A 57,046-nucleotide genomic window follows, 5' to 3' on the forward strand; every position below is an offset into this window, starting at 1 on the left:
CGACAAATGAGCTTTTAATTTTCGCGAGATTTGGAACGTGATCACCGCCGCTTCACTCGTTCGCCAATTGCCAGGGCAATGGAAAGCACCGCCAGCAGCCCGGCGATGATCGGTTCCGAGGCGAAAAGGATTGCAGCACATATTCCCAATGCTGCGGGGTAGAGCTGGGGAGTGGCTCTGCTGTTGCGCTCATCGCCGCGCAATCGTTCAAGATCCCTGGGTGCGATACTGACGGTGATCGATCCGGTACGCGCAACTCTCTCGATCTGTCCCACCAGGCTCGGCGTTGACAAGGCGGCTCTTCCAAGCGCTGCAAACAGCTTGCCCGCTTCGCCACGCAATCGCGCCGGACTCGTTCGCTCGCGCATCAGTTCCTTTGCCAACGGAGCCAGTTCTCGAGTGATGTCGAATGTCGGATCGATGCGCCGGACAAATCCCTCTGCCGTGAGCAGCGTCCGGAGCACCAGTGCCAGATCGGGCGGGAGCGCGAGATGAAAGTCGCGCAGTATCGCAAAGACGATTTGGAAAATGTCGGTAAGGTCAATTTGCTCGAGCAGGACATTGCTGAAACGGTTGATCAGTTCGGCCAGGGCCTCTTCCAGCCTGACACGGTCAACATCAGGGTCGCCCGCCCAAAGCAGCAGAATATCGACGACCCCGCCTGTGTCCTCCGCCGCGATCGCCAGGCCAAGCCGTACCAATTCTTCCCGGCGTCGTGGCAGAAGCGTCCCCACCGCTCCGAAGTCGATAAGCCCCAGCGTTCCGTCCTCCAGGAAAAAGACGTTGCCGGGGTGGGGATCGGCGTGGAAATGACCATTGATGACGATCATGTGGAGGATCGCCTGCGCATAGGTGCTGGCGAGGCTAATGAGATCAAGGTCGCTTTGCCGCGCCGCCTCCAGATTGCTTGCCGGAACGCCTCGAAACCGCTCCTGTATGTTGACACGCCTGCCGGACAACTCCCAGTCAAAGCGAGCCGTTCGCACGCCGAAAGCTTTGAGATACTCTCCGATCGTATCGCTGGCGCGAGCTTCCGCGCCAAGGTCCATTTCCCGATCGATACTTTCAGCGAAGTGGCGCAGCAGTTCGTCCGGCTTTAGTCGCGCGATCTCGGGGATGCGGCGCTCTGCGATCCGGGCGACGCGGCGCAGCAGCCGAAGGTCGGCGTCGACAATCCGCTCGATCCCGGGACGACGGACCTTGACGATAACGTCCCGGCCGTCGAGCAGCGTTGCTGCATGGACCTGAGCGATCGAGCCGGCCGCAATCGCTTCGTCTTCAAAGGAGGCGAAATAGCTTTCCACAGTTCCGCCGATCGCCTCTTCGATAAGTGGTTGCACGGTGGCGAACGGCAGCGGCGGAACCCGGTCCTGAAGTTTCGAAAGCGCATCGATCCAATCGGGCTCCAGCAGATCACTTCGCATTGCAAGAATCTGCCCGAACTTGACCGCTGCAGGACCGATATCTTGCAGCAGCGCAACGACTGCTTCTGGTCGAGCGCTATCAAATGGTTCCTCACCACCCAGTCTGAGACCTAGCCGGGAGGCCATTCCCTTGAGGCCGTGTCGCCCGAACAGAAGCAGGATTTGTGCGAACCGCTCCCGCTCCTTCAATGCGACCGCTTCAGGCCCGTCCATCAAATGAGGATCAGCCATCATTATGTGCCTTGAGCGTGGGGACGCGACCTCGGCGGAAGCCAGCTTGCGTTTCGAGTTGATCCACGACCTTGTCGAGGTGAAGGATCGCCCTATCCAATGCTTCCAGTTCTTCCGCGGTCAAGCTGCCGAAGGTCTTCGCCACAATGCCATCGTAGAGTGGCAGGGCCTGCTCCAGCATCGCCCTGCCTGCGTCCGTGATTTCCACGAGCTTTACACGACGGTCCTCTTCAACGGGCGAGCGCGTGACCAGATCATTCTGCTCCAACCAGTCAATCGCCTGGGTTACCGTGCGCGGGGCCTGATCGAAGAAGCTTGCAATATCGGTTGAGCGGCTGGGTTGCTCGGCGAGATATACCAGCAGCTTAAGACGGGCCATCGATGCTCCTTGGGACGCAAGGTGCGTGTCGATCAGCCGCCGCATTCTGTACCAGGTCCAGCCAAAGGCCGTCGCGAGTGCGCGCAAATGAACTTCCTGAGGTTCCATATGTTATGTCCTTGCTCAATCTTCGATGGCATGGCAAGGGGAGAGGATAAAGTTATGACTGCGACGAAGCTGGCACCTCTTGGCCCATGGCGTGCCATTGCTCGATCATCATCGTGAGACCCCAATGCTTGACCATGCCAAGGTTCAAGATATGCGCTGCGTGGCGTTGATGCCAGCAGGAGCCGAAATCGTCCGCTGCTCAATTCCCATGCTGCTAGTGCGATGATCGCGGCAGATTGGCATATTGACGAGGGTGGCGGCCCGACTCTGCATGTGAGCGGTGACTGGACTTCGCTTGCTTTGGGCGATGCGGCAGGGCGCCTGGGTGCCCAGTCGGCCGGGAGTCTAGACGTGCAGCGTCTCGATCTTTCTGCTCTGGGGCGGATCGACACTGCCGGTGCCCTCCTGCTTTTGCGGTCCATGGCTCCAGACGCCGATATAGACTTTGGCGAAAGAGAGGATTTGCAAAGGCTGATAGACCTTGTTCGACCTGCCCTTGAACAAGATACGGCCGGTAAGGCTGGCGTCACTGGTGTTCTGGGATTTTTCGAGCGCTTCGGCCGTCAGGTAGTCGGGATCGCCGATGACGCCTACCAGATGCTGGTGTTCACTGGGCAGCTTATTGTGGCGCTCGGCCGTACCCTTGGCGATCCTCGCCGACTGCGCATGACGCCGCTTGTCGCGTTCATGCAGGACGCGGGCATTAATGGGCTTCCGATAGTTTTTATCATGACCTTCTTCATCGGCGCGGTCATTGCGCTCGTTGGCACCAACCTTTTGACAACGCTTGGCGTTGAGGTGTTCACGATCCAGTTGGTGGGCGTGGCCATCCTGCGCGAGTTCGGCGTGGTGATCACTGCCATCCTTCTGTCTGGACGTTCCGCATCTTCCTTTGCCGCTCAGATCGGTTCGATGCGGATGAACCAGGAAACCGATGCGATGCAGGTTATGGGCGTGGACCGCTTCGATGCGCTGGTAATCCCGCGCATCTTAGCCGCGCTTCTCATGATGCCTCTTATGACCTTCTGCGCGGATATCGGCGGTCTTGCTGGCGGACTCTTGGTCAGTTGGGTGACGATTGATATCAGCCCGGTCTTCTTCATCCAGCGTACGCTCGAAACGGTGGACATTAAGCATTTCTGGATAGGCATGTGCAAAGCGCCGTTTCTGGCTCTGATCATCGCTGCTGCGGGCTGTCGGCATGGCCTTATGGTCGGCGGCGACGTCCAAAGCCTTGGTCAAAATGTGACGTCCGCGGTCGTCCAGTCAATCTTCATGGTCATTATGTTCGATGCGATTTTCGCGGTTATCTTCATGGCGCTCGATCTGTGAGGGCGCTTGTGGAAACCGATGCCGAAGACGTGCCCATTCGCGTCAAAGGCCTGCGCACGGCTTTTGGCGACAAGGTCATCCATGAGGATCTCGGCCTTGAGGTCAAGCGCGGTGAGATATTGGGTGTGGTTGGCGGATCGGGTTCCGGTAAGTCGGTGCTGCTCAACACCATCCTGGGCCTCAAGCAGCCCGATGGCGGATCCGTCGAGATATTCGGGCAGGACATCCGCGATCCGCAAGCGCACAGTGAAGTCGAGCGTCGGATTGGGGTGATGTTCCAGCAAGGCGCATTATTCTCCTTTCTCACCGTACAAGAAAATGTCGAGGCGCCACTTCTGGAACATACGAAACTTACACGTGAGTATGTGCACGATCTTGCAAGGCTGAAGATCAAGCTTGCTGGTTTGCCGGAAGATGCAGGCTGCTTGAAGCCTGCCGAGCTATCTGGCGGAATGCGCAAGCGCGCGGGGGTAGCCCGCGCAATCGCGCTGGATCCTGATATCCTCTTTCTCGACGAGCCGACTGCCGGCCTCGATCCAATTGCTGCAGCCGAATTCGATGATCTTATCAGAACATTGCGGGATGCTCTTGGCTTCACCGTGTTCATAATAACCCACGACCTCGATACTCTGTACGCGATTTGCGACCGCGTTGCGGTTGTCGCTGACAAGAAAATCGCCGCTGTTGCAACGATCAAAGAACTTGAACGGTCAGATCACCCGTGGATCCGGAGCTATCTTCTGGGACCGCGCGGCCGTGCCGCGAAAAAAGAGAAAGAAAGCTGATGGAACGCCATGCCAACTATGCTCTGGTAGGCGCCGCCTCCATCGCGTTGCTTATCGCCACGCTTGTTTTTGTGGTCTGGCTCGGCGGTTCGGCCAAAGGAAGTGATTCTTACCAGATCGTGTTTCATGGGCCGGTCAGAGGTTTAAGCGTTGGAGGCGAAGTGCAGTTCAACGGCATCAAGGTCGGGGAAATCGGCGGAATCCGCCTCGACCAGCGCGACCCCAACCGTGTGATCACGGATATCGAACTGACGCGCGGGACACCGGTGCGCGAAGATTCGGTCGCATCCTCTGAAAGTCAGGGCATCTCAGGGGTCAGCATCGTTCAAATCAGCGCGGGCACGCCGAGCAAGCCGCTGCTCAAGACCAATGATCACGGTAAGCGGCCTGTCATCGCCAGCAAGCCCAACGCTATGTCTTCATTGCTGCAAGGCGGAGGACAGGTGGTGGCAAGCGCGACCGAGGCACTGAGCCGTGTGAACAAGGTCCTTTCGGATCGTAATATCGCCAACATCGGCGGTGCCATTCGCGATGTCCGAATGACTACGGCGGAACTGGCGGCCAATCGGACCATGTTCGCCCATGCCGGTTCCGCGCTCGCCAAACTGGATCGGGCGGCTGACGATATTCAGGGCGCGGCCTCGGCCGTTCGGCAGATTGCCGATGGCGATGGCAAGCGCGCCTTCGCCGATATCTCCCAGGCGGCAAACGAACTCAAATCGGCAGTTCATGAGGCTCGCGGCGTGATCGCCAAACTCGACACGCAAAGCGCCGATATCGGAACGACCACGATCCCTAATATCAATGCGACCATGCTGACCTTGCAAGAAACAGCTGAATCGCTGGACGGGCTAATTCGCGGGATCCGACAAAGTCCCCGCGAAGCTCTGGCCAAAAGCCGGGGTGCTGAACTGGAGTTGCCTAAGTGACATTATCAACCAGGAATCGGACTTTTGCACTTCTGTCGAGCGCCTTGCTGCTGGGTAGCTGTGGAAACCTGCTAGGCGGCGGCGAGCGCGCTGACCTTTTCAGGTTTGGCGTGGTTGAGCCCACGTCCGTCACCGGGATGCAGGGTGCGCTCCCGACTCGCTCTGTATCTCTGCTTCGCCCCCGGTTCTCGCAGGAGGTAGAGGGCGATCGCATGCTCACCACGCGGGGGGAACGTGCGCTCTACCTTAAGGGGGTTCGTTGGGTGGCGCCGGTCCCCGATCTTTTCACCCAGGCGCTGATGCGTCAATATGCGGCGCGGGCACCTGACGTGCGCCTGACGGGCGTCAGAAATGCCACCGGGGCATCGCATGCGCTGCAGATTGATATCGAGCGATTCGAAGCACGGTATGCCCTAGATGGGGGTGAAAAAGCACCGCCCACTGTCATTATCGAAGGCGATGCAACCCTGTTTGACCTTACTGATCGTCGTCCCGTTGAGGCCAAGCGCTTCTTGGTGCAGGAGCCAGCGTCCGCAAATACCACGAGCGGGATAGTCGCCGCTTTCGATCGTGCAGTAGCTCGCTCAACCACAGAATTGACGGATTGGTCCGCGCAAGCAGCGCGGAAGCATTCCACGGAGCGCGCGCTTGATACATCGAAGGATCGAATGGAACGCAAGCAGGGGATAAATTGATCATGAACTTGTCGCCGATCTCTACAATCTTAGTGTCTGATCCGAAATTAAGTTGAGTGGTATCAGCAGGTTGGCTTGACGGCCTGGCCTGTCGTTGATTCAGGGGTTTTGCGAAACTACCAAGGATCAACGATGTGGACCGATACCACTCGCGCACTTCATGCGCGACGCGGACTGAATTTGCCAAGTGATTTGACGGATGCCGAGTGGTCGGTGCTCGAACCGCTGTTGCCACCGGCATCGCATGTGGGGCGACCGCGTAAATGGCCGATGCGACGGATTGTCGAGGCGATACTGTTCCTGCTGCGTGGAGGCTTGCCATGGCGGATGCTGCCTCCATGCTTTCCGCCGGTCTCGACGGTGCGGCGCTGGTTTTACCTCTGGCGCGACACCGGCCTGTGGCTGACGATCAACCATGTTTTGCTTATGGCATGCCGCGAGATGACGGGCCGGGAAGCATCGCCATCGGCAGGTGTGATCGACAGCCAGAGCGTCAAAACCACGGAAAGCGGCGGTCCTTGTGGCTATGACGCTGGCAAGAAGGTCAAGGGTCGCAAACGCCATATCTTGACCGACACCGAGGGAAATCTGGTGCATGCCGTGATCCACACGGCTGACATTCAGGACCGTGACGGCGCGCCGATGGTGCTGCGCGAAATCATCCGGCGCTTTCCGTGGTTGCGCCATCTCTTTGCTGATGGCGGCTATGCTGGCGACAAACTCAGGCAAGCTCTGCGACGAATGGGGAAATGGACCGTCGAAATCATCAAGCGGTCGGACACCGCCAAAGGCTTCGAAGTGCTGCCACGCAGATGGGTTGTCGAACGCACACTGGCTTGGCTGAACCGAAACCGCCGCCTCGCCAAGGATTTTGAGCACACCATCGCATCGGCAACCGCGTGGCTGTTCATAGCTTCCATCCAGCTATTCGCCCGTCGCATCGCAAGGCTATGAAATCTCATCGGATAATTATGAATCAGGCACTTAGCTCGACTTTGTACGATCAGGTAGCGAAGCATAGTGCCTGTGCCATGCGTTTTAGGCGGGTTGTGGGAATATAGTGCGGTTCTGGGTGCGGCGGGGAGTGTTGATTAATGTCTCCGACCCAGAGTTGGAGGCGGACGGCTCCGATGGCGTCACTGAATGTCAGGCTGGTTTTTCGATACCACGCGGCGGAATAAGGGGTGCTTTTAGTGGTCAACAGATCGCAGGCCCATAGCGATATAAGGCTGTAGAGACCCAGCAGCGCCGGCGTGGTTCGCGCTATGGCTTTGTCGGTCCACTGGCGCTGTGTCTCGACACCCAAGTGCGCGCGGGTTTCGGCAAAGGTGACCTCGATCTGCCATCGGCGGACGTAGAGGGCGATTATCTCGGCGGGCTCGAGGGTGATGTCGGTACTGAAGAAGGCCTGCGGGCCGCGCTTTCCTTCAGGATCGCGAACCAGGACCCATCGGACCGGCAAGACCGGAGTGCCGGGCCTGTACCATAAGGCGATGTCAGATGTGATCTCGAGCATCTTGCCGTTGAGATGGCCATACCAGGCAGAGACGAGAATGCTGGTCCAGCGTGTCGCCGGGTTGGCGAGCAGGGTCTTGAGTTTTGGTAATGCTCGCCCTTTCTGCGCCGGTCGCCCCATCGTGCGTGCCGTTCGCCCCGCAGGCTGCGCAAACAAGTTGGCGTCGAGCCGCAGTCGGCTGATGAGTGTGGCCCGGCGGACGATCGCATGTGCCAGTTCGTGGACAGCAAAGCTGCTGTCGCCAATGAAGATGATCCGCCGACCCGGCAGCCAGCGAGACAGCTGCAGCGCGCCCTGCCGGGCCCAGTCCGTCAGCAATTTATGACGACAGCCGCGTTGACGGTTCGATCGTTCCGAAGGAGCGAGCAACGTCAAGACTGGCAGTGCCTTGATCAGGCGGGTCCATGACACCGGGGTGAGCACCATGAAGCTGAGCCAGCGCAGTCCGCTGGCTTTGACGAAATGGCCGTGACTGGAGCGGACCGGGTCGCGGTAGATACCCCGTGCGGTGATCCGGCGCCCCCATCGCCGTTCAATGGTGTCGTCCATACCGATGACCACAGGACCATCGGGCACGAGCCGTTCGACCACAATGCCCAGTAAACGCCTGGCAACGGCACGCGAACTCCAGCGGGCGCGGTTGAGGATCTGGTGATAGGTTGCAAAGTTGGCAGCATCGGCTCGGCCGGTCACACGCAGGCAAGACGTAACGGTCCGTTTGCCCGTGGCCAGCAGGCCGCCCATCACAAGAACAAGTACATGCTCCCAACTGGGAGCCGTAAAGCAGGGACGCCATGCCTGCAGCCATTGGCGCAGAATCTGGGGGACGGGATCGCCGATAACGGCCTTGTTCTGGTCCAGCATTCCATGCTTCGAATCCTGACTGAAGCACGTTGCAACGCTTAGGCTGTTGCCATGCGGCGAGGTGACTCGAATATGCTGTGACCCGACGGCAGCTATGGATGCACCATGAAAGACGAGGAAATCATTCTGCGCATCGAGACGTTCGACGCGGCCAACGGCGGCGGCGTCGGATGGTATGAGGACAAGGGCGCTTACCATCTCTATCTGCTGGAAACCGAGGCACCGATCGCCCGCCTCAAGCCTGTCGGCACGCGCGACGAAATCAGGCTCGGCTACTGGTCACACCGGCGAAAATGGGAAGATATCGACGATATGGGCGGATGCGTCTTGCCCCTCGATCAAGCCCTCGACCACATCGCTGAAAACAGCATCTTCTGGACCTGGACCTGACCAAAAACGTACAAAGCCGAGCTTAGTGATCGGCGTCAACATTTTCTCGTTTCTACGCTCTTGACTGATTTTGGGAAGCCGCTCGCGTTCAGAAAACGCGAGCGATTGTGGGAACCACTAAATTAACGGCAAAGCGTCGATTGCTCGCCGATCGCAACCTGTTGGTATCATCGGATGATGGAGCATCTGGTAATCCTCAGAACGAAACCTGTACGCGCCCTACGATTCTGTCTCCGGCGTTGCGTTGATCGGCAAACCGGCTGGCAGTGGCGGTGCGGGAGACTTCAGTCCCAATATAATCGACGCCGATCGTCAGACGGTCACGACGATGCTCGAGACCCAGCCGCCAGTTGGTGTAACTGCCGCCCGGACGAAGACGCTGCGCCCGACTGGGGTCGCGGACGCTGCCGGACGAGTGGCCGACCTCGGCCAGCATCGTCAGCGGCGTACCAGGAATACCGGCATTGGCGTTCGCATAGGCATACACGTTGCTGCCACCGATCGCGCGCTGCGACGGCGCGCCGATCACGCCGACCGTGGCGTAAAGCGGACCATAGGCATAGCTTGCCGACACGCCGGCCTCGACATAGTCCATGCGGCCCCGCGCGCCCGCGAATGCGTGGCCGGTGGCGTCGGTACGGATACGCACCGCACCCAGATCCCAGTCGGTTCCCACCGAAAGGTCGACGACCGCATCGGCGCCACCGTGTCGCACGCTGTTTCGAAGCGTTACCACGCGCGCCGATGCATCAAGCCGGCCGCGCGAGACGCGAATATCGCCTGCCAGCGCGGCACGTCCTTCACTCCAACTCAGCCCGCGGCGTTCCTCCTCGCTCATTACCTCCAAGGTTACCGAACCGGCATCCTGTGCAAACGCGGGCGTGATCAGGCCGCAGCTCGCGGCACCGAGCACTCCCGCCAATTGAACGCGGCGGATCATCCAGCGCGCTGCGGACTGTGGATCTGGTCGAGCTCGACGCGCAGCATCTGCTCGTCTTCCTGCGCCAGCTTTACCAGATGCTGCTGCATGTCCGCGGACTTCGTCGCGACCTCCTTCCTGATCGCGCCATGGCTCGAAACGCACCAGCCGGGCCGGGTGCCCGAAATCACCGGTTCGCTATTCATGCTGCGCACCAGCCTGGTACCCGATGCCGCGACCGCGTGTCGCGCCACCGACATGCTCGCCGCCCAGTCGCAGCGTAGCGACGACGGTCTTCCGCCAGGTGCAACCGCGCCCACCTGCTTATGGGTGATGACCACGTCGCCGCGATATTTGACGGCGACCGGACCGCTGCGGTGATCCACCTGGTTCTGATGATCGACAGTTATGCCGACGGCCGCACCGGTAGCAGCAAGCACCAAGCCGGCAGTTAGAAAATAGGCCATTTTCGCTCTCCTTTTGTCATCCCGATCCATTCTGATCGGTGAAGCCAATCCTTACGGACGATGATTCTACAACGATGGTTCAGCGTGTCGGTTCAGCTGAACTGCGGCCGCAAGGCGCGTGCGTGCAGGCGGTCCTTTACGCCGAGACGCAACCGCTTCAAACGAAATAGCCGCAAGGTATCGGGCATGCGTCGCTTCATCTCGACGCGGATCTGCTCATCCAGCCGCGCATGCAACTGGGTCAACTTGTGAGAAAATATAGGCAAAGCCGCTCTCCAACCAACGATTAAACGATCGGATCAGCCGCGATGAAAGCAGGCAAACAGGCCAGGCCTAGACATCGAGATAACCCGATGCGGTCCGACATCACGTTCGTCCAGAGACGATCGCCAGAGGGGCCCGGCCCGCTCCCTCGAGCTAGGGTTTTCGCCGGTCAAGGTCAATAGGAGAGCGAATGGATTTGCACGAGTTGACATTAGGACACGGGTCCCCGATGTTACTGACATGTACGCTCCTACGACACATAAGCGTTTCCGCGACCACGCCGGCCAACTCGCCGCACGCGCTTAGCCCGAGCTCGCGGCCACTGCCGTTCGAGTTCGGGCTTTATTCGATCTGACCTTTGGGACGCGTTCTGCGCGCCCATGATCTCGAATAAGTGGAAACCGTGTAGTGGAAAACCAAGTCTCGAAATCCGATGACTTGTGTCAAGATGACCGTCAGCATCAGGTTGCCAATCCAGCACCTCAGCCTTTCCTGCGGATGAGGCCACAAAACTTTTTCTCGAACGAATTTGATCTGGAAATTGTAGAAGACTATTCTAAGGCAGATACCGAGGATAGGCGAAATGAAGGTAAAGACTGGCTAAGCCGACTTATGGAGCTTAACCTTTTACTTTTAATCGTTCTGGTTGGCGTACCGGTGCTGGTATATTGCGTCTTATCCTCCGCACTTTAGACAGGACAAGATCCCGCTTTTGCGCCGCAACCGGGAGTGCGGATAAAACCGATCTTGATTTCCTGACCCATCAGATATGCCGCCACAGGCGCCTCGTCATACCCGCTCAGCGCAAGCCCACCCTCGGCAACCTGCGTGTTCCCAAAGCGGATCGACAGCGTATCGCGGTCGGCGGGTTCACCGGCCTTGCCGACCGCCATCACGACCCGGCCCCAGTTGGCGTCCTCGCCGGCAATGGGCGTCTTCACCAGCGGCGAGTTGACGATGCTCATCGCGATACGGTGTGCGCTGCGGTCGCTCTCCGCGCAAGTGACCTGAATCTCGATCAGCTTCTGTGCGCCCTCGCCATCGCGGACGACGAGCATCGCGAGCTGGTGGCAAAGGTCCTCTAACGCCGCGCGAAATGCAGACGTCTGACTCGTATCACTGAAGGCTCGGGCCATACCGTTTTCCGACACCCTGCAGATCACCGGTGTTCTTGCTTTACCCCGAGGTCCCTGCCGCTGCTCAGTAGCACTGTCGGAAAGGTTGTGTTTTCCGACAGGGTTCGGCTCTTAAAAGCTGCCGGGCCGCTTCCTCCCAAATTCACGAGAAAAGTCGGCCACTTTTTGAAAGCGGACGTTTCGAACCGTGGTTCTGACACTTCCTGCCTCGCAAAATGTGTGGGGCCTGCGGCAGCTTCACAGCCGACCGGTTGTGACACCGTACGCTCGATAGAAGTGCCAAGGGTTGACGTAACCTGTTGCAGGCATCATCTTCGATTGATGTACGCTCCCGCGACATACAGGCGCTTTCGCCACCACGCCGGGCAACTCGCCGCGCGCCTGTAGCCCGGGCTTTGAACGGCGTTGCCGCCTGAGTTCGGGCCTTATTCGATCTGATCCTTATGGTCGCGCCGTGCGCGCCGGTCTTGAATGGCGGAAAGCTGCTGCAATGGAACAATACACTCTCCCGGCGAATAGTCGTCCGACTATCCATCTTACCGCTGGCGAATGCGACGCGCTCTCGGAACTGGCGCTTAGCGCCGAACACAGGGACCCACATTCCTCGGCGATGCTTCTGGCCGAGCTTTATCGCGCCGAGTTGTGCGAGCCGGGCGAACTGCCGGAGCAAACGGTGGCGATGAACTCGCGGATCGACTTCATCTATGAAGGCACTGGCGCGCGCCGCACCGTGCAACTCGTCTATCCGCGCGATGCGGACATAGCTGCAGGACGCGTTTCGATACTGACTCCGATTGGTGCCGGCCTGATCGGCATGACAGCCGGGTCTTCGATCCGCTGGCCGGATCGCGATGGCCATGACCGGCTGTTGCGCATCGTGAGCGTGACGCCGCCCGGAGAGGGTTGAGGCCATGATCGAGGAACTGGCCCGTCACCGCTGCACCGGGGATGACGGCACGCCTTTGTTCGTGGTTGAGCACCGCCACCTCTTCACTTCGCAAGGGGGAGTAGGAGCGCGACAACATCGCGGCTCGGCCTGGACAACTCTGCTCAACGGCGAGCCTGTGCGCTACATCGACAACCGGACCTTTGAAGTGATCGCGACGGGTGAGCTGCTTGCCCACGATCCGCAGCGTTGCGACTGTGCGCCCGCAGTCAGGATCGCGACACGGGATGGTAGCAAGGAAAATATGGCGGGGCAGACATAGCCATGTCCGTCTGGATTACCCGATCAGCCCCCGATAACCTGCGCACGGCGCGCGAACTGCGCGCGTTGGGACAAATAATCGATCGGCTGCCGCGTCGATTTGACATTAAGGAGGTGTACCGCGATGTTCGCTGGATGCCTCTGCTTGAGACATATAAGCGGTTCATTGATCACGCCGGCCAACTCGCCGCACGCCGCTAGCCCGAGCTCGCGGACATTTGCCGCTTGAGTTCGGGCTCTATTCGATTTTGATCCCGCGGATGCGCGAAGCGCGTCCGCGATCTCGAATAAGCGGGAATCGCACATGTCAGAATTTACTGAAAAGCCGCACCATCGCCTATCGCACCATATCGATGGGATTCGCATCGTAGAGAATCGCCAGCGGTTACGCTCAAGACCCAAGCATGTAGCGCGACGATTACGGTGTCCGGTCGGCGTCAATTTTGATGGCCGATAGGTGGCCGCGCCGGTTGGTGAATTCTGGCTACCATTTGCTGTTGCGAGGAGCAACCGTCGAGCGACAATTACGACGCTGGGTAATTGTCGCTGGCGCTGGCCGGAAGCGAGGGTTTGAAGCGCATGGGATGGTTGGCATGTAATTGCCGCTGGCGACAATTACCCGTTGCCTCAGCAAGGGTGCTCCCGAGCGCGAAGCCAGCGACAATTATGATGGCCGGTCCGGGGCGCCATTGGGCGGGTCGTAATCGCCGGCGTTGATGCGGGCGACGGCGGAACGCTTGCGGTAGCTTTCGCCGTTCATCTCGATGATGGTCGAGTGGTGCACGAGGCGGTCGATCGCGGCGACAGTCATGGCGGGATCAGGGAAGACGTTGTCCCATGCCGAAAATGGCTGGTTGGCGGTAATGGCGAGCGAGTGGCGTTCGTAGCGGTGGGCGATGAGCTCGAACAAGGCGCTGGTCTCGACCTGGTCCTTGCGGACGTAGGACAGATCGTCGAGCACGATGAGATCGAACTTGTCGAGCTTGTCGAGCATGGCGGGCAGGCTGAGGTCGCGGCGCGCGGACTGGAGCTTCTGGACCATGTCGGTGGTGGAGCAGAACAGGACGCGCCGCCCCGTGTCGATGAGGGCATGGCCAATGGCGGCAACTGCGTGCGTCTTGCCGGTCCCACTCTGGCCGAACAGCAGCAGGTTGCCGCCGTTCTCGATCCAGTCGTCACCGGCGGCGAGGGACAAGAGGTGCGGTTTGCGGATGCCGGGGGCGGCGTCGAAATCGAAGGTGGCGAAGGTCTTGCCTGCGGGCAAGCCGGACTGGTCGCGATGGCGCTGGATGCGCCGGGAGGAGCGATCAGCCATCTCGATCTCGAGAAGCGAGGCCAGCAGGTTGGCGGCCGGCCAGCCATCGCGATCGGCGGTGTCGGTGAGGCGCTTCCAGTTGCGGTTGATGCTCGGCAGGCGCAAGGCCTTCAGCAGGGTAGGCAGTACGGCGGCGGCCTGATCCTTGGTGCGGGTCATCAGTGCACCTCCCCGCTGGCGATCAGGCTGTTGTAGCTGTGCAGATCGGGTGGCGGGATAGCGACATCGCGCTGCGATCTTGCGGTTGGCAGGAACTCGTCCCTGAGGCTCTCGACATCGGGCAAGCGCCCGCTGTCGAGAGCCTCATCGATCCGCCGGGCCAGCACGTCGACACAGTCGCCCCTGGCGGCGATATCGAGCAGCGCGACGGCATCGCGGCAGGCCTGCCGTCCATCGAGTTGGGCATCGAAGGCTTGCCAGGCCCGCCGGTAGGCGTGATCGGGGAAGAGGGCTTCGCGGTAGACGAGGTTGCGCAGTGCACCGGGCTTGCGGCGCAGGTTACCGATCATGTGCCGGAAATCGATGCTATGCCCCCGGTGGGGATGACTGATCCGCACACGCGGCGTGGACATTACCCTGTCCGGGCCGAGGAAGAGCTCGATGCGATCGTCAAAGAGATGCGCGTTGAGGCGCCGTCCGACGAGGCGGGAAGGCACCGAATAGGTAACCCGATCGATGGCGACGGTGCCGTTGCGGGTGACATCGACGGTGACCATGGCGAAATCGGTGGTTCGCCTTGCGGGCAGCGCCTTGAGTACCCTGCGTTCTGCATCGATGCGCGCAGCATGCCGCCGGTTCTGTCTGGCGACCTGCGCCTCAACGAACTCGCGCCAGGCCTCGATGCTGACGAAATCGCGGCTGCCCCGCCGGCGTAAGGCCTGATCGAGCCGTCGCTTGAGATGGGCATGGGGACCTTCGATCGATCCGTTCTCGTGCGCCTCGCCGCGGTTGTTGCGGGTAGCAAGCATGCGGTAATGACGACACAGCTCGTCATAGCTTCGGGTGAAATCCCGCTGCGCATCGGCGTCGAGGTTTTTGTAGGCGGCTGACAGGGAATCGCTGCGGTGTTCGGCCGGCGCACCGCCCAGCTTCCACAACGCATCCTGCAGGTGCTCCGAAAGGGCGGCAAAGCTCTCCCCGCCCAGCACGACAGCCGCATGCTCCCAGCCACTCGCCGCCAAGCGGAAGTGGTAGAGGCGATAGGCCAGGGTCTCGCCGGCAACAGTGACCTTGAGACTGTCGCATACCGTGAAATCCGACAGGCCCTGCCGACCGGGCTCATGATGCTGCGGGAAGAAGATCTCCTTCTCGCCGCCGTGCAGTGCCCGCCAGCGGGCGATCCGGCGTTCCAGTGTTCGTCGTATCGCATCGGGAACAGCATCCTCGCCGAACTCGTCCTGGAGCGTCTCGAAGACCGTGACGGCAATGATACCGTCGATCTGGAGCAACTCCTCTATACGTGGCCAGAATGGCTCGAGCGGATCGGCGCGGGTGCGCCAGTGGCGCTCCTTCTTCTTCTGGGACGGAAGCTGCGGATCGTTCTCGATCCGGCGTGCGCTGCGTTCGCTGATACCGGCCTTGGCAGCCGCGACGGCCTGGGTGTGTTGGCGACGATGGGTCATGAAGAGAAATACCTGCTGATCGGAAATGTGGTGGCCCGGCATCGCAAACCCATCGCTCGTTGTTCGATGAGTGTTCCGATACCACCGCCCGCCACAGCCCCGATCTGCCCCCCGAAAGAAGGGGAAAAAGATCGCCACCGGTTGTCTGGTCCGCTCTCCGGTCGGGGCTGCGCCCCTCCCTACGATCAGACCAGACAACCGATCCTACCGGCCATCATAGTCGCCGCTCAACCGGCCATCGTAGTTGTCGCCGCGCACAAGCACTTCTTTTCTAACAATTTCTCTCTGGAAATAGAAGACGAAGCGACCACACATTATGAAACCGATTCCAACAGCAGGCTCAGTCGTCTGGGTAGATTTATTGACCTAAACCTTGCTTTCCTAATTCTGGTCGTTGGCGTTCCAATACTTGTTTATTGCGTGATTAGCTCGTCGCTTTGATAGGCCAGATCGGCATCATCGTCCATGACCGTTGGTATCACCGGTCATGGACGGTGCGTCGAATTTTGACATTGGCTTTCCCGAAGCCTGTTTCCGATCTGATGCATAAATCACAATTTGTGCATCAGATCGAGAATGGCGGAAATCTGCGCCTCTCCCTGATGCAAAAATCTGATGCACAGATAGTGCCCATAATAGTGGGCGAAGCCACCGTTGGGCAAACTAATCTTGCGGCTCTGCCGCAGTGGCTCCGCTGCGCAGTCGGTTTTCCCGTGTTGCCAGTTCTTCAAACCGACACAGCGGCACAGCCTCGGAAAGCTGACGGTAGAATTGAACATGAAACCGGACGGGTCCAAGCGGCACAACATGATGGAGGATCGTAGGCTCCACCAAACCTGGTCTGCTCTCAGGCGTCAGTATAAGTTCGGCACCCACTCGGCGTGGATCGGTTACGCAATAGCGCAATCGGCCTTCCGCCACCTGTATCAGCCCCCATACCCCTGGCTTCGTACAATGATCCTTACGAAGGCCCGCTGGAATCGAAACCTCTGTAAACACGTCAGTCTGACGATATGGCTCCAAGCCTTCGGGAAGTTCGGCAGCGGCCTCTGATGGCATGATTTCCGATGTCACGCCGCCTCAGTGTAGAGCATGGTTTCACGTGCCTTCAGAACGTCAGCAAGGAACCAATACGCCTCGCCCCATGCATTCAGCACGGTATCATCAACCGCATCCCCAAGAACGTCCTTGATCGCCGGGAGCAAGGCGTTCGCAACGGCAGGGTAATGCTCTGGCTTAATGTGCGTCGCGACGTGGCGCGCAGCGATGCGTTCGATCGCGGGTTTCAACGCCTCAAGCTTGTCGGCGTTCTGTGCGAAGGCAAGGATGGCAGCCGCAAGCCGCTTAGGCTGCTCGCCAGATTCTTGAGCCGCCATATCGAATAGGGCTTTGATTTCAGGATCGACAAACAGCCGTTCGTACATGCGCGTCGTGATTTCCACGCCATGAACCTGCAGGATCGGCGCAGTGGATTTGACGATGGCGATAGTCTGTTCAGAAAGCGGCGTGGTCATGGGCAATTCCATATAAACATGCTGATCGAATGCATCTATACTCCTGCTCTAAAAAGATGCAATGCACCTGCATGTTTAAGGTCAAGATTTGAGATGCGCCTGACCGCGCATACCGACTACGCGCTACGCATTTTGCTCCATGCAGCACTAGCTGCTCGGGATGGAGACGGGCTGTTGGGGGTCGCGCAAGTGGCTGCCGACCATGCTATTTCACGCAATAATGCGATGAAGGTAGTAAATGTGCTTTCCAACGCTGGTCTACTCCAGACCGTGCGCGGGCGCAGCGGAGGATTTCGTCTCGGGCGTTCAGCCGAAACTATCACGCTTGGTGAAGTGGTGAGACTTACCGAGCCATGTCTGAATCTTGCCGATTGCGAAAACTGCATCCTGCGCGGCAGCTGTGGTCTAAGAGGTATGCTTAACAAAGCTATGGGCGTATTTCTCGCTGAGTTGGACCAACAAACTCTTGCGCAGGCTGCCGCTGGCTCACGGCTCCCTGCAGCGATCCAGCTCTCGAACGTACCCCGCGCCAGCACCACTTTAGTCTACAACTAATTTCCCAGATATCGTGCTAAACATATTCAAGCCAATCCTTGCAGGCGCGACCTTGCCAGATCGATTGATCGCAAGTTTGGGTGCTGCGATTGCCATCGCTCTTACCATCGTAGTTTGTGCTGGCCTTCCTCTTTCTGCTATGGATTTGCCGATCATTGTCGCACCCCTTGGTGCTTCAGCGGTACTGGTATTTGCCGTGCCTTCCAGCCCTCTAGCCCAGCCTTGGGCCGTGGTCGGCGGCAACACCATTTCAACCTTGATTGGCGTATGGGCGTTCAATCTGTTTCCAGACATCACACTTGCCGCTGGCGTCGCGGTGGGCGGCGCGATTCTGGTGATGTCGCTACTGCGCTGCCTACATCCCCCGGGGGGCGCGGCTGCGCTTACTGCAGTAATTGGCAGCCAAGGCATTCACGCAGCAGGGTATAGCTTCGCTTTCGCGCCGGTAGCGATCAATTCCATAGCACTTGTGTCGATAGCTATGTTCTTTCATCGTATGACCACACATAGCTATCCGCACGTACCAGCCCTCACGCCGGAGCCTCGCGTTCCACGAGCTTTTCATTCATCCGATATCGATGCGGCACTGGAAGATATGCATGAAAGCTTCGATATCAGTCGTGAAGATATCGAAGTGCTGCTGGCACATGTCGAACGACATGCTCTAATGAAATCCCAGCGTCGGTAAATCCGTCAACTTCTCGATAATTTATGGCATTGTGGTTGCCCATTTCGTTGATGCAAAAGTTTTGATTTTTGCATCAAAAGCGACCGGGATGGCAAAGATCGACCTGAACGAAAGACCGTTTTTGGATCCCCCATTTGTAACTCGAGCGTCCGCTAATGGGGTTGCGATCGGAACACCGGCCTTCGACTCCCGCAAGCACAAAAACGGCCATCTTCCGCATCAATGTGCGACAAACAGGTGTTTTCCGACACCTGAGCGGGGCTGTCGGCGCTTAGCGTATATCTGGGTCCGTTCTATGTACTGACCCCCTTAAGGCTTCCAGCGCGCCCGGCTAGGCGGATCGATGGGTGGCAGCTCTGCGAAGAAGGTAGAACTTTCATCCTGTGAGGACCGTCGATCCGAGATGCCGGCGTCAGCCGGGCCCGACGCTGACTAGGTTGAAGTGGAAGGCAGAAAATCCTGGCGGCGCATGGTGCCGATCAGCATGGCCGATGCGCCTGCGGTCACGACCGCGCCGATCTGGAAGGCCTGATAGCTTCCCGACAGATCGTGGCTGGCGCCCGCCAACCATGCGCCCAGGCCAGCGCCAACGGTCGTGCATCCCACCAGCCAGCCCAGCGCCGTGCTGTACCGGCGCATCCCGAACGTGCGCGCAGCGATATAGGCGATGACGTCCACCTCCGCTCCCAGCGACAGGCCCAGGACAAAGGCGGACAGTGACAGCAACGGGACCGCCGAGATGCCGCTCAGCAGCATGCACGATCCCAGCGCTGGCAAGGAAAAGGCGACGCACCCCACCAGCGTCGCGGGTAGCCGATCGAGCAGCACGCCGCCTGATATCCGCCCTATGACGCTGCCGACACCGATCAGCGCGGCGATCTCCGCTGCGGCAATACGGTCGAAGCCCCGATCGACCAGCATGGGCACAAAATGAACCGAAAAGCCAATCAGGCCGGTGACCGCAAAAATCGTCGCGACCGCCAGTTGCCAGATAGATAGCGTCTTCAATATCTCCATGGGCGCCAGGCCCTCGACTTGGGCGAAGCGATCGCTCCCCTTCGCGCCGACAACGCGCTTGTCCCAAAAGCCGAGGGCGACCAGAGGCAGGATGACACATAAGCCCAGGGCGGCATAGGCGCCGCTCCATCCAAATGCCGTGATCAACTGGGTCGCGATGATCGGCATGGTCGCCAAAGTCAGTGCCGGGCCCAACTGGACGACGGCGAGCGCCGCGCCGCGACTCTTTTCGAAATGGGTCAGGACACCCGATGTCCAAACGCTCGACGACACATTGCCATGTGCGAAACCCAGAAAGGCGGCCACCGCCCACCATGTCCAGATGGCCGGGCCAATCTGCGTCAGCAGCAAGATGGAGCAGCTGAAAAAGGCAATGCCGGTCAGGGCCACCCATCGCGTGCCCCAACGATCGGCAAAGAAACCCGACGTCGCCGTCATGATGGCACCGACAAAGCTGAACAGCGAAATACCGAAGGAAATGTCGCGGCGCGACCAGCCCAACTCGGCCTCCAGCGGACCGATGAATACGCCCGAAGAATAGATAAACGCCACCGAAAAATAGGTGCCTAGAAGCGCGGTTGCGGCGGCTGGCCATCCCAGTTTCCATTCTGAAAGATCAGGGTGACGAGCCGCCACGCATGTCCTTTCCGGTTGTCGTTAATCAGAAACGCTAAGTTCGCCCGCAGGCTGGAACGTGAAACGGGAACGCCACGATCTGCGTGCCGACCATGGCGTTCCTGTCCGGCCTGCGGCTTGCACCTTAGAAATGGAACTCCGCCTGGACCGCCACGGTGCGGGGATCGAGAACCGAACTACGGACAGACCCTGCCGTGAAGGGCACGTTGCTGGCCGTCGTCGCGATGAAATGATTGGTCAGATTTTTGCCAACCAAACTGATCGACCAGCGTTGTTCGGGCGCGTTCAGGCGGAAGCTAGCATCTATCGTGGCGAACTTCTTCTGGTTGAACGCAGCCGCCAGATAGGAATTGACGAAGGGATTGGTAGAGTAGGAGCTACTGTACCGCGTATTCATCGACAGCGCGATTTCATAATCATTGGCCAAGGGAACGGTATAGTCTGCACTCAGGCTTGCGGTCCATTTGGGTGCCTGAGGCGGACGTTCGCCCGACAGATCCTGCGAAAAGCGACTGCCCGATGGGGCCGGTCCGAATACACATCCCTGCGCCACGGTCTGGGTCGACAGGCATGGCGCGAAGGGGAAGCTGGTATATTTCGCATCGATATAGCCGATCGAGCCGCGCAGGCGCAGTTCCGAAACGGCGCGCGGTGCGAACTCGACCTGCATTTCGCCACCCCGCGTCCGTAGCGCCGCCGCGTTCAGCGTAAAGAACTGGATCAGCGTGGGGTCGAGATAATCGACCTGCAAATTGCGATATTTGTAGGAAAACACGTCGGCGTTGATACGCAGTTGATTGTCCATGAGCGTCGCCTTCACGCCTGCTTCGAACCCTTTTACCTTTTCGGGTGCAAAAGCGGGGTCGGACGCGGTCGTATTGCGTGTAATGAGACCGCTGATCGAGTAGCCACCTGACTTGTAGCCTGTTCGATAGCTGCCGTAGAGGGTCAATCAGTCGGCGGGAGCGGACAGGTATGAAAGTGCTGGCCCATATCAGGGAACAGTACAGCCTCAGCCTCGGTAGCTATGGTCGTCCGAGGATGACCATGGAACTCAAAGAGGTTGGGCTCGACGTTGGCGAGCGCCGGGTCGGGCGGCTGATGAAGATCAACGGGATCAAGCCAGTCCGCACGCGCAAGCACAAGGTTACGACGGATAGCCACCATCGACTGGGGGTCGCAGCGAACTGGCTGGACGGCGATTTTGCCGCCGATGCGCCCAACCGTAAATGGGCCGGCGACATCACCTATATCTGGACGTCAGAAGGCTGGCTCTACCTTGCCGTCATTCTCGACCTGCATAGCCGTCGCGTCGTGGGCTGGGCAGTCAGCGACAGGATGAAGAAAGACTTGGCGATCAGGGCGCTGGATATGGCGGTGCGCCTGCGCCAGCCTCCCAAGGGCTGCCTTTTCCATTCGGATCGCGGCAGCCAATATTGCTCTTACGACTATCAAAAAAAGCTGCAGGCCTATGGCCTGCGTCCATCGATGAGCGGCAAGGGAAATTGCTACGACAATGCGTCCGTCGAGACCTTCTTCAAATCCCTGAAGGCCGAACTCATCTGGCGGCAGAGCTGGCCAACGCGGCGTCAGGCAGAAGCCGCCATCTTTCAGTACATCAACGGGTTCTACAACACCCGTCGTCGCCATTCATATCTGGGCGGCATCAGCCCGCTCGCGTTCGAAGCCAAGGTGGCATAATGAGATAGGTGACCGGCACAAAACCGTTACAAGTCCAGTTGCGTATAGCGAAACATACTGGCTTGCGGGGCTCGGTGCGTCATGCTGTATCAGGCCCATGAAAATGCGCGAACTGGAGGATCGGACCGGAGTCCATCGCGAAACGATCCGTGTCCTTCTGCGCGAAGGCTTGATCCCCGAACCTGCGCGCCCGCGCAAGACCGTCGCCGATTATGGCGATGAGCATGTGCAGGCTATTCTGGCGGTACGGCGGCTTCAGCGCGAAAACAGGCTGACGCTGGCGCAGATCAAGGCGCTCATCAGCGGGGAAGGGACCGACGGGCGGGTCGAAGCGAGCGCCTTCGATCAGCTGGAGCAACTTGTTGCGCATCGTGTGGGAGTGGATGGTCCGCCGGTGATGATCGCGTCGCTGCTGGACCGTTATCCGCACGCTGCGGAAGATGCGCGCACGCTGGCACGGATTGGCATCCTCGACATCATCAAGACGGAGCAGGGCGACGCACTGAGCATCACCTGCGCCCAATTAATACGCATTTGGGGCGACATGCGCAAAGCGGGGTTCGACCAGCGGCTGGATTATACGCCCGAAATATTGGGATTTTACACCAAGGCGGCGGATTTCGTCGGGCGTTGGGAAGCGGCGACCTTCATGGAGCGTGTCGAAGGGCATATCGACGTCGATGAGGCCGCGACCATGGTGGAACATGCGTTGCCGCTGATGCTCGATTTTTTCGGCCTGTTGCGCCAGCGCGCCTTTTTTCACCATGTCGATGCGATCCGCGCGGGGGCGGAAGCGGATATCCCCGATGACATGATCATGCCGCCGACGACGCGCCCCCAAGGCTGATCCGCATGCGCAGAGCGGACCGGCATGGCAGTTGATCGCGGTCCGCCATTTTTGCGAAACCATCCCTTCGGTCCGTGTTGCTGACCCTATTCAATCTTCGAGCCGCCATTCATTTTCGAGGACGGCAGATGCTCGATTAACGCTGGAATTACGAGGAAAACCAGCATTTTCAGCCATAAAGAGCATGAATGGTCGGACCGATATTAGCGATTGACGAATCTTTCCTTCCGCAGTTACGTAGTGATTGTACGCAACAATCAAATCGCCACCAGGCAGCGTATCAGGAGAGGGTAGTTTCATGGCGACTTTGCTGGATGCCGACGTGCGTCCCATCATCCCCGACGATATTGCGCGGATCGTCATCGCACCCAAAAGCTATACCGACGACGCAACCATCTATGGTGCGTTCAAATGGCTGCGCGACAATATGCCGCTGGGGATTGCGCAAGTGCCCGGTTATGATCCGGTCTGGGTCGTCACCAAACATGCCGACATCAAGGAAGTGGAGCGCAACGGCAAGCTGTTCCACAATGCCGATCATAATCCCATATTGGTCGATCAGGCGTCAGACGCTTTCACGCGCGACATAAATGGCGGGTCGATCCGCATCTTGTCGTCGCTGACCTATATGGATCCGCCCGAACATGCGTCCTACCGCACGCTGACGTCCAACTGGTTCCTGCCCGGCAAGATCAGCAAGCTAGAGGAGCAGATCCGGGTGCTGGCGCGCCAGTCGGTCGACAATCTGCTGAGTTTCGACAGGGAATGCGATTTCGTTCGCGACTTCGCGCTACATTATCCGCTGCGCGTCATCATGACACTGTTTGGCGTGCCGCCCGAGGACGAACCGCGTATGCTCAAGCTGACGCAGGAGTTTTTCGGTGTCCACGATCCCGAAGAACAGCGCCCCGAAATGGCGACCGACCCGGTGGTGGCGGCGAAACAATGGGCTGCTTCGATCGAGGATTTCTATACCTATTTCGACAAGCTGAGCGCCGATCGTCGCGAAAACCCTACCGATGATCTCCTCTCGCTGATCGCCAATTCACGAATCAACGGCGCGCCGATCCCGCGTGACGAAGCGAACGGCTATTATGTCGCCATCGCCACGGCCGGCCATGACACGACGTCATCGTCCACGGCGGGCGGCCTGCACGGCATGATGCTCTATCCCGAAAACTGGGCCAAGGTGAAGGCTGACCCGTCGCTCATCCCCGGCTTGGTGGACGAAGCGATCCGCTGGACCAGCCCGGTCAAGCATTTCATGCGCAATGCCACGGCCGACACGCAGGTGCGCGGCATGGACATTCGCGCGATGGAACGGCTGATGATCTGTTATCCGTCGGGCAACCGCGACGAGGCGGTCTTTGCCGATGCCGACCGTTTCGACATCACCCGGTCGCCCAACCCACACATCGCCTTTGGCTTTGGCCCGCATATGTGCCTGGGGCAACATCTGGCCAAGCTGGAGATGCGGATCCTGTTTGAGGAACTGCTGCCGCATCTCAAGTCGGTCGAGATGGCGGGTGTTCCGCGCATGGTCGAAACCAATTTCGTGGGCGGTTACAAGGCACTGCCGATCCGCTTCACCAAAAACTGAACCCTCTCCCCCTGGGCCGCGCCTTTAAAGGCGGGCGCGGCTTTTTCTTTTTACGCCCGGAGATTGTTTCCATGAACGCACCGACCACCATCGCCGCCGGACTGCATGGCGAAACGGGGCATGAAGTTCGCCTGCCGCCGCAGAAGATGCTGATTGGCGGAGCGTGGGAGGATGCCGGGGACGGTCGCACCATCGCGGTGGAGGATCCCGCGACCGGACGGATATTCGCCAGCGTTCCGGCGGGAACGGCCGCCGATGTCGATCGCGCCGTGACCAGCGCGCGCGCTGCCTTCGAATCTACGACATGGAGCCGGATGCGTCCGCTCGATCGTGGCAGGATCATTGAGGCGATCGCGCGCAAGATCGAGGATAATGCCCAGGAACTGGCGCTGCTGGAAAGCTATGACAATGGCAAGGCGGTACATCATGCCCTGGCCGTGGACGTGCCCGCCGCCGTCGACATTTTTCGCTACATGGCGGGCTGGGCGTCGAAAATCTATGGTCAGGTGAACCCCATTTCGGGCGATGGCCGCCAATATCACAGCTATTCGGTGCGCGAACCGATCGGCGTGGTGGGACAGATCGTACCGTGGAACTATCCGCTGGCCATGGCCGCGTGGAAGATTGCGTCGGCGCTGGCGGCGGGTTGCACCATTGTGTTGAAGCCGTCCGAAGTCACCCCGTTGACCGCGCTGCGCCTCGCTGAACTGGCGCTGGAGGCGGGGCTACCCGAAGGCGTGCTGAACATCGTCACCGGCTATGGTCATGAGGCGGGACAGGCGCTGGTCGAACATCCCGGCATCGACAAGATCGCCTTCACCGGGTCGACCCGCGTGGGCAAGCAGATCGTCCAGACCTGCGCGAAGGATCTCAAGCGGGTTACGCTCGAACTGGGCGGTAAGTCGCCCTCGCTGATCTTTGCCGACGCGGACCTCGACAAGGCGGCGATCGGCGCGGCGCTCGCCATCTTCTTCAACAGCGGGCAGGTCTGCCTTGCTGCCTCGCGACTCTATGTCGAACGGTCGGTGTTCGACAAGGTGGTCGATGGCGTGGCGCAGGTCGCAAAGACCTTCAAACTGGGCCATGGGCGTGATCCCGACACGATGCTGGGGCCGCTGGTGTCGAAGATGCAGCAGGGCCGGGTGCTGGACTATATCGAACAGGGCAAGGCAAGCGGCGCGGAACTGGTGACGGGCGGCGGCACGGGCGATCGGGACGGCTATTTCGTCGAGCCGACCATCTTTGCCAATCCCGATGCAAATGCCAGCATCGTGCGGGAGGAGATTTTCGGCCCGGTGCTGGTCGCGACGCCGTTCGACGATGTGAATGATGTGGTCCGGCAAGCCAACGACACCCGCTATGGCCTCGCGGCGAATATCTGGACCCGCGACCTGTCGCGCGCGCATCTGACCGCACGCAAATTGCAGGCCGGAACGGTGTGGATCAATACTCACGGCATGAACGATCCCTCTGCACCCTTTGGCGGGGTCAAGGAATCGGGCTGGGGTCGCGAAGTCGGTGAAGAAGGCGTCCTGCATTACACGGAAACCAAGACGGTTACCGCGCTGCTGGAGGAGTGAGCGCCGCACACCCGTGAACGAAGAAAAGCAAATAATAATTAAATCAAACAAATAGGGGATGTTATGAAGAACAGTATCGGATTTTTTTTGTGTTCTACAAGCATTGGCTGTCTCGCCATAGCGCTACCTGCAAGCGCGCAACAATCGCCGTCAACAACGGGATCTGCGGCCCAGACAGCCGATATTGTGGTGACCGCGAACAAGCGCGAGCAAAATCTCAATGATGTCGGGCTGTCAATAACGGCGATATCGGGCGACGCGCTTGCACAGCGCAAGGTTTCATCGCTTGAAGATATTGCGTCTATCATACCCGGCCTGTCCTACTCGGCCAGCACGACCAATACGCCCATTTATACGTTGCGCGGCGTGGGCTTTAACGAAAGCTCGCTGGGCGTTTATCCTGCGGTCAGTGTCTATATCGATCAGGCACCCTTGCCTTTCCCGGTATTGGCCAGTCATTCGGCCTATGATCTTGAACGCATCGAGGTGCTGAAAGGGCCGCAAGGTACGCTTTTCGGGCAGAATTCCACAGGCGGTGCGATCAACTATATCGCCGCAAAGCCCACCAGCAGTTTTGAAGCCGGCGGCGATATCAGCTATGGCCGCTTCAATGCGATAGAAGGCAATGCGTTCATCAGCGGTCCGTTGGCCACCAACGTCCGCGCGCGGCTCGCCGTCACCGGGGCGAATTCGGATGGGTGGCAGTATAGCGTTACCCGGCCAAGTGATCGCAATGGCGCGACCAGCTATGTCGCCGGGCGGCTGCTCATCGATGCGGACCTTTCCGAGGGGGTGAAGCTGTCATTCAACATCAACGGTTGGGTCGACAAATCGGAACCGCAGGCGCAACAACTCATCGGTATCCGCACCGGGGGGCCGCAGGGCGCTACCGCCGTCAAACTTGCGGCGACATCGGTATTCGCGCCCGACAAGGCCCGCGCCGCGGACTGGAGCAGCTTTCTTACCGATCCGGCGACCGGCGTTCAAAATCCCGATGGCACTTTCGTGCCGGGCACGGCAAAATCGACCGACTTCACGCCAAGAGCGGATCGCAAATTCTATCAGCTTGCGATGCGCGCTGATGTCGAACTGGGCGCGGACATCACGTTGACGTCGCTCACATCCTATTCCGATTATGACCAGACCCAAACAACAGACGGCGACGGCAACGCTGCCGTTACCTTCGATCTTCAGAAGAATGATGGGTATATTCGGTCTTTTAGTCAGGAATTCCGGCTGGCTAACGACCCGCGCGGTGCGTTCCGTTGGGTACTGGGTGCGAACTATGAGGACAGCACGACGTTTGAGGACCAATTGCTGCGATATTTCGATAACTCAAATTACAATCCAGCGACTGCCTATATCAATGGGAGCGAGGTCAACAATAAGCAGAAGATCAGAAACTATGCCATATTTGCCAGCGGTGAATATGATATTGCGGAGAAGCTGACCCTGAAGTTGGCAACGCGCTACACAAATTCTCGTATCGCAGATGAAAATTGCGGGTTCACGATTCCCGGTGGAAATGTTGACAAGCTATTTGGAACACCGACGCCAACGGCCTGCTACACGTTCGATGCTGCTTTTCGAAATGGCCCACCCATCCTGCAAACGCTAAAGGAAGATAATGTGTCTTGGCGGGCAGGCATCGACTACAAGATGACCGACAGCAGTTTGCTCTATGCGAACGTGTCTCGCGGGTACAAGGCAGGCAGCTTCCCAAGCCTTGCAGCCGCTACTTCCAAAGCATTGAAACCGGTCACCCAGGAATCGGTCACGGCCTATGAAGCGGGTATCAAGACGGAATTTCTCGACCGTGTCATCGGTTTGAATGCTGCGGCATTCTACTATGATTATCGCGACAAGCAGATCCGAGGGAAAATCATCGACAACCCCAATATTTTCGGTGCGCTCGACACGTTGGCCAATATTCCCAAATCGACAATCTATGGCTTTGAAGCGGACTTGACGATCCGCCCGACCCGTGGGCTTACGATCAACGGCGCGCTGACATATCTGAAGTCAGAAATTAAAACCGGTCCTGTTTCACCGTATAATTTCGATGTTTTCGGCCGAACCGACTCCTTTGTCGGCGATGATCTGCCTTTTACGCCGAAATGGTCGGGCGTCATCAATGCCGATTACCGGCACGACGTGGCCAACGGCGGTTCGGCCTTTGTCGGGGTCACGGCCAATATCCGGTCAGCCAGCGATGCCGTGCCGGGCGGCAGCCGCATAGAGTTCCCAAGCCGCGCGGCAGAACCCAATTCCGCGTTGCGGGCAGGTATCGTCCACCCGTTCCAGAATAACAGCTATGCCACGGTCGATGCACGCATAGGCTATGAAGGCCCCAACGGCTCGTGGCGCATCATGCTCTGGGGCAAGAACGTCTTTAACGAATATTACTGGACAAATGTAATTGCGTCGGCGGATTCTGCCGCCCGCTTTGCCGGTCGCCCTGCAACCTACGGCCTGACAGTCGGATTCAACTTCAAATAATTGCCGACGCGGCCGCCTGTCCGGCGGCCGCGTCCTTTTTCTGCCGTGCATTGAGGTAAGATGATGGAACTCACCACCGCCACCATGACCGCAAATTGCGAGCGCTATATTCCCAATCCGGCGATCCCGAAATGGAACCAGAGCTATTACTTCAATTTCTATGACCGCAAGGCAAAGTTAGGTGGGTTCATCCGTGTCGGCATCATGGAAAATCTGGGCGAAACCAATGGTTTTGCTATTTTCTTCAAGGATGGAAAGCCGCTATTCACGCGGGTGAATATGCAGTTGCCCTACACGTCCGACCGGCTCGACCCCGGCCTGGAGGTCGCAGGCGTGCGGATGGAGGCGACACAATCGCTCCAGACCTGCCGCATCCGTATCGACCTGGAAGATTTCGGCGCGGACCTGATATGGGATCTGCGCTTCCCGATGGGCGACAGCATCGTCCCCAGCACGGAAGGCGACGACGCTATCGCGCGCGAACTGGCCTATATCCATCTGGAAGGCACCTGCAATGTCACCGGCACGGTGCGTCTGCGCAGCGGGGAAGTCATCACGATCGACGATAGCGGTTTCCGCGACATAAGCTGCGGGCCGCGCAACTGGGCCGGGGTGCAGCATTACCGCCTTGCCTGGCCGATCTTCGACAATGGCATGGCCTGCGTCGCGGTCCATGCGATCACCGAACATGGACATAGCTATCAAAAAATCCTGCACGACGGAAAGCGCTGGCACAATATCGGCCGGGTCGAAGAGACGATCGAATTTGAAGACGACGATATGGGCTTTCGCCATGTCCATTGGAAGGTGTGGGATGAGGACAAAAAGCTGTGGGAATTTACCGGCACGCCGCTGTTTCGCTGGCAATTCCCGTTCGACACGTTCGTGATGGTCGAACAGATGATGGAATATCGGCTGGCCGACGGGACGATCGGCTATGGCATGGGCGAGGGCGGGTTTCGCTTTCCCTGGGAAGGGAATGGCAACTGATGTCCGACACGCTTGACGCCCCGTCGATAGATAGCGTCGACATCTGGGACCGCGATGACATGGAGCCGCGTATTCGGGACATTCTCGACCGGACCGTGCGCGACCGTATAAACGGTCCCTATGCGGCGAAAACCGAAGCGCAGGTCGTCGCGATGCTGGAAAACTACTTCGCGGTCACTGAGGGGCTGGAGGATATCGCCATATCCGACGTTGCGCGCATGGCGGGCGGCGCGTCGAAGGAGCAGTTCGCGTTCATCATACGGCACAGGGGCGATGCAACGGGCGAGAAGCTGGTGCTGCGGATGGACCCGCTGGAGGCGATCGCCCAGACCTGTCGCGGACGCGAGGCGCAGGTACATGTGGCGTTTGCCGACATATTGCCGGTAGCGTCGGTGCGCAGCGTCGATGCCAACGGCGATATACTCGGTCAGCCAGCGATCATTCTGGGTTTCGTCAACGGCGTGACCGAACCGACCCAGGGCACCGGACACGGCGTTTCGGGCATCGGCACGCGCTATGATGAATGGGCGGCGAAGTTGACGCCGCAATTTATCGACGCGCTGGCACAGGTCCACAGGTTCGATTGGCGCGCCGCCGATCTAGCCGATTTCGCGGCGCCTGAACCGGGCACGCGACAGGCGGCGATTTGGCAGGTGAACTGGTGGTCGCAGGTATGGTGGGACGGGGTGGTGCAGCCGGTCGCCATGGTCACCTATGCCGAACGCTGGCTGCGCGAAAATGCACCGATCTGCGATCAGCCGGTAATGTGCCACAGCGACCTGCGGCTGGGCAATTTCATGTTCGAGGAGCCAAGCGGCAAATTTACCGCCGTGCTGGACTGGGAACTGGCGCATATCGGTGATTTTCACGAAGATATTGCCTGGGCCATCCAGCGCCTGTTTGGCACATGGACCGACGATGGCATTTTTCTGGTGTGCGGGCTGATCGCGCGGGATGAATTTCTGCGTGCCTATGAAATCGCGTCGGGCAACCGGATCGACCCGGTCAAGCTGCGCTATTATGAAGTGCTGAACGCCTATAAATGCGCGGTGATTGACTTGGGTCAAGCGATGCGGGCGGCCACCGAAAGCAATAATCACCAGGACATCATCCTGACATGGTTGGGTTCGGCAGGGGCCGTCTTCCTGGAACAACTCGTCACGCTCATTCGGGAGGCCTGATCCATGCTGCCCAATATCGACCTGCGTATTGCCAATATGATGAAGGCGCTGGAACAGGTGATCCTGCCCGCCTTGCCGCGCGAACAACGGCTGGCACGCGATCAGGCTATGCTGGTCGTCGGCCAGTTGCACATGATGAGCCAGCAATGGAAATCGGCGTTGCGTTACGAAGCGCTGTCGCTGGACGAACTGATCGCGCTGGCCCGCGCATTGGCCAGCGATGCGCCCGCGTCGATCGGCGCACCGCTGGAAACCGCGCTGGCCGTGGCGCAGGCGTGTGACCGCACCAGCATCGCTGCGCTCGAGCAGGCCAGCGTCGCCTTGGGCCATGCCGTGGATGCGGTCATATTGGGTGGGACGGAGCATCTGCCCCTTTCACCCGCCGCGACCGACGCGGTGCTGGATTATGCGTTGCGTCACGCCCGGCGCGAACGGACCTGGTTCAAGGCGAACCAGATGGACCCCGACCAGGGCGACCTGCCCGACATAGAGGCGATGCTGACCACTGCCCACTGACGATAGCGATAATGACAGGCCATGGAGGGAGTTGCTTGCGATGCCAGATATAACCCAGGGTTTTACGGACTTCCCCGTCAAGAATGCCTATCGGCACAAGCTGGCCGAAGACGGCCGGGAATCGGCCACGCACCAGTTTGTGCTGCCCCAATATGGCATCGCCGGTTTCTATTATCCCACGGTGCGCGCCAACGGCCATGCCAAGGGGCGGCTGCACCTTTTCGGACCCGGCCTGCCCGCGCCGATTGAGGAGGAAGTCGAGCAGATGGTGTCCGACGACATGGATTTCGACGACTGGCGTTTTGGCCCGTTGCTGATGGCCGTGCGCGAACCGTTCAAGACGATCGACCTGGGCTGGGTCAGCGACCGCATCCAGTTCGAAGGGCAGTGGACCGCGATGCACCCGCCCTATGCCTTCAGTTCCCATCCCAAAGGCAATCCGCCTTATTATGGCGATGATCGCACAGAGCAGCATGGCATCATCAGGGGCAATCTGCGCGTCGATGGGCGTGACTATCCGCTCAAGGATTTCATGATCCGCGACCATAGCTGGGGACCGCGCGTATGGGGTTTGAACCAGCATTATAAATGGTTCCACGCAACCACGGCGACCGTGTCGGTGCATTTTTTCGAAATGATGTCGTTCGGCAAGGTCGAAACGCGCGGATATCTTTTCAAGGACGGTGTCATGCGGCACGTCGAGGGCATCGACTATGCAATCGATTATGATGATGACATGATGCACGATCGTTTTCGGGTGACCGTGACCGACACCGACGGACGTTCGGTATTTGTCGATTGCCAGTCATTCGCCAAATATCAGCTGGACCTCGACCCGGTGGTGCTGCTGAACGAATCCGTGGTGACCGCGACGATCGATGGCGAAAAAGGCACCGGCTGGTGCGAATTCTGCTGGAACCGCGACTATCTGAAATTCGCCAAACCCTATGTCGAGCGTTTCGCCTGGTGATGGAGGAGGCCGCCATGGAAACCCGGCGCGTTCGCGACAGCGACGTGGACATATGGGATCGCTCCGAAATGGAGTCGCGCATCCGGCACATATTGGAACGCACCGTCCGCTTGCGCTCTACCGGTCCCTATCGCCCCAAGTCCGATGCGCAGGTCACCGCGATGCTCACCGGCTTCTTTGCGGCCAAGGGGTTGGAGGAGATCGCGATCAGCGATGTCGAACGCATGTCGGGCGGCGCGTCCAAGGAACAGTTCGCCTTCACCCTGCACCACAGGGCCAGCGTGCATCCTGAACGGCTGGTGCTGCGCATGGACCCGCTGGAGGCGATCGCCCAGACCTGCCGGGGGCGGGAGGGTGAGATCCAGCGGATCATGGGCCATCATATGCCGGTTGCGCTGGTGCGCTGGTTCGACGCCGATGGCGATTTGCTGGGGCAGCCCGCCGTCATTCTGGAATTTGTGCGCGGCGTGACTCAGCCCAGCGAAGGCGGCGCGGCGGGCGTGTCGGGTATGGGCGGGCGTCTGGGCAGTTTGATCGACCGGCTGGCACCGCAATATATCGACGCGCTGGCAAAGACGCATCGGTTCGACTGGTCGCGCGCGCATCTGCGCTATTTCGATGCACCCCGCGCCAACAGTAACCAGGCGGCGATCTGGCAGGTCAACTGGTGGTCGCAGGTCTGGTGGGACTGCTTGGTCGAGCCGGTGCCGGTGGTGACGCTGGCCGAACGCTGGCTGCGCGAACATGCGCCGGTGTGCGACGCGGCGATGCTGGTCCATGGCGATTTGCGCATGGGCAATTTCATGTTCGAGGAACACAGTGGCCAGTTCACCGCCGTGCTGGACTGGGAACTGGCCCATATCGGCGATTTCCACGAAGACATTGCCTGGACCATGCAGAAACTATTTGGCGCGTGGGGCGACGATGGTCGTTTTCTGGTCAGCGGCCTGCTGACCCGCGAAGATTTCATCAGCCGCTATCAAACGGCGTCGGGCAACCGGATCGATCCGGCCCGGCTCCATTATTATGAGGTGCTCAACGCCTATAAATGCGCGGTCATGGACCTGGGGCAGGCGATGCGCGCATCGGTCGCCAGCAATAATCATCAGGAGGTGGTGCTGACCTGGCTGGGATCTGCCGGGGCTGTATTCCTGAACGACATCATACAGTTGATACGGAGGACTTGAGCGATGTTACCCAGTATCGATCTGCGCATCGCCAATGTTATAAAGGCGCTGGAGCAGGTCATCCTGCCCGCGCTCATGCCGCGCGAACGGCTCGCCAGGGACCAGATCAACCTGTGTATCGGCCATCTGCGGATGATCGGCGAACAATGGCGCTGGGCCGCCGCGTTCGAGAACGGGTCGTTTCACGCGATGATCGCGCTGGCCAAGGCTATGCAGGCGTCGGTCGACCCGTTCTACGCCGATGAACTGGCGGCGGCGATCATGTCGGCCGACGCGATAGAGGGGGGTGATCTGGCCACCGTGGAACATGGCATCGTTGCGCTGGGCGGTTTAATCGACCGCATCATCCTGGGCGAGGATGGGCAGTTTCCGCTGGCCCCCGAACTCTGGGACGCGGTGCTGACCTATGGCGAGAGGCAGGCGACGCGCGAGCGGACATGGTTTGCGGCGACCGGGCTTGACCCTGACCGGCATGAATTGCCCGGCATTGCGGAGATGATGACCCGATGAAGCATGAAAGCCCGGTCCTGCCACAGGATGATCCCGCAGGATTGTTGGCGCAGATGGTGGCGCATACCCGTTATGAGGATATTCCCGCCGACGTTATCGACCTGGCCAAGCGCGCGATTCTGGATACGCTGGCCGTCACTATCGCAGGATCCGGCTGGGAAGTTGCGCCCGCCATCGCCGATCAGGTAGCGGAATGGGGCGGGACGCCGCAGGCGCGGGTGCTGGTGCATGGCCATGCGGTTCCTGCGCCCATCGCCGCGTTTGCCAATGGGGTAATGGCCCGCGCCATCGATATGGGTGATGTCCATGAAACCGGCGGCCATGTCACCGAATGGAATGTCCCGGCGATGCTGTCCGTCCTGGGCATCGCGCCGGGGCCGGTCAGCGGGCGCGATTTCCTGACCGCTTATGTGACCGGCGCGGAAGTGGGCGTGCGTGCGAGCGCTGCGCTGAACCTTGTCCGTTATCACACTAATTGGGGGATGCCGGGCGAATGGAACGGCCCGCTCTGCGCCGCCGCGTCGGTCGCGCGCATCCTGGGCATGGATGCGGACGAGACATGGAACGCGATGGGCATGGCCTATACTGTCCATGGCATGTCGGAATATAATAAATATTCCGAAGGCACGCAGATGGCGCGGGTCCAGCATAGTTTTGCGGGCGATACGGCGGTCAAGGCCGCGTTGCTGACGCGGCGCGGAGTGACGGCCCCGCGCGGTATCTTTCAGGGCGTACCAAGCGGCATATTGCGCCATATCGCGTGGGACGATGTGCGGCCCGAATTGCTGACCGACGGGCTGGGCACGCGCTGGCAACTGGCAGAGGGGCGTTCGATGAAGCCCTATTCGGCGTGCAAGTTCACGCATAGTTTCATCGCCAGCACTGCCACGATCATGCAGGGCGAAGGGCTGGACTGGCGCGATATCGACCGGATCGATTGTATTGGCAGCACTAGTCCGCGCATGACGTTCGAACCTGCCGCCGCAAAATGGAACCCGGGCACCGTTGCGCAAGCCATGTTCAGCGCGCCCTATACAATTGCGACGGCGGCGATGACGGGCGGCTTTTTCCTTCAGGATTTGCACGCCGACCTGATGATGGATGATGACCGCCGCGCGCTGATGCAGCGGGTGCATATCCTGTGCGATCCCGATCATGTCGATCAGTTTGAAGGGTTCAGCGTCGCGATCACCATGCAGGACGGTCGCCGCTTCGCCCATGTCACGCCCTATGTGAAGGGGCATAGCCGCAATCCGATGACGTGGGATGATCTGGCCGACAAGCTGGCCCGTTGCGCGCCCTTTGCAGCGATAGCCTTGCCACAGGTCAAGCTCGACCGGCTCGTCGCGCTGTGCCGCGATATGGAGCAGGTCGATGACATGACCGCGCTGATCGATTGCCTGACCCCCTCTCACCCCGCTTGACCTTTCCCCAAGGAGATTATGATGAAGGCCGCCATACTCAACGCGCTCGATGGCACGTTCCAGATCGAGAATATCGACATCGACACGCCGCGCGGGCGCGAGGTTCTGGTCGAGGTCAAGGCGTCGGGCCTGTGCCATTCCGACCTGCATTTTGCCGAGCAGGATTTCGGCGTGCCGTTGCCCGCCGTGCTGGGGCATGAACTGGCCGGTGTCGTCCTGGCGATTGGCCCGGAAGTGCGCGAATTTGCCGTGGGCGATCATGTGGTGGGGTCGCTGATCCAGTTTTGTGGCCATTGCCGCGCTTGCATCGGCGGCAAGACCTATCAATGCACCCATCCGGAAGAAACGCTGCGCGACGATCCCGCACACGCCCACCGCCTGACCCGTAATGGCGAGGGCGTGGCCCAGGTGTTCGGCACCGGCGCCTTTGCCGAACGTGCGCTGGTGCATGAAAATCAGCTGGCCATCGTGCCCAAGGAACTGCCCTTCGCTCAAGCGTCCCTGCTGGGTTGTGGCACGATCACCGGCGCTGGCGCGGCGATCAACACGGCGTCGGTCCGGCCGGGCGATACGGTTGCGGTCATTGGCATCGGCGGCGTTGGGCTGAACGTGATTTCGGGCGCGCAACTGGCCGGGGCCGCGCGGATCGTGGCGATCGACAGGCAGCCCAAGAAGGAGGAACTGGCGCGCCGGTTCGGGGCCACTGATTTCATCGATGCGTCGGCGGGCGACAGCGTTGCCGCGCTCCAAGCGCTGATCCCCGGCGGCGTGGACCATGCGTTCGAAGTGGTCGGCATCAAGGCGACGTCTGAACAGGCAATCAAGATGGTTCGCAAGGGTGGCGGCGCCTATCTGATCGGGGTCCATGCGCCGACCAGCACGATCGACGTCAATGTGACGGTCGACTTGCTGACCAATCAGGTCGATCTGCGCGGCGTTTATATGGGGTCATCCAATATCAAGCATGACATACCGATGTATGCCCGGCTCTATCTGGAAGGAAAACTCAACCTGGACGATCTGATTTCGCGCGAGATCAACTTGGCCGACATCAATGAGGCCTATGAGGAACTCAAAGGAGGATCCATCGCCCGCAGCGTCATCACATCTTTCTAGGTGAGGCGAGAGGATGTGCTGCCCTTGGCCGTGCGTGCATATGCGCTCGGCCGGGCAGCATCCCCTAAAAGCTATGGACGTCGATTGGGTCATTCACTCGATCGATGGTAGTGCAACAGGGCCAGGGTATGAACCGCCCTGCCGCAGCAATCGCATAGATGAGCCGCATGTCACAGAACAAGCATATTTTGCCGACAAAGCGCATTCATAATTTCCGAGATTATGGCGGCTATACGGTTCGAGGCGGTGGCCGTTTAAGACCTGCCATGCTCTTTCGTTCGGGTGAACATTCCAAAGCCACCACATCTGACCTGGCACTCGTTGACGACTTGGCTCTCAAGGCTATGATCGATTTGCGCAGTCTGGATGAGCGCGTTGCAAAGCCCAATCGCTACAGCGTCTCCAGTCGGGCAAAAATTCTATTTTCTGATAGCTATATTCATGCCCGTCCACCCCATGAGGCAATTATGGACGTTGCCGCTACACCGCAAATGGTCCGTGCGCGCCTCTTGGAATATTATAGAATCAGTCCTTTCAAACCAGAGCAAATTAATTGCCTTCGTCTCTATTTTTCAGCGTTGATCGAAACTGATGGGGCGACATTGGTGCATTGTGCCGCCGGAAAGGACAGGACGGGTATAGCCGTTGCGCTGTTCCACAAAATCATTGGGGTGGAGATCGGCGATATATTCGCCGACTATCTTCTAACTAATGAGGCAGGGGATTTGAACGACCGCATCGCTTCATTTGGCTATAGCGTGCGCGCGCATCTAGGGGATGATCTGAGCGAAGAAACCCTGAGAATAAGTTTGTCGGTAGAAGAGCAATATCTCAATGAAATGTTCAAATCTATATATATTCAGCATGAATCAATCGAAGAATATTTTCGCAAAATATTAAAATTTGATAATTGCCAAATAGATTATCTTATGAATAAATTTGTTGTTTAGATTATGAAAATTGAATTTTGAATATTTTGGATTTTTCCTGCTTGATTTGTGATTCAAGGCCCTGGGCTGGCGAATAAAAGTGGCCGGTGTGTAGTAAATAATGGCGCGATGCTTAAAAATCAAAACTGCGATTGTGGACTAGGAAAGGTCGAGCATTCGGCGGAGCCAGTGCGACGCGCGTTCAATCGCTGCGTCGGCGGTTGGAGCTTCTCCTGCCATGAACTGAAACACATGTTGCTCATCTGGATAGATCTCTAACGTCGTTTCGATGCCAACGGCACGCGCCTTTGTGGCCAAAGCATGACTGTCGTCGAGAAGAACGTCGTCGCCGCCGACCTGGATCAAGATCGGAGGGAGGCCCGTCAGATCGGCATGCAGCGGATTAGCCGTTGGATCATGGCGATCGCCGTCGGGTCCCAGCAGCAGCGCGATGAACTGGAGCGTGGCATCGCGGGAACCGAGGCGATCACGCTGGGCATTGCTTGTGTAGGATTCGCCCTTCGCTTCTGTATCAAGATAGGGTGCCATCGCCATTCCTGCCGCAGGCAGAGGCATATTGCGATCCCGTGCACTCAGCATTCCCGATAGCACCAGCGCGCGCCCGGCAGAATCTCCCACAAACGCGATGCAGGAACGATCAAAAGCCCGGTCGAGCAGCCAGTGATAGGCGGCGACAGCATCCTCGACGGGACCTGGATGGGAATTTTCCGGTGCGCGGCGATAATCGACGATCAGGGCATCGCACCCGACGGCCTTGGCGAAATGGCCATAGAGTTTGCGATGCGAGTACATCGAGCCCAGAACATAGCTGCCGCCAGGTAGGCATAGCAGGATATGACTGAGGATCGGTGTCGAATGCGGGATCCCCTCATTCTGCGAATAAATGACTGATAAAAAGGGATAATATGACTTACGAAGGGGTCTCGATCGACGCCGATCTATAGGGCGGCGCGGGCTTACAAACCGCTCTAGATCAATGCCTTAGCTAGATTCTGCCGGCGTTCCGCCTTCGACGCCGATCCTCATTTGCTGAAACAACGCGCGACCACGCAACCGCTGCCCGATCCTCAACTCCTAATTTAGTATGAGAAATAGATCAACGCGACCTAAGACATGCCAGCATCGGCGGACGCGTTGCGGATCAGTGCGAGCATCTTCAACCGGGCTTCCTCACCGTCGCCGCGCATGATCGCGTCGAACACGGCGTCATGGTCTGGCATCGGATCTCGGGATTCCTTGCGCTCGTCGCGTGCGAAGCGGGTGGTCCAGGCAACCACCGCCGTAACCGACGTTGCCAGGGTAGTGAGCGATTCGTTGCGCGTTGCGAGCAAGATTAGTCGATGGAAGCTTTGGTCCGCGGCGCGCCCCTCAAAGGTTTGCAGTCCGAAACGGCGCATTTCTTCCAGAGCATGGCCCATGCGCGAAATGTCCTGCCCGTCGCGTCGCAGCGCCGCGAATTGAGCGGCCGCCGGTTCCACCACCACGCGCAGTTCGAATATGTCCCGCAGGAATTGCGGCGTCGGTCCAGCCTCGAACATCCATGCGAGCACGTCGAGATCCAGCATGTTCCACCGCAGTCTATCGTTGATGCGGGTGCCGCTCTTGGTTCGGCTATAGACCAGCCCCTTGGCGGAAAGGACGCGGACGGCCTCGCGATAGGCGGTGCGCGATACCCCCTGTTCAGCGCTATATCGTTCCTCGCCCGGCAGGATGTCGCCTGGCTGATAACGGCCACCAACGATAGCAATCCCCAGATCATGGGCGATCCGGTCATGCACTGCCCGTTGTGGGGGATTGGACGGGCGGGAAAGGGGGTGGTCGTCGTCTTGCATCATCCCGCCTTGCTCGCCCATACTGCCTTGGTCGTCAAGATCGATCGGCTAAGTCCATATAATTGGTATGAGGAAAAAGACAGAATTTTTGCATCATGCAATTACTCCGTCAAATTATGGCTTGAAACCCGCCTCAACACACGTCATCTAGTATGAGAAATAAAAAACGACTCAAAGGGGATGCTTCAATGAAATATGGCGTGCAACTGTCCATCTCGCTGTTCGCGTTGGCGGCGGCGCAAGCGGCGGCGGCCCAGACCGGCGCTGGTCAGGCGGCCGGGAGTGCGAGCGATGGCGACATCATCGTCACCGGGATGCGCGCCAGCCTGTCGTCGGCCCAGAACATCAAGCGCAACGCGCAGCAACTGGTCGATTCCGTCGTGGCCGAGGATATCGGCAAGCTGCCCGACAATAATGTGGTGGAGGCGCTCCAGCGCGTGCCCGGCATCCAGGTGTCGCCCCGCGCCCGCGGCGAATCCGCCACCGTGTTGATCCGTGGCCTTCCCGACGTTGTGACGCTGGTCAACGGCCGCAACATCTTCAGCACCACCGGTCGCTCGCTTTCGCTGGCGGACGTTCCGGCGGATCTGGTCGCGGGCGTTGACGTCTACAAATCGCGCTCGGCCGAACAGCTGGAAGGCGGCATTGCCGGCCTCATCAATGTCCGCACGCGACGGCCCTTCGACTTCAAGGGATTTGAATTCGCGTTGGCAGGTCGCGAAGTCTATAGTGAGCAGCCCGACAGGATCGATCCTTATGCCAGCGCGCTCATCAGCAACCGCTGGTCGACTGGCATCGGCGAGATTGGCGCACTCGTGAGTGTCTCCTACCACAAGACCCGCTATCGCGACCAAACCATCTATAGCGGCGGCTATTTCGGCTATAATCTCGATAACAGCCGCGCGCCCTACACGCCCGGCGTTCCGCTCGACCCGCGTGGCACCAGTGCGGCTGATCCGAAAGTATTCCGCACCGACGTCATCGGTGCCTTCGACCGGATCGGCACCCGAACTCGCCCGGCGGTCAACGCGACGCTGCAATGGGCGCCCGACGATCGGCTGACTATCCATGCCGACGGCTTGTTTTACGGCTATCGCGAACGCGGCAACAGCAACCAGAATTTCACGTCGGTGAACGGCGCTTTGCTCGCACCGCTGGTATTCGTCGACGACACCAAGCTGGTCCAGTCGCTCAGCATCGCCAATGGCCGTGTCGCCAATTTCGGCGGAGCCTATCAGAATAAGGCGGACCGTTGGCAGGGGGCGCTAGGTGCCGACTGGACCAGCGGCGACTGGGAAGCATCGACCGAATTTTCCTATACCCGGTCCAAGGCCACCGACATCGGCAATAATCTGGATATCGACTTCATCGCCTCGCGCACCGACGCGGTATTCAACGATGGTTCGGGCGCACCCCGTTTCACCCTGCCTAATGACGACATCGCCGATCCGTCGCGCTATTATCTCTCGCGTCTGTCCACCACCCGCACGGTCGGCGACGGCAGGGAATTGGCCTGGCGTGGCGACCTGTCCTACCGGACGCCTTTCCTCATCTTCTCCGGCCTCGACGCGGGCATCCGTCTCAGCAAGCGCGACGCCAAATCGGACAGCTTCACCCAGACCATCAACTGCTCCGCAACTGGCGCGGTCCGGTGCAACAGCATCAAGGCGGCGAGCCTGCCCGGCCTGATAACGGTAACGCCAGGCGACTTTTATACCGGCACCCGCCAATTCGTGCGTCAATGGGCGACCCCGACCACCGATTATCTGCTGAACAATATAGGATCTCTGCGCCAGTTGTTCGGCCTCGCTCTAGGCGACCCGGCCTTCCAGGATACCCAGCATTTCGACATCGAGGAAAAAAACTATGCCGGCTATGGCCAGGCCAATGTAGATGTCGGCCGACTGGACGGCCAGATCGGCGTCCGTGTCATCCGCACCGACATCACGTCCAACGCCTTCCTGGTCCTGCGCGGCGCAACGTCGCCGGTCACCATCCGCAACAAGAGCACCGATATCCTCCCCAGCCTGGCGCTGCGCTATAAGCTCAAGGACAATCTCTTCCTGCGCTTTGCCGCCAGCAAGACGATCACCCGCCCCAGCTTCGCCCAGCTCAATCCCGCGCTGACCCTGACCCCGCCAGTGCCGGGGCAACAGCCATTCGGTCGCGGCTCCAGCGGCAATGCGGACCTGAGGCCGGTCCGGTCGGACAATTACGACCTGTCGCTCGAATGGTATATTGATCGTTCCAGCTCGATCACCGCGACGATCTTCCGCCGCGACGTCACCGGCTTCATTCAGTCGGTGACCAGCAATTTCGACATCGACTATCTGGGCGTGGACAATGGCGTCTATCAGATTACCCGGCCGGAAAATTCGGGGTCGGGCAAGCTGGAGGGCATTGAGGGCGGTTTCACGGTCTTCCCCAAAGGACTGCCGACCTGGCTCGACGGAATCGGCGTCAGCGCCAACGGCACCTATATCAAGGGTAAGAACAAGGCGCTGTCGCCGCTGCCAGGCGTTATCGGCTTTCTGGACATCCCGTTCCAGAATGTGTCGAAATATTCCGCGACAGGCACTTTGATATACGAAACGGGCGGCTTTTCGGCCCGCGCCTCCTATGTCTGGCGCGACAAATATAATGCGGGCCTGCATTTCACCGGGGTCAATCCCAACTTCATCACCAACGGCCAGATCAGCAATCTCGACCTGTCCATCTCCTATGAACTCAATCCCAACTTCACGATCGTCGCCGATGCGACCAATATACTCAAAAATCTCTACCAGACCTCGTTCAACGACCCCGGCCTCTACCCGCGCGACACCGTTCTTTACACGCGCACCTTCGCCGTCGGGTTCCGGGCGAAAATCTGATGTTCCTATCGAGAGGATGCCATATGACGATTTCCAGGGTGATCGCTTCGCTGTCAGTGCTGATGGCGCTGCCCAATGCGGCCCATGCGCAGGAAGCCAGACAGGTCACGATCAGCGTCGATGCGGCCAAGCCGGTGGGCAAGCTGCCCCCGGTCTGGCGCTTCTTCGGTGCGGACGAACCCAATTATGCGACGATGAAGGACGGTCGCAAATTGCTCGTCGAACTGGGCGAACTGAAAAAGGGGCAGGTCTATTTCCGCGCGCATAATCTGCTGAGCAGCGGTGACGGCACGGCCGCCTTCAAATGGGGCAGCACCAACGCCTATATGGAGACAAAGGACGGCAAGCCGGTCTATAACTGGGCCATCGTCGACGGCATCATCGATGCCTATCTGGAACAGGGTATCCGTCCCTATCTCCAGATCGGTTTCACCCCCGAAGCGATGGCGAATGCCCCGGCTGGCACGCCTTATCGCCATAGCTGGCGTCCGGGCTTTGCCTATAATCTGATCGCGACGGGCTGGACCTATCCGCCCAAGGATTATGAGAAATGGGCGGAACTGGTCCATCAATGGACGCTGCACAATATCGAACGCTATGGCCGGGCCGAGGTCGAAAAATGGTATTTCGAGGTCTGGAACGAACCGAACAGCGCCTTCTACTGGAGCGCCAGTCCCGAAGAATTCTACAAGCTGCATGACTATGCGATCGCGGCGGTCCGCAAAGCGTTGCCGACCGCGCGCGTTGGCGGACCGGACGTAGCCGGGCCGGGTGGCACCTTCATGGATGGCTTCCTGAAACATGTGTCGTCAGGCAGAAATTATGCGACCGGCCAGACCGGCACGCCCACTGACTTCCTGTCCTTCCATGCCAAGGGGCGACCGACCTTTGTCGATGGCCATGTCCGCATGGGCATAGCCACCCATCTGCGCGAAACCGATGGTGGCTTCACCAAGATACTGTCGATCCCGTCGCTTGCCAATAAGCCGGTCGTAATCGGGGAAAGCGACCCCGAAGGCTGCGCAGCCTGCCCCGGCCCACAAAATGCCTATCGCAACGGCACCATGTATTCCAGCTACACCGCCGCCAGCTTCGCGCGCATCTGGGAACTGGCCGAGAAGCGGAAGGTCAATCTGGAAGGCGTCGTTTCCTGGTCCTTCGAATTCGAGGACCAGCCCTGGTTCGCCGGCTATCGCCAGCTATCGACCAACGGCGTTGACCTGCCGGTGCTGAACGTTTTCCGCCTGTTCGCGCAACTGGGCGAAACGAAGCTGGCTACTACAAACGATGCCCAGGTGCCGCTGGATGTGCTGATGAAAAGTGGCGTGCAGGGGGATGCCGACATCGGTTCGATCGCCACGCGCACTACCGACGGCAAGGTCGCGCTCCTTGTCTGGCACTATCATGACGACGACGTCGCCGGACCGGATGCGCAGATCACGCTCAGCCTGAACGGCATCAAGGGCAAGCCTGCGCAGGCGAACCTGTGGCGGGTCGATGGGGATCATGCCAACGCCTTTTCCGCCTGGAAGACAATGGGATCGCCCCAGTCCCCCGATCAGGACCAGTATAAGCTGCTGGAAGCCGCATCGGTCATGCAACCGGAAAAGCTGCGCGTGACGAAGGGTCAAAGCAATGCCGCCAGCATCGACCTGCGCCTGCCGCGACAGGGCGTCGCCCTGATCGTCATCGACGGCCAGTAAGGACAAGGTGGTGGAGACCATGAAGCGGGCGGAGGCGCGGTCTTACGCAGGACGCTGGGCGATCGCGGCGATGATCACCGTCGCGATCGCCATCAGCTATCTTGATCGCCAGACGCTGCCCTGGGCGATCAAATATATCGAGGCCGACATTGCGATCGGCAACCAGACCAAGGCCATTCTCGATTCCGCCTTCCTCGCCACATACGGCATCATGTATCTAGGCGGCGGTTGGCTGCTCGACCGGGTCGGCACGCGGCGCGGCTTTTTGGCGATCATGATCTTCTGGTCGCTCGCCTGCGCCAGTCATGGGCTTGCCGGTGGCATTGTGGCGCTGGTGGTCAGTCGGTTACTGCTGGGCGTAGGGGAGGGCGGGGGCTTCCCCGCCGCCACTCGCGCCATCGCCGAATGGTTCCCGCCGGAACGCCGTGCCGCCGCCATGGGCCTCGTCAATGCCGGGACGGCCGTCGGCGCAGTGATCGCCCCGCCGCTGATTGCAGGCATATTGGCTTATGGCGACTGGTTCGGCCTGTCGAGCTGGCGCTGGGTTTTCTTCATCACCGGCGGCTTCGGTCTCGCCTGGGCGCTCTGGTGGTTCGCGACCTATCGCACGCCACCGGCTCTCGACACCGACACCCACGAAGCGGACGGCCTCGCCCCGACCATCGCTATGTTGCTGGCGCGCCGCGAAGTGCGCGGCCTGGTCGCCGCCAAGTTCCTGAGCGACGGAGCCTGGTATTTCTACCTCTTCTGGCTACCCAAATATCTGTTCGAAGTGCATGGCTTCGACCTAAAACAGGCCGCGACGATCGGCTGGATACCCTATGCCGCCTCCGGCGTCGGAAGCCTGTGCGGCGGCTGGCTATCGAGCCGTCTTCTCTCGTCGGGTCGCTCCGTCGACGCCGCGCGCAAGATCGCACTAGCCCTGAGCGCCGCCTGTATGCCCTGGGTCATGCTTGCGCCCATGACCGCGTCGGTCGCCGTTATAATTGCCATTTTCAGCCTCGCATTCTTCGGACAGCAAAGCTGGTCCACCCTCGTCATGACCCTGCCGACCGACCTCGCCCCGCGCAGCGCGCTCGGCCGCCTCGCCGGGCTGGTCGGCTTGGGCGGCGCATTTGGTGGCATCGTCATGGGACAGGCGGCGGGCTGGGCGCTCGATGCTGGGCTTGGCTACACCCCCGTCCTGACCGTGGCGGCCACCCTGCACCTGATCGCCTTCGCGCTGATCTGCCTGTCCATCCCCTGCATTTCCCGTCTCACCTTCACTCGAAAGGCCGTTCCTTGAAAATCACCGAAGTCCGCACACGCGTCGTCCAATGGGAAGGCGACACCGTAACGCTGCCGCCGCATTTCTGTACCAATCCCATGGACCTTGTGTCCCCCATGCTCTCGCCAGAGACCATGGGAACCTTCACCTTCCATGGCTGGCTGATCGTAGAAATTTTCACCGATCAGGGGTTGGTGGGCATCGGCAACGCAGCGCTCGCGCCGCTCGTCACCAAGCAAATGATCGACCAGTATCTCGCTCCGTTGCTGATCGGCCAGGACCCATGGGACAGCGAGTTTCTGTGGCAGCATATGTACCGCAAGACCATGGCCTTCGGCCGCAAGGGCGTGGCTTTGGTCGCCATTTCTGCGCTCGACATTGCGATCTGGGACTTGATGGGAAAATCCGCGAAACAGCCGGTCTTCCGCCTGCTGGGCGGGCGCACGAAGGCGAAGATTCCGGTCTATGCCAGCCGTCTCTATTCGATCCCCCTGGACGAACTGGCGCGTGAAGCCGCCGCCTACAAGGAGCAGGGCTATAAGGCGATGAAGCTGCGCTTTGGCTGGGGGCCGATCGACGGCGCGGCGGGCATGGCCCGCAACGTCGAACTGATCCGAACCGTGCGCGAAACGGTGGGCGATGAGATCGACATCATGGCCGACGCTTATATGGGCTGGAGCCTGGACTATGCCAAACGCATGATGCGCCTGATCGAACCCTTCAACCTGCGCTGGCTGGAAGAAGCGATCATCCCAGACGACATCAATGGCTATCACGAATTGCGCCGCTTCGGCACCACGCCGATCGCCGCGGGCGAGCATGAGTTCACCAGCTACGGCTTCCGCCAGATGATCGAAGCCAAGGCGCTCGACTATTTCCAGTTCGATACCAACCGCGTCGGCGGCATCACCGCGGCGCGCAAAATTCAGGCGCTGGCCGAAGCCTATTCCATCCCCGTCGTCCCCCATGCCGGGCAGATGCACAATTATCATGTTGTGATGGCCAGTCTGAACAGCCCTATCGCCGAATATTTCCCGATGGTCGATGTCGAGGTTGGCAACGAACTCTTCTGGTATATTTTCAAGGGCGAACCGCAGGCGGTGGACGGCTATATCGATCTGGACGACAACCTCCCCGGTCTGGGCCTCGAAATCGACGAGGCTGCTCTCTCGCGCTTTAAGGTGATCGGATGACGAACATGAAAATCGCCGTTCTGGGACTGGGCATAATGGGTTCCGGCATGGCCCGGCAGTTGCTTACCGCCGGGTTCGACGTGACGGTGTGGAATCGCAGCCGCGAAAAAGCCGGGGCACTGGGTGAAGCCGGTGCGCGGATCGCCGAGACGCCAGCCGACGCGGCGACCGGCGCAGCGATCGTCATGGCTATGCTGGCCAATGATGAAGTATCGCGGATTGTCTGGACCGGCGAGGACGGTGCGCTCACCGCCATGGAGCAGGGCGCGATCGCGATCGAATCCAGCACCCTGACCGGCGACTGGGTGTTCGAACTTGCGCGGGAAGCCGTCGCACACGGGGTGCGCTTCATCGAAGCCCCGGTCACGGGCAGCCGCGACCAAGCGGCGCAGGGCATGCTCCGCTTCCTCGTCGGCGGCGACGCCGATACGATCGACGCCGCTCGCCTGGCCTTCGACGCTATGGGGAGTGCGGTCGTCCATCTCGGCCCGGTCGGCAGCGCGGCGACGGTCAAGATTGCCAACAACTTCCTGTGCGGCGTCCAGGCCGCCAGCCTCGCCGAAGCGATCAGCCTGTTCGAAAAACATGGCCTAGATGTGGAGCAGGCGATGTCCATCCTGTTCGAGGGGGCGCCCGCCAGCCCGATGGTGAAGGGCGTTGGCCGCAGGATGCTCGATCGCGACTATGCGCCCCATTTTCTGGTGCCGTTGATGGCCAAGGATTTGGGCTATGCTGCGCAGGCGCTGGCCGATGTCGGCATTGTTTCCGCCATTGCCCAGGCTGCACAGCAACGTTTCTTGGAGGCGGATGCGGCAGGCGAGGGGCATCGCGACATAGCGGCGATCGTGGAGCCGCTCAGAGGTGCTGTAAAAAACGGCGGAACGTGGACTGAGCGATAGCCTGGCACTGCAACAAACAATATCAAACGCGGTTTGGATCCGCTAGCCGCACAATCATTGAAGCCTGGGACCATATGCATCGTGCGGCCGCTGGCGTCCCAATCCTCGCCCTCGACATGTACGAGCATAGTTTACACATGAGTTATGGCACGCAGGCCGCCAAATATATCGACGCATGGTTCCGTAACCTCGACTGCCGAGCTTATGCCGGGTTGTCCGTGCCGATGAGCTTTTTAAGCAGATTCTGGCCCTAACGCGTCGATCTGTGCAATGATTTACTCAGCTTCTGGCCGGTCCAGCCAGTCTGGACTGACATGAAGCCATTACACGACTCGGCCAAGCCCAACCAGCAACACGGCCGGCTGCGGCAGTTCCCATGTGCCCGTGCCAGTCACTTCGCCGATCCAGCCGGACGGCGGGGGCGATGGGCGATCGTCGGGCCGAAATGCGATACCAATCTGTCGGGCGAGGCGGTTGTCTTTGTCTGTCGCGACAGCGAAGGGCAAGTTGTGCCGCCTCTTGATGTTGGTAAGCCGTTCTGGCGTCTGCGGGCTAAGAGCAACCAGGGGAATATCTCTGCCGCGCAATGCCGGGACGAGCGCCTCAGCATAATAGGGCAAAGCAATGTTGCAGGCCGGGCAGCCGGCAAAGCGGAAGAAGATGAACAATGCGGAGCCATTGACGGTCAACGCGTCGATGTCGAGCGTTTCACCATCGACCCCTTCGAAGGCAAGGGGCGGGAGGATGTCACCAACCTGCGCCAAAGCGGCAGGATCGAACCGGTCAAGCAGGACTTGCCGCTGCCGGGCATTGCCCTCCAGTTGCGCGGCCGTCCAACTGCGCGCCCGCTCAGCCTGTAACGCAGCGAACCGCGCTTCGAGTGTGTCCTTGAGGATCGTCGCCATATTGATCTCCTTCCTGCAATTCCCTGCTTATTGGCGATTGAGAGGTGAGAGGGCCAATGAGAGTTGCGGGACGGAGAACGAAAAATTTTCATAGATGCACCAAATCAGGCTGCTTTGCGGCGTTTCGGTACGGTTGCTGCGCGCCCTACCGGAACAGCCAGGCCAAGATGCCCGCGCAGCGTGTCGGCCTCGTAATCGCGCCGGAAGAGATCGCGATCCTGAAGGATAGGCACGACTTCGCTCACGAAACGGTCAAACTGGCTGGGGTGACCCAGATGAACATTCACACCATCAAGCGCCCGTCCTTCGAACCAACGTTATATTTCATCGGCGACCGTCTGTGCCGACCCGACAAAAGGACTGCCGCGCCCGGCGCGCAAACGCTCGACCGTCTGGCGAAGCGCCAACCCTTCGCCGATGGCCAGATCAGTGATCTTCTTGGCCTGCGTATAGAAGCTGCTCTTGGCATATTCGAGCGACTCGATCGGGAAGGCGGCGTCGGAATCGTAGCGGCGGAAGTCATGCCAGCCGAACGGGCGACCGAATTCGGCCAGCGCCTGATCGAAACTCTGGTCGAGCGACTGATAGTGACGTTCAATGTCCCGCGTCTGATCGTCAGTGTCGCCAACGATGACCGAAAAGCCGGGCAGGATGACGATCTGGTCGGGATCACGGTCCCGGCGCGCAGCCCGGCCTTTGAGATCCGCGTAGAAGGCTTACCCCTGTTCGATCGTCGCTGCGTGGGTGAAGATCGCATCAGCGATGGAGGCACCGAGATGGCGTCCCTGGTCGCTGTCGCCTGCCTGGAAGATGACCGGTTCGCCCTGGGGTGACCGCTGGATATTGAGTGGCCCCACGACCTGGAAGAATTCGCCCCGATGATCCAGCCGGTGCAGCTTGCCGGGATCGAGAAACTGGCCGGTCGCGCGATCGCGTATCAGCGCGCCATCCTCCCATGAGGACCACAGGCTGCGTGCTACGTCGAGAAATTCGACCGCGCGACGATAGCGCGTATCATAGTCGAAATGTTCGGGCTGACTGAAATTGCCCGCTGTCCCGGCATCGCCGCTGGTGACGACATTCCAGCCTGCACGGCCCTTGCTGATAAGGTCGAGCGATGCGAAGCGACGCGCAAGATTGAACGGATCATTATAAGAGGTGGTGAGCGTCCCAACCAAACCGATCTTGCTGGTCGCCATGGGCGATGGCGATCTCGCGGAAGCTTTGTATGGTGGAAGCGGCTGCAAAGATGGGCGGCATTTCGCTCATGCCGCCATAGTCGAGCGAGCCGCCATTCAGCGCCTCTATCACCAGATGACCGGACTGAAATTCGCTATAATGCAGATCGAAGCCTTCCGGTCTGATCCCTGCCGCCTTGAACAGAAGGCGTGTGTCACCTTCGCCCTTGCCCGTAATGGACACACGCAACCGGAGCCGACCACGCTGGCCGCGACAACAGCTGGCGAGCATCAGGCCGGCCGCTGCCCCGGCACCCAGAAATTGGCGTCTCGGCCACATATCAGCGCCTCGCCTCGCCCCTCTGACCTGGCTCGACGCCACGCTCGAACAGGATCACGTTGGGATCGCGCAGAAATTCGCGACGTGTCGCCTCGCGAATGCGTTGCCAGCTCGCTCCCAAAAAATGCAACAAAGCCATGTTCGTCCTTCATCGGTACGGATAAAGTCTTTATCTATTTCATCAGTAGAGATAAGTCTCACAAGCATTGTTGTGGCTAATATTAGAAATGCTTGATCCATGATGAAGGTCGATCATGCCGCTATCGTAGGCGGTGGTTTCAGCGGTACGCTTATGGCGATAAACCTGCTGCGCTACGGTGCCCTTAACGTGACGGTCATCGAACGTGATTTGAATCGACTGGGGCGCGGGCTTGCCTATGGTGCCGCGCAAGCGGAGCATATCCTTAATGTGCGCGCCGCCAATATGAGCGCCTCCCGATCAGCCCGGTCATTTTGTTGACTGGCTGACGCGGCAATGCCTCGGACAGGAAAGCAGTTTTGCAACGCGCCGCGATTATGGTGCCTATCTTTGCGCGATGCTGGAAGACGCGCGTCGCCTTGCGGGAAACCGGCTGACCGTTCTGAGTGACGAGGCAATTGATTTGAGGCTCGACCGGGATGGCGTGCGGCTGGAATTGCTTTCGGGGAAGATCGTCGCAGCAGACAGCGTCATCATTGCGCCAGGCAATTTGCCACCCCATGGCCTGCCCGCACTGGCTGGTCTCCATCGCCCTGCTTATGCGGATGATCCATCGGCCGCAGATCTGGCCGAGGGATTGACCGACACGGATAGTATTTTGTTGTTGGGTAGCGGGCTAACGGCGGTAGATTGTGCGCTCAGCCTGGACAGCGCTGGCTTCAAGGGGCGGATCATTGCGCTATCGCGGCGGGGGCTGGCACCGCAAAGTCACGCGCCGACGCCGCCCTTTGCGTCGTGCCGGGAGCGACCGCAAGGGAGTCTGTCCATGCGGGTACGCAGCGTGCGCCGCCGTGCGGACGAGATCGGCTGGCGCAATGCGGTCGATGAACTGCGTCCGTTCACGCCCGACATGTGGCGCGCCGCATCGCTTGCCGAACGTGAGCGCTTCCTTCGCCATCTGCGTCCCTATTGGGACGTCCACCGTCATCGCATCGCACCACCTGTCGCTTCACGGCTTAAGGCGATGCAGGAACAAGGAAGGCTGGACATACGCGCTGCGAAGATAAAGACGGCCTCGCTCCAAAACGGCGCGATCGCGGTCGATATAGGCGATCGCGGAAAGGAGGGGACCGAACGGCTTACAGTTGCCCGCGTGGTCAATTGTACAGGCCCACTTGGCGACCTGCGCCGGACGAGCGATCCGCTGTTGCAAAATCTTTTCCTGCGCGGCGCGATCCGTCCCGATCAGTTGACCATCGGCATTGATGTAGACCAGCAGTGCCGTGCGATAGCGCGCAGCGGATCGGCACAGAATCGGTTGTTTGTGGTTGGTCCTATGACGCGCGGTGCGCATTGGGAAATCGTCGCGGTGCCGGATATCCGGCGACAGGTATGGACTCTTGCGCGGCACATCACCGGTGCGCATTGGGTCGAGGCCGAAGGACTGTAAAATCCGTTGTTGGTCGTTGAGTTGATCGAACGGCTTTCCTTCCCTTGAGGCTTTGTCCATTCTGGGTAGCCGTGCGCAGCCCATCAAGTTGACCGATATCACGAACCATAGGCGCTAGATCATCTATGGGATCAGCGAGCAGTTCTCACCTGCTATAACCTCAAGCTATGTCCCGCGCAGATCGGCCAGATTGCCGAACAGGACATAAGGGCGAATATGGCGACTTCATTTTATGGCCTGTGTGCTGAAATCGGCTCCATCCGGTTTTAGGATACATCGTCAAGGAGTTGCCATGTCCCCCGTCCGATCCCGGAACGCAATTGCCACTGTATCGCTTCGAGGGACGTTGGAAGAGAAGTTGAAGGCTGCGGCTGCTGCCGGATTCGCTGGCGTCGAGATTTTCGAGAATGATCTGGTTGGGTCCATGCTTGCGCCGCGTGATGTACGCGCCATGCTGGACGATCTGGGCCTCGCCTGCCTGCTCTACCAGCCATTCCGAGATTTCGAAGGAATGCCGGGCGATCTGCGCCGCCGGGCCTTTGATCGGGCGCATGCCAAGTTCGACTTGATGGATGCACTTGGCGCAGATCGTGTCCTGTTCTGTTCCAACTGTCATGTTGGCGCGCTGGGCGACCGTCAGCAAATTGTGGATGATTTCCACGAACTGGGCTCTATCGCGCAGGAGCGCGACATAATCGTGGGCTATGAAGCATTGGCCTGGGGGCAGCATGTGAACGATCATCGCGATGCCTGGGCGATCGTGAAGGCCGTCGACCATCCTAATATCGGCATCATCCTCGACAGCTTTCATTCGCTATCTCGCAAGATCCCGAGCGAAAGCATCCGTGATATAACTGGCGACAAGATCGCCTTCGTCCAATTGGCCGACGCGCCGCTGCTGGAGATGGACCTGCTTTATTGGAGCCGTCATTTCCGTAACTTGCCGGGCCAGGGTGGGCTGGATATAGTGGGTTATGTCGCGGAGATACTGCGCACCGGCTATGACGGGCCGTTGAGTCTGGAAATTTTCAACGACCGCTTTCGCTCCAATGCCGCTCGAATGGTGGCGGAGGATGGGTGCCGTTCGCTTGACTATGTGCGTGATGCAGCCAAGCGTCTGATAGACCAGCCGACCGACATGCCTGCGCCACAGCCGGTATTGGGCGCCGAGTTTGTCGAGTTCACTGCCGATGGCAGCGATGTCGCGCGACTGGGTCGTAGTTTCGCCGCGTTGGGCTTTACCCCGGTTGGCCAGCACCGACACAAAAAAGTGACGCGCTGGCGGCAGGGTGGCGTCAATCTCGTCATCAACGCTGAACCCAAGGGGTTTGCCGCCGCTTATCACGCGGCCCAGGGGACGGCGATCTGCGCGATTGGGATACGAGTAAAGGACAAGGCCGCCGTGCTGACGCGCGCGGCGGCGCTGGGAATCAAGGCCTATAGTCCAGAAGGGCGGCCAGGCCGTCTGGCCATGCCGGCTTTGCGGGGTGTCGGCGGCAGCCTGGTCTACCTGATCGACGCGGATGAGGTGGAAGGATTGTGGGCGCGCGAATTCCAGGTTGCGCGCGTAGACGATGGCGAAGTCGGGTCGGATGTGCGCGGCATCGATCATCTGGCCGCCGTGGTTCATAATGACGAATTTATGTCCTGGCAGCTTTACTGGCGGGCGCTGTTCGGGCTGGAGGCGCGCGCAGCGCAGGATGTGATCGACCCTTCCGGTCTGGTCCATAGCCAAGCGCTGCAATCGGACGATGGGGCTTTCCGGGTGACGATCAACGCATCGGATGCGCGCGAAACTTTGTCCTCCCGTTTTCTCGACCATGGTATCGGCGGCGGATATCAGCATGTCGCGCTGACGACCGACGATATATTTGCGACTGCGGAAGCGTTGCGGGACCGGGAGGCGGCAATGCTGGACATACCTTCCAACTATTATGATGATCTCGCCGCCCGCTTCGGCTTCGAACCTGAGTTGATCGCGCGCATGGCCGAATTTGGCATTCTTTATGACGAGGATGTTGATGGTGCAGGCTTCTGGCAGATGTACAGTCGCGCCTTCGATAAGCTGTTCTTCTTCGAATTCGTCCAGCGGGCCGAGGGCTATGCCGGTTTTGGCGCGCCCAATGCCGGGGTGCGACTGACGGCGCAAAACCGCTTTCGACCAGAAACGACACCTGCGGCGATCCTGTAGGAGAAGGGCCGATGACCGTCACATAGGCTGTATATCGCCTTTGCCCGGACTGGTTTTGCAAAACAACAGATAGTCTAACCGCCGCCTACAGTATGACCTTGATCGTCGCGCCCGCCACCAGCGCGTCGGGATAAATGTTGGTCGCCCCGACACGGTGGACATATTGCAGGTTTGGCCGCACCAACAATTGGCGGCTTGCCTGCCAGCCGTAGAATATTTCTCCGCTGACCTCATAGGTCTGGGCTGCGATATTCTGGCCCAACCACGCCTGATCGCGCTGACGGTCGGTGATGTGCGGATTGACTCTTGCATAGACGAGACCGAGGCCGAAATTGTCGCGCGGGCGATCGTCCCACAGACCGCGCGCGACGAAACCGCCGCTGACGAAGGTGCGCACCCTTGCGGTATGGTGATCCGATAATGTGAACGTACCGAACAGACTGAGGCCCCTTTCGCCCGGTCCGAAACGGATGATCATCTTTTCCGCCATAGTCCAGGCGCTCCATCGTTCCTGACGCATCGCCGGAGCGAGGCCGGACAGGGCATAGCTGTCGCCATTCACATCATCGCGTACATCGGCGCGGTTCGTCGTGTCGATCAGCCCCCCGATACGGAACAGGCCGGGCAATCCGTCTGGCTGCTGTCCCGTTTTCCAACCCAGTTCCACCGGCAGGACGAAACTGTCGAAGCGCGGGGCGATCTTCCATCCCGCACCGGTTTGAGCGCGAAAGGCATTCACTTCGAACCCTGCAACCGTGAAGGTCAGATTCGGCGTGATATTCTGCCGGACGCGCAGGCCCCAGCGCGGGATCGGAAAGCCTGAAAAGCCGCTATTGTAGAAAAGCGTGGTGGGCCGTGGGCAGAAGGCGAAATTCTGAAACTGACAGCCGCTAGGCAAGGTCGCGAAGTCATCGCCCGTATGATAAAGGCCGAATTTCAGCGCGGTTCTGCCACCGTTTAGCTTCTGTTCGTAGCTCAGTTCCGCCGGTCGCAGATCCTGCCCGCCACCGAATAATTCCTGCACCTCGAACAGGTTGCCGAGGCGCGTTGCGGTCAGATCCTCCCCCTTGCGGTGGATGATCGTGGCGATCAGCTTACCACCGTTCAGGCCGAACGCCTTGCCGGTGTCGATCGCGGCGGAGGCGAGCAATTGTTGGGTATAGGCCGCGCCGCCATCGCGCCCGCCGGTGATGGACGTTGTGCTTTCAGAGACATAGGAGAAGGTCAGGTCGATGCCCTTGTCACGCAACTGCGCGCGCCAACCAGGTTTGTCCGTTGCGACGGGCGGCGGCGGCGTCTGGGGACCGGCGGGCGGCCCTTGCAATTGCGTCGCGTCCGCGACGGGTAGCGCAACGACGATGGCGGGCGGCGCGTCGGCGATCATGCGGTGACCTTTGCGTCGCAGGCGCGGGCGAAATTGCGAAGCATCCGTGCTGCATCCGGCTCGACCCCAGTGAACAGGGCAAAGGCATGGGCCGCCTGCATGACTGCCATGCCACCGCCGTTCAAGGTCGCGCAGCCCTTCGCCGCGGCGGCCTGAAGCACCTGCGTCTCCAGCGGGAAATAGATGATGTCGGACACCCATTGATCGGGCGTCAGCAGGGCAGGATCGAAGGGCAGGCCGGGATGGCTGAGCATCCCGATCGGCGAACATTGCACGATCCCGTCTGCGCCTGGTATGGCGTCTGCGGCGGACATGGCGGTTATCACCTGTGCATCTGGGAACAGCGCGCCTAACCGATCGGCAAGCGCGGCGGAACGGTCCGGCGCGGGATCGACGATCGTCAATATCTGCGCGCCAAGGTCAAGATGGGCATAGCCCACCGCGGCCGCCGCGCCGCCCGCACCGATCAGTGCGATCTTTGAACGGCGTCGCTCCCCCAGGCCAGCCAGATAATGGGCGCGATAGCCCGACCAGTCCGTATTGTCGCCATGGCGCTTGCCGTCGCGAAACAGGATGGTGTTGACAGCGCCCAGGGCGCGAGCCGCATCGGACAGGCTGTCGAGCAGCGGGATCACGGCCTGCTTGAACGGATGGGTGACGTTGATACCGTTAAATCCCATGGCCGCCTGCATGTTAAGTAATCCAGGCAGTCCGTCGAGGTCATAGCCCATCACTTGGCCATCAAGGATGCGATAGACCATGGGCAAACCCAACGCGCGTGCTTCGCCTTCGTGCATTTCCGGGCTGCGCGATCCGGCGATACCGCTGCCGATCAGGCCGCACAGAATAGATGCGAAGGGTCGGCCCGTATCGGACACGGGTTGCTGCAACATAATGATGGTCCTTGACGGGAGAAGGGTGTCAGTCTGCCTTGGGCAAGCGGATGAGCGAGGCGCAGATCCCGGCCAGTACGACGGGCACCGCGAATATCCCGAAGATCATCGACAGCGACACTTTGGCTGCGAGGAGAAAGCCACCCAGCATCGGGCCGATGACCGCGCCGATCCTGCCCACACCCATGGCCCAGCCGATACCGGTGCCGCGCGCTTCGGGTGGATAGAGGCTGGCAGCGAGCGGATAGCAGCCGTTGAAGCCGCCCTGCACGAATACGCCGATCAGGAAGGCAGTGCCCAACGTCGCGGCGAGCGGCATTGCGACCGATCCGAAGATGGTCAGCGCAGCGGCGGCAAGCACCATATAGATCAGGATCAGGCGGCGCAGGTCGAAGCGCATGGCGACAAGGCCGATTGAGGAAGTGCCGATGAACGCGCCGACATTGTATATCGCGCCGGCATAGATGGCGTCCTTGGCCGGCAGGCCGGCTTCCACCGCGAGTTTGGGAATCCAGCTGATGACGAAATAGAGGGTCATGAAGCTGAAGGTGATCGCCAACCAGAGCAGGATGGTGCTGGCGGCGCGGCCTTCGGTCAGCAAGCCGCGAACTCCAGCATGGCGCGCTTCGCTGACATGCTGTGGGGGAAGCATATCGAGTTGCGGTTGGCCAATCGAGGCGAGCAGCCTATTGGCTTTTTGCAGCGCTCCCTTGGGTTGGCGGGTCAGCAGGAAGGCGATGGATTCGGGGAGAAGAAGCCAGACGAGCGGGATGGCGATGGCACAAAGGATGGCCGCCCCAAGCAGCATTGCCTGCCAGCCATAGGTCGGCAGATGGCTGGCGACGATGAAACCAGTGAGCGTTGCGCCGACAGGATAGCCGGCCTGGAGAAAACCGACCGCAAAAGTGCGGTGTCTTTCCGGAGCATATTCGGCGGTCAGGGCGGCCATGCTGGCCAGTACCGTGCCAATGCCGATGCCGACAATGAAGCGGCTGGCGATCAGTTCGCCAATGGATGTCGCGACGCCAGATCCGAACATCGCGGCGGTCATCATCATGAGTGAGGCGAGGATCAGTTTTCGCCGGCCGAATCGATCGGCGAGCGGGGCGATGAGCAGGCCGCCCGCGGCCATGCCCGCCAGCCCCGCGCTGAACACCACGCCCAGGCTTTCGGGGCTGACCTGCCAGTCGCTCGACAGTGCCGGGGCAATGTAAGAGAGGATGAGCACGTCCATGCCGTCGAGCATGTTAAGGATGAAACAGGTGGCAACGACCAGTATCTGCCGCGCGGTCCATTGATTATCCGATGGCTGGACCGAACCATTTTCCACGGTAACATAGGGCCGAACCGACACGGTGCCGCTGGCAGAATAGCTGGCCATCGAAGAAACGCCTTTCATCCTCTCAGGGGCAAATCATGCCCCGTCGTACGAACCAACCCGGTGTCCTGTCTGGTTCTATTCTGCGGGTAGGGCCATCATGTTGCGAACGATCCTTGCTTTCCAGCGTCCTAAACGCGCTTTCCAATGCCTTTATGTTATGGCTTGGGCCGGGGTAGACCGATCAGGACCGATCGGGCGATCTCCTCGAAGGTTTCGCCCATGATTGCGCGGGGGGATTCCAAATTGCGGTTGATATAGACCGGCAAAGTCCCCGGATCGTCAAACTCCAGAAAGCGCACGCTTTCGGCGTGGGCCTGCATGGCAGTGAAGCTGTCGACCAGCGCCACGCCCATG

Annotated in this window: 53 protein-coding genes and 4 pseudogenes (1 of these 57 cut by a window edge); 33 read left to right on the top strand and 24 right to left on the bottom strand. The window is 59.7% G+C overall.

Annotated elements, in window-relative coordinates; translation table 11 throughout:
* Nucleotides 1-41 precede the first annotated feature (41 nt).
* Nucleotides 42-1,658: an ABC1 kinase family protein gene (locus SPBM01_RS14320; protein WP_235955278.1), complete on the bottom strand. Its 1,617-nt coding sequence runs from the start codon at nt 1,656-1,658 to the stop codon at nt 42-44.
* On the bottom strand, nt 1,648-2,142 hold the full coding sequence (locus tag SPBM01_RS14325; protein ID WP_024020669.1) for a MarR family winged helix-turn-helix transcriptional regulator: 495 nt from the start codon (nt 2,140-2,142) through the stop codon (nt 1,648-1,650). Before SPBM01_RS14325 ends, SPBM01_RS14320 begins: the two co-directional genes overlap by 11 nt.
* Before the next feature lie 222 nt (nt 2,143-2,364).
* Between SPBM01_RS14325 and SPBM01_RS14330 the strand changes: the two genes are divergently transcribed.
* The 5 genes from SPBM01_RS14330 (at nt 2,365) to SPBM01_RS14350 (ending at nt 6,837) form a co-directional block, all read left to right on the top strand.
* A complete protein-coding gene (locus tag SPBM01_RS14330; protein ID WP_235955279.1) occupies nt 2,365-3,474 on the top strand; it encodes an ABC transporter permease in 1,110 nt (369 codons plus the stop codon).
* 8 nt (nt 3,475-3,482) lie between these two features.
* Nucleotides 3,483-4,259 carry an ABC transporter ATP-binding protein gene (locus tag SPBM01_RS14335; protein WP_031309820.1) on the top strand — a complete coding sequence of 259 codons (777 nt, stop codon included), beginning with the start codon at nt 3,483-3,485 and terminating at the stop codon, nt 4,257-4,259.
* The gene (locus tag SPBM01_RS14340) at nt 4,259-5,188 is read left to right on the top strand and encodes an MlaD family protein (RefSeq protein ID WP_024020666.1); all 930 of its coding nucleotides are present in this window, start codon (nt 4,259-4,261) and stop codon (nt 5,186-5,188) included. The genes SPBM01_RS14335 and SPBM01_RS14340 overlap by 1 nt, the downstream gene beginning before the upstream one ends.
* Nucleotides 5,189-5,325: 137 nt before the next feature.
* On the top strand, nt 5,326-5,883 hold the full coding sequence (locus SPBM01_RS14345) for an ABC-type transport auxiliary lipoprotein family protein (RefSeq protein WP_235955281.1): 558 nt from the start codon (nt 5,326-5,328) through the stop codon (nt 5,881-5,883).
* Between the two features lie 132 nt (nt 5,884-6,015).
* Nucleotides 6,016-6,837 (top strand): IS5 family transposase, encoded by an 822-nt coding sequence (locus SPBM01_RS14350; protein ID WP_188065724.1) that lies wholly within the window; start codon nt 6,016-6,018, stop codon nt 6,835-6,837.
* Between the two features lie 49 nt (nt 6,838-6,886).
* Here SPBM01_RS14350 and SPBM01_RS14355 read toward each other — a convergent pair whose 3' ends face one another.
* Nucleotides 6,887-8,263, bottom strand: a complete 1,377-nt coding sequence (locus tag SPBM01_RS14355) for a transposase (RefSeq protein WP_188062259.1) — start codon at nt 8,261-8,263, stop codon at nt 6,887-6,889.
* 105 nt (nt 8,264-8,368) lie between these two features.
* On the opposite strand from SPBM01_RS14355, the gene SPBM01_RS14360 reads away from it, so the two are divergent.
* On the top strand, nt 8,369-8,653 hold the full coding sequence (locus SPBM01_RS14360; protein ID WP_188062313.1) for a hypothetical protein: 285 nt from the start codon (nt 8,369-8,371) through the stop codon (nt 8,651-8,653).
* A gap of 196 nt (nt 8,654-8,849) precedes the next feature.
* On the opposite strand, the gene SPBM01_RS14365 is transcribed toward SPBM01_RS14360, so the two are convergent.
* The 4 genes and pseudogenes from SPBM01_RS14365 to SPBM01_RS14380 form a co-directional block, all read right to left on the bottom strand.
* Complete coding sequence (locus SPBM01_RS14365; protein WP_119749362.1) at nt 8,850-9,593, bottom strand: TorF family putative porin; 744 nt, start codon at nt 9,591-9,593, stop codon at nt 8,850-8,852.
* Entirely contained in the window at nt 9,590-10,039 is a 450-nt protein-coding gene (locus tag SPBM01_RS14370; RefSeq protein ID WP_188062314.1) for a hypothetical protein, read from the bottom strand. The genes SPBM01_RS14365 and SPBM01_RS14370 overlap by 4 nt, the downstream gene beginning before the upstream one ends.
* Nucleotides 10,040-10,131: 92 nt before the next feature.
* The gene (locus tag SPBM01_RS22105) at nt 10,132-10,239 is read right to left on the bottom strand and encodes a hypothetical protein (protein ID WP_316725876.1); all 108 of its coding nucleotides are present in this window, start codon (nt 10,237-10,239) and stop codon (nt 10,132-10,134) included.
* Nucleotides 10,240-11,043: 804 nt separating this feature from the next.
* Nucleotides 11,044-11,403 (bottom strand): annotated as a pseudogene (locus SPBM01_RS14380) (bifunctional ornithine acetyltransferase/N-acetylglutamate synthase); the annotation flags it as partial.
* A 526-nt stretch (nt 11,404-11,929) separates the two neighbouring features.
* On the opposite strand from SPBM01_RS14380, the gene rnk reads away from it, so the two are divergent.
* A complete protein-coding gene (gene rnk / locus SPBM01_RS14385; RefSeq protein WP_119749368.1) occupies nt 11,930-12,346 on the top strand; it encodes a nucleoside diphosphate kinase regulator in 417 nt (138 codons plus the stop codon).
* A 4-nt stretch (nt 12,347-12,350) separates the two neighbouring features.
* On the top strand, nt 12,351-12,647 hold the full coding sequence (locus tag SPBM01_RS14390) for a hypothetical protein (RefSeq protein WP_096063962.1): 297 nt from the start codon (nt 12,351-12,353) through the stop codon (nt 12,645-12,647).
* A gap of 663 nt (nt 12,648-13,310) precedes the next feature.
* Here the strand turns inward: SPBM01_RS14390 and istB are convergent.
* The 5 genes and pseudogenes from istB to SPBM01_RS14415 all read right to left on the bottom strand — a co-directional run bounded on the left by istB (nt 13,311) and on the right by SPBM01_RS14415 (nt 17,097).
* A complete protein-coding gene (istB, locus tag SPBM01_RS14395; protein ID WP_007686496.1) occupies nt 13,311-14,120 on the bottom strand; it encodes an IS21-like element helper ATPase IstB in 810 nt (269 codons plus the stop codon).
* A complete protein-coding gene (istA, locus tag SPBM01_RS14400) occupies nt 14,120-15,583 on the bottom strand; it encodes an IS21 family transposase (protein WP_164522016.1) in 1,464 nt (487 codons plus the stop codon). The genes istB and istA overlap by 1 nt, the downstream gene beginning before the upstream one ends.
* A gap of 551 nt (nt 15,584-16,134) precedes the next feature.
* Nucleotides 16,135-16,362: a hypothetical protein gene (locus SPBM01_RS22110; protein WP_037479451.1), complete on the bottom strand. Its 228-nt coding sequence runs from the start codon at nt 16,360-16,362 to the stop codon at nt 16,135-16,137.
* Between the two features lie 55 nt (nt 16,363-16,417).
* Nucleotides 16,418-16,642: pseudogene (locus tag SPBM01_RS22115) on the bottom strand (DUF1971 domain-containing protein); the annotation flags it as partial.
* Nucleotides 16,643-16,653: 11 nt separating this feature from the next.
* Nucleotides 16,654-17,097 carry a globin domain-containing protein gene (locus SPBM01_RS14415; RefSeq protein WP_037479448.1) on the bottom strand — a complete coding sequence of 148 codons (444 nt, stop codon included), beginning with the start codon at nt 17,095-17,097 and terminating at the stop codon, nt 16,654-16,656.
* A gap of 93 nt (nt 17,098-17,190) precedes the next feature.
* Here SPBM01_RS14415 and SPBM01_RS14420 point away from each other — a divergent pair, with 93 nt between their 5' ends.
* On the top strand, nt 17,191-17,652 hold the full coding sequence (locus SPBM01_RS14420; RefSeq protein WP_037479447.1) for an RrF2 family transcriptional regulator: 462 nt from the start codon (nt 17,191-17,193) through the stop codon (nt 17,650-17,652).
* Between the two features lie 52 nt (nt 17,653-17,704).
* Nucleotides 17,705-18,340: an HPP family protein gene (locus SPBM01_RS14425; protein ID WP_262504176.1), complete on the top strand. Its 636-nt coding sequence runs from the start codon at nt 17,705-17,707 to the stop codon at nt 18,338-18,340.
* A gap of 432 nt (nt 18,341-18,772) precedes the next feature.
* Here the strand turns inward: SPBM01_RS14425 and SPBM01_RS14430 are convergent, their stop codons facing one another.
* On the bottom strand, nt 18,773-19,993 hold the full coding sequence (locus SPBM01_RS14430) for an MFS transporter (RefSeq protein ID WP_188062316.1): 1,221 nt from the start codon (nt 19,991-19,993) through the stop codon (nt 18,773-18,775).
* A 124-nt stretch (nt 19,994-20,117) separates the two neighbouring features.
* Nucleotides 20,118-20,945: a TonB-dependent receptor domain-containing protein gene (locus SPBM01_RS14435; RefSeq protein ID WP_188062317.1), complete on the bottom strand. Its 828-nt coding sequence runs from the start codon at nt 20,943-20,945 to the stop codon at nt 20,118-20,120.
* Nucleotides 20,946-20,947: 2 nt separating this feature from the next.
* Between SPBM01_RS14435 and SPBM01_RS14440 the strand changes: the two are divergent.
* The 14 genes and pseudogenes from SPBM01_RS14440 to SPBM01_RS14505 form a co-directional block, all read left to right on the top strand.
* Nucleotides 20,948-21,694: pseudogene (locus SPBM01_RS14440) on the top strand (IS3 family transposase); the annotation flags it as partial.
* A gap of 97 nt (nt 21,695-21,791) precedes the next feature.
* Nucleotides 21,792-22,541 (top strand): MerR family transcriptional regulator, encoded by a 750-nt coding sequence (locus SPBM01_RS14445; protein WP_262504177.1) that lies wholly within the window; start codon nt 21,792-21,794, stop codon nt 22,539-22,541.
* Between the two features lie 298 nt (nt 22,542-22,839).
* On the top strand, nt 22,840-24,141 hold the full coding sequence (locus SPBM01_RS14450) for a cytochrome P450 (RefSeq protein ID WP_188062318.1): 1,302 nt from the start codon (nt 22,840-22,842) through the stop codon (nt 24,139-24,141).
* Between the two features lie 146 nt (nt 24,142-24,287).
* Nucleotides 24,288-25,721: an aldehyde dehydrogenase family protein gene (locus SPBM01_RS14455; RefSeq protein WP_262504444.1), complete on the top strand. Its 1,434-nt coding sequence runs from the start codon at nt 24,288-24,290 to the stop codon at nt 25,719-25,721.
* A 63-nt stretch (nt 25,722-25,784) separates the two neighbouring features.
* On the top strand, nt 25,785-28,220 hold the full coding sequence (locus SPBM01_RS14460; protein WP_188062319.1) for a TonB-dependent receptor: 2,436 nt from the start codon (nt 25,785-25,787) through the stop codon (nt 28,218-28,220).
* Nucleotides 28,221-28,280: 60 nt separating this feature from the next.
* On the top strand, nt 28,281-29,210 hold the full coding sequence (locus SPBM01_RS14465; protein WP_188062320.1) for a hypothetical protein: 930 nt from the start codon (nt 28,281-28,283) through the stop codon (nt 29,208-29,210).
* The gene (locus SPBM01_RS14470; RefSeq protein WP_188062321.1) at nt 29,210-30,391 is read left to right on the top strand and encodes a phosphotransferase family protein; all 1,182 of its coding nucleotides are present in this window, start codon (nt 29,210-29,212) and stop codon (nt 30,389-30,391) included. Before SPBM01_RS14465 ends, SPBM01_RS14470 begins: the two co-directional genes overlap by 1 nt.
* A 3-nt stretch (nt 30,392-30,394) precedes the next feature.
* On the top strand, nt 30,395-30,907 hold the full coding sequence (locus SPBM01_RS14475; RefSeq protein WP_188062322.1) for a hypothetical protein: 513 nt from the start codon (nt 30,395-30,397) through the stop codon (nt 30,905-30,907).
* Between the two features lie 40 nt (nt 30,908-30,947).
* Nucleotides 30,948-31,877, top strand: coding sequence for a hypothetical protein (locus SPBM01_RS14480; protein ID WP_188062323.1), 930 nt, complete (start codon nt 30,948-30,950; stop codon nt 31,875-31,877).
* Nucleotides 31,878-31,891: 14 nt separating this feature from the next.
* On the top strand, nt 31,892-33,064 hold the full coding sequence (locus SPBM01_RS14485; RefSeq protein ID WP_262504178.1) for a phosphotransferase family protein: 1,173 nt from the start codon (nt 31,892-31,894) through the stop codon (nt 33,062-33,064).
* Between the two features lie 3 nt (nt 33,065-33,067).
* On the top strand, nt 33,068-33,574 hold the full coding sequence (locus SPBM01_RS14490; RefSeq protein ID WP_188062325.1) for a hypothetical protein: 507 nt from the start codon (nt 33,068-33,070) through the stop codon (nt 33,572-33,574).
* Nucleotides 33,571-34,998, top strand: a complete 1,428-nt coding sequence (locus tag SPBM01_RS14495) for an MmgE/PrpD family protein (protein WP_188062326.1) — start codon at nt 33,571-33,573, stop codon at nt 34,996-34,998. The genes SPBM01_RS14490 and SPBM01_RS14495 overlap by 4 nt, the downstream gene beginning before the upstream one ends.
* Before the next feature lie 18 nt (nt 34,999-35,016).
* Nucleotides 35,017-36,114 (top strand): Zn-dependent alcohol dehydrogenase, encoded by a 1,098-nt coding sequence (locus SPBM01_RS14500; RefSeq protein WP_262504179.1) that lies wholly within the window; start codon nt 35,017-35,019, stop codon nt 36,112-36,114.
* 167 nt (nt 36,115-36,281) lie between these two features.
* The gene (locus tag SPBM01_RS14505; protein WP_223177705.1) at nt 36,282-37,064 is read left to right on the top strand and encodes a tyrosine-protein phosphatase; all 783 of its coding nucleotides are present in this window, start codon (nt 36,282-36,284) and stop codon (nt 37,062-37,064) included.
* A 138-nt stretch (nt 37,065-37,202) separates the two neighbouring features.
* Here the strand turns inward: SPBM01_RS14505 and SPBM01_RS14510 are convergent, their stop codons facing one another.
* Together SPBM01_RS14510 and SPBM01_RS14515 are read right to left on the bottom strand one after the other, a co-directional pair.
* Nucleotides 37,203-37,856: an alpha/beta hydrolase gene (locus SPBM01_RS14510; RefSeq protein WP_188062328.1), complete on the bottom strand. Its 654-nt coding sequence runs from the start codon at nt 37,854-37,856 to the stop codon at nt 37,203-37,205.
* 314 nt (nt 37,857-38,170) lie between these two features.
* On the bottom strand, nt 38,171-38,899 hold the full coding sequence (locus SPBM01_RS14515) for a FadR/GntR family transcriptional regulator (protein WP_188062329.1): 729 nt from the start codon (nt 38,897-38,899) through the stop codon (nt 38,171-38,173).
* 185 nt (nt 38,900-39,084) lie between these two features.
* Between SPBM01_RS14515 and SPBM01_RS14520 the strand changes: the two genes are divergently transcribed.
* From SPBM01_RS14520 to SPBM01_RS14545, 6 genes are all read left to right on the top strand, one after another.
* Nucleotides 39,085-41,769: a TonB-dependent receptor gene (locus tag SPBM01_RS14520; protein WP_188062330.1), complete on the top strand. Its 2,685-nt coding sequence runs from the start codon at nt 39,085-39,087 to the stop codon at nt 41,767-41,769.
* A 23-nt stretch (nt 41,770-41,792) separates the two neighbouring features.
* Nucleotides 41,793-43,472: a GH39 family glycosyl hydrolase gene (locus tag SPBM01_RS14525; RefSeq protein WP_188062331.1), complete on the top strand. Its 1,680-nt coding sequence runs from the start codon at nt 41,793-41,795 to the stop codon at nt 43,470-43,472.
* Nucleotides 43,473-43,491: 19 nt separating this feature from the next.
* Nucleotides 43,492-44,757 carry an MFS transporter gene (locus tag SPBM01_RS14530; RefSeq protein ID WP_262504445.1) on the top strand — a complete coding sequence of 422 codons (1,266 nt, stop codon included), beginning with the start codon at nt 43,492-43,494 and terminating at the stop codon, nt 44,755-44,757.
* On the top strand, nt 44,754-45,932 hold the full coding sequence (locus SPBM01_RS14535; RefSeq protein ID WP_188062332.1) for an L-rhamnonate dehydratase: 1,179 nt from the start codon (nt 44,754-44,756) through the stop codon (nt 45,930-45,932). The genes SPBM01_RS14530 and SPBM01_RS14535 overlap by 4 nt, the downstream gene beginning before the upstream one ends.
* The gene (locus SPBM01_RS14540; protein ID WP_262504180.1) at nt 45,929-46,831 is read left to right on the top strand and encodes an NAD(P)-dependent oxidoreductase; all 903 of its coding nucleotides are present in this window, start codon (nt 45,929-45,931) and stop codon (nt 46,829-46,831) included. Before SPBM01_RS14535 ends, SPBM01_RS14540 begins: the two co-directional genes overlap by 4 nt.
* Nucleotides 46,832-46,905: 74 nt before the next feature.
* Complete coding sequence (locus SPBM01_RS14545) at nt 46,906-47,085, top strand: Fe-Mn family superoxide dismutase (RefSeq protein ID WP_188062333.1); 180 nt, start codon at nt 46,906-46,908, stop codon at nt 47,083-47,085.
* A gap of 69 nt (nt 47,086-47,154) precedes the next feature.
* Here the strand turns inward: SPBM01_RS14545 and SPBM01_RS14550 are convergent, their stop codons facing one another.
* A complete protein-coding gene (locus SPBM01_RS14550) occupies nt 47,155-47,736 on the bottom strand; it encodes a peroxiredoxin-like family protein (protein ID WP_188062334.1) in 582 nt (193 codons plus the stop codon).
* A 167-nt stretch (nt 47,737-47,903) separates the two neighbouring features.
* Between SPBM01_RS14550 and SPBM01_RS22190 the strand changes: the two genes are divergently transcribed.
* Complete coding sequence (locus SPBM01_RS22190) at nt 47,904-48,569, top strand: hypothetical protein (protein WP_410483001.1); 666 nt, start codon at nt 47,904-47,906, stop codon at nt 48,567-48,569.
* Here SPBM01_RS22190 and SPBM01_RS22195 read toward each other — a convergent pair.
* The 3 genes from SPBM01_RS22195 to SPBM01_RS14565 are packed head-to-tail and all read right to left on the bottom strand — an operon-like array spanning nt 48,453 to nt 49,393.
* Complete coding sequence (locus SPBM01_RS22195) at nt 48,453-48,935, bottom strand: LLM class flavin-dependent oxidoreductase (protein WP_223177706.1); 483 nt, start codon at nt 48,933-48,935, stop codon at nt 48,453-48,455. The two genes, SPBM01_RS22190 and SPBM01_RS22195, sit on opposite strands and share 117 nt — an antisense overlap.
* Nucleotides 48,886-49,254, bottom strand: coding sequence for a hypothetical protein (locus tag SPBM01_RS14560; protein WP_262504182.1), 369 nt, complete (start codon nt 49,252-49,254; stop codon nt 48,886-48,888). The genes SPBM01_RS22195 and SPBM01_RS14560 overlap by 50 nt, the downstream gene beginning before the upstream one ends.
* A 1-nt stretch (nt 49,255) precedes the next feature.
* Nucleotides 49,256-49,393 (bottom strand): hypothetical protein, encoded by a 138-nt coding sequence (locus SPBM01_RS14565; RefSeq protein ID WP_188062335.1) that lies wholly within the window; start codon nt 49,391-49,393, stop codon nt 49,256-49,258.
* A gap of 153 nt (nt 49,394-49,546) precedes the next feature.
* Here SPBM01_RS14565 and SPBM01_RS14570 point away from each other — a divergent pair.
* Nucleotides 49,547-50,843: pseudogene (locus tag SPBM01_RS14570) on the top strand (FAD/NAD(P)-binding protein).
* A 292-nt stretch (nt 50,844-51,135) separates the two neighbouring features.
* Complete coding sequence (locus tag SPBM01_RS14575) at nt 51,136-53,034, top strand: bifunctional sugar phosphate isomerase/epimerase/4-hydroxyphenylpyruvate dioxygenase family protein (RefSeq protein WP_188062337.1); 1,899 nt, start codon at nt 51,136-51,138, stop codon at nt 53,032-53,034.
* A gap of 85 nt (nt 53,035-53,119) precedes the next feature.
* Here SPBM01_RS14575 and SPBM01_RS14580 read toward each other — a convergent pair whose 3' ends face one another.
* The 4 genes from SPBM01_RS14580 to SPBM01_RS14595 all read right to left on the bottom strand — a co-directional run.
* On the bottom strand, nt 53,120-54,418 hold the full coding sequence (locus SPBM01_RS14580; RefSeq protein ID WP_188062338.1) for a carbohydrate porin: 1,299 nt from the start codon (nt 54,416-54,418) through the stop codon (nt 53,120-53,122).
* Complete coding sequence (locus tag SPBM01_RS14585) at nt 54,415-55,311, bottom strand: shikimate dehydrogenase (RefSeq protein ID WP_188062339.1); 897 nt, start codon at nt 55,309-55,311, stop codon at nt 54,415-54,417. Before SPBM01_RS14585 ends, SPBM01_RS14580 begins: the two co-directional genes overlap by 4 nt.
* 28 nt (nt 55,312-55,339) lie before the next feature.
* Complete coding sequence (locus SPBM01_RS14590) at nt 55,340-56,692, bottom strand: MFS transporter (RefSeq protein WP_188062340.1); 1,353 nt, start codon at nt 56,690-56,692, stop codon at nt 55,340-55,342.
* Nucleotides 56,693-56,847: 155 nt separating this feature from the next.
* Nucleotides 56,848-57,046, bottom strand: the final stretch of a protein-coding gene (locus SPBM01_RS14595) for a LysR substrate-binding domain-containing protein (protein ID WP_188062341.1). The gene runs 704 nt beyond the window's last position; 199 of the gene's 903 nt are visible here — the last part of the coding sequence; its start codon lies beyond the right edge, outside the window; it ends in the stop codon at nt 56,848-56,850.

The sequence above is a fragment of the Sphingobium sp. KCTC 72723 genome, from assembly GCF_014280435.1.
Taxonomy (GTDB): Bacteria; Pseudomonadota; Alphaproteobacteria; order Sphingomonadales; family Sphingomonadaceae; genus Sphingobium.

Excerpts from the sequence above, each read along its gene's own strand:
- SPBM01_RS22105 (WP_316725876.1), bottom strand. The coding sequence starts at position 10,239 with ATGAAGCGACGCATGCCCGATACCTTGCGGCTATTTCGTTTGAAGCGG.
- SPBM01_RS22195 (WP_223177706.1), bottom strand. The coding sequence starts at position 48,935 with ATGGCGACCAGCAAGATCGGTTTGGTTGGGACGCTCACCACCTCTTAT.
- SPBM01_RS14515 (WP_188062329.1), bottom strand. The coding sequence starts at position 38,899 with ATGATGCAAGACGACGACCACCCCCTTTCCCGCCCGTCCAATCCCCCA.
- SPBM01_RS14545 (WP_188062333.1), top strand. The coding sequence starts at position 46,906 with ATGCATCGTGCGGCCGCTGGCGTCCCAATCCTCGCCCTCGACATGTAC.
- SPBM01_RS14420 (WP_037479447.1), top strand. The coding sequence starts at position 17,191 with ATGCGCCTGACCGCGCATACCGACTACGCGCTACGCATTTTGCTCCAT.
- SPBM01_RS14365 (WP_119749362.1), bottom strand. The coding sequence starts at position 9,593 with ATGATCCGCCGCGTTCAATTGGCGGGAGTGCTCGGTGCCGCGAGCTGC.
- SPBM01_RS14530 (WP_262504445.1), top strand. The coding sequence starts at position 43,492 with ATGAAGCGGGCGGAGGCGCGGTCTTACGCAGGACGCTGGGCGATCGCG.
- SPBM01_RS14450 (WP_188062318.1), top strand. The coding sequence starts at position 22,840 with ATGGCGACTTTGCTGGATGCCGACGTGCGTCCCATCATCCCCGACGAT.
- SPBM01_RS14585 (WP_188062339.1), bottom strand. The coding sequence starts at position 55,311 with ATGTTGCAGCAACCCGTGTCCGATACGGGCCGACCCTTCGCATCTATT.
- istB (WP_007686496.1), bottom strand. The coding sequence starts at position 14,120 with ATGACCCGCACCAAGGATCAGGCCGCCGCCGTACTGCCTACCCTGCTG.
- SPBM01_RS14590 (WP_188062340.1), bottom strand. The coding sequence starts at position 56,692 with ATGGCCAGCTATTCTGCCAGCGGCACCGTGTCGGTTCGGCCCTATGTT.
- SPBM01_RS14475 (WP_188062322.1), top strand. The coding sequence starts at position 30,395 with ATGCTGCCCAATATCGACCTGCGTATTGCCAATATGATGAAGGCGCTG.
- SPBM01_RS14540 (WP_262504180.1), top strand. The coding sequence starts at position 45,929 with ATGACGAACATGAAAATCGCCGTTCTGGGACTGGGCATAATGGGTTCC.
- SPBM01_RS14345 (WP_235955281.1), top strand. The coding sequence starts at position 5,326 with ATGCAGGGTGCGCTCCCGACTCGCTCTGTATCTCTGCTTCGCCCCCGG.
- SPBM01_RS14525 (WP_188062331.1), top strand. The coding sequence starts at position 41,793 with ATGACGATTTCCAGGGTGATCGCTTCGCTGTCAGTGCTGATGGCGCTG.
- SPBM01_RS14500 (WP_262504179.1), top strand. The coding sequence starts at position 35,017 with ATGATGAAGGCCGCCATACTCAACGCGCTCGATGGCACGTTCCAGATC.
- SPBM01_RS14470 (WP_188062321.1), top strand. The coding sequence starts at position 29,210 with ATGTCCGACACGCTTGACGCCCCGTCGATAGATAGCGTCGACATCTGG.
- SPBM01_RS14560 (WP_262504182.1), bottom strand. The coding sequence starts at position 49,254 with ATGTGGCCGAGACGCCAATTTCTGGGTGCCGGGGCAGCGGCCGGCCTG.
- SPBM01_RS14480 (WP_188062323.1), top strand. The coding sequence starts at position 30,948 with ATGCCAGATATAACCCAGGGTTTTACGGACTTCCCCGTCAAGAATGCC.
- SPBM01_RS14330 (WP_235955279.1), top strand. The coding sequence starts at position 2,365 with ATGATCGCGGCAGATTGGCATATTGACGAGGGTGGCGGCCCGACTCTG.
- SPBM01_RS14350 (WP_188065724.1), top strand. The coding sequence starts at position 6,016 with ATGTGGACCGATACCACTCGCGCACTTCATGCGCGACGCGGACTGAAT.
- SPBM01_RS22110 (WP_037479451.1), bottom strand. The coding sequence starts at position 16,362 with ATGTTCAATTCTACCGTCAGCTTTCCGAGGCTGTGCCGCTGTGTCGGT.
- SPBM01_RS14355 (WP_188062259.1), bottom strand. The coding sequence starts at position 8,263 with ATGCTGGACCAGAACAAGGCCGTTATCGGCGATCCCGTCCCCCAGATT.
- SPBM01_RS14340 (WP_024020666.1), top strand. The coding sequence starts at position 4,259 with ATGGAACGCCATGCCAACTATGCTCTGGTAGGCGCCGCCTCCATCGCG.
- SPBM01_RS14490 (WP_188062325.1), top strand. The coding sequence starts at position 33,068 with ATGTTACCCAGTATCGATCTGCGCATCGCCAATGTTATAAAGGCGCTG.
- SPBM01_RS14575 (WP_188062337.1), top strand. The coding sequence starts at position 51,136 with ATGTCCCCCGTCCGATCCCGGAACGCAATTGCCACTGTATCGCTTCGA.
- SPBM01_RS14445 (WP_262504177.1), top strand. The coding sequence starts at position 21,792 with ATGAAAATGCGCGAACTGGAGGATCGGACCGGAGTCCATCGCGAAACG.
- SPBM01_RS14390 (WP_096063962.1), top strand. The coding sequence starts at position 12,351 with ATGATCGAGGAACTGGCCCGTCACCGCTGCACCGGGGATGACGGCACG.
- SPBM01_RS14370 (WP_188062314.1), bottom strand. The coding sequence starts at position 10,039 with ATGGCCTATTTTCTAACTGCCGGCTTGGTGCTTGCTGCTACCGGTGCG.
- SPBM01_RS14415 (WP_037479448.1), bottom strand. The coding sequence starts at position 17,097 with ATGACCACGCCGCTTTCTGAACAGACTATCGCCATCGTCAAATCCACT.
- SPBM01_RS14455 (WP_262504444.1), top strand. The coding sequence starts at position 24,288 with ATGCTGATTGGCGGAGCGTGGGAGGATGCCGGGGACGGTCGCACCATC.
- SPBM01_RS14360 (WP_188062313.1), top strand. The coding sequence starts at position 8,369 with ATGAAAGACGAGGAAATCATTCTGCGCATCGAGACGTTCGACGCGGCC.
- SPBM01_RS14460 (WP_188062319.1), top strand. The coding sequence starts at position 25,785 with ATGAAGAACAGTATCGGATTTTTTTTGTGTTCTACAAGCATTGGCTGT.
- SPBM01_RS14510 (WP_188062328.1), bottom strand. The coding sequence starts at position 37,856 with ATGTACTCGCATCGCAAACTCTATGGCCATTTCGCCAAGGCCGTCGGG.
- SPBM01_RS14520 (WP_188062330.1), top strand. The coding sequence starts at position 39,085 with ATGAAATATGGCGTGCAACTGTCCATCTCGCTGTTCGCGTTGGCGGCG.
- SPBM01_RS22190 (WP_410483001.1), top strand. The coding sequence starts at position 47,904 with ATGCCCGCGCAGCGTGTCGGCCTCGTAATCGCGCCGGAAGAGATCGCG.
- SPBM01_RS14320 (WP_235955278.1), bottom strand. The coding sequence starts at position 1,658 with ATGATGGCTGATCCTCATTTGATGGACGGGCCTGAAGCGGTCGCATTG.
- istA (WP_164522016.1), bottom strand. The coding sequence starts at position 15,583 with ATGACCCATCGTCGCCAACACACCCAGGCCGTCGCGGCTGCCAAGGCC.
- SPBM01_RS14495 (WP_188062326.1), top strand. The coding sequence starts at position 33,571 with ATGAAGCATGAAAGCCCGGTCCTGCCACAGGATGATCCCGCAGGATTG.
- SPBM01_RS14485 (WP_262504178.1), top strand. The coding sequence starts at position 31,892 with ATGGAAACCCGGCGCGTTCGCGACAGCGACGTGGACATATGGGATCGC.
- rnk (WP_119749368.1), top strand. The coding sequence starts at position 11,930 with ATGGAACAATACACTCTCCCGGCGAATAGTCGTCCGACTATCCATCTT.
- SPBM01_RS14550 (WP_188062334.1), bottom strand. The coding sequence starts at position 47,736 with ATGGCGACGATCCTCAAGGACACACTCGAAGCGCGGTTCGCTGCGTTA.
- SPBM01_RS14565 (WP_188062335.1), bottom strand. The coding sequence starts at position 49,393 with ATGGCTTTGTTGCATTTTTTGGGAGCGAGCTGGCAACGCATTCGCGAG.
- SPBM01_RS14465 (WP_188062320.1), top strand. The coding sequence starts at position 28,281 with ATGATGGAACTCACCACCGCCACCATGACCGCAAATTGCGAGCGCTAT.
- SPBM01_RS14580 (WP_188062338.1), bottom strand. The coding sequence starts at position 54,418 with ATGATCGCCGACGCGCCGCCCGCCATCGTCGTTGCGCTACCCGTCGCG.
- SPBM01_RS14325 (WP_024020669.1), bottom strand. The coding sequence starts at position 2,142 with ATGGAACCTCAGGAAGTTCATTTGCGCGCACTCGCGACGGCCTTTGGC.
- SPBM01_RS14505 (WP_223177705.1), top strand. The coding sequence starts at position 36,282 with ATGTCACAGAACAAGCATATTTTGCCGACAAAGCGCATTCATAATTTC.